The following is a 45,921-nucleotide window of genomic DNA, read 5'->3' as shown; positions in this document are numbered from 1 at the left end:
GGTAATACACCCCGACCACACCAAAACCAGCTCCCACCAGCGCTAATCGCACCGACGCCACAGCTATCTAGGAAACTCCCGCTAGGGCACCGTCGCCGGTGGCATAGGTGTCGTAGGGGGCGATGCTGGGGTGGCCGTTGCCAATGTCGTGGGGAATCGTCTCCGCCAGAACGTATCCCGACGACTGATTCGCCAGTGCGCTCAGAAGTGCCGACATGAGGCTCACTTCCACGCGCTGGCCCACTCCGGACCTGTCGCGTTCGTGGAGCGCAGACAATATGCCGACCGTGGCAAAGAGACCGGCTAGAACATCGACGAGAGCGACGCCGGTCTTGGTCGGGGACTTCTGGTCGGGTCCGGTGATGCTCATCAATCCGCCGAGTGCTTGGACGAGGAGGTCGTAGCCGGCGAGTTCGCGGCCGGCTCCGGGACCGAATGCCGAGATGCTGCAGTACACCAATTCGGGGTTGGCCTGGCGAACGGTGGTGTCGTCCAGTCCGAACCGCGCCATGGTGCCGGGCCGGAAATTCTCCACGAGCACATCTGCGTGCTCGGCGAGGGTCCTGGCGGCCTGCAGATCGTCCGGGTCGTGCAGATCGAGAACGATGCTGCGCTTGTTCCGGTTGACGCCGAGGTGGTAGGTGCTCTCTTCGTCGATGAACGGAGGGCCCCAGGCCCGGGTGTCGTCCCCTTCGGGGCGTTCCACCTTGATGATGTCGGCACCCAGATCGCCCAGCGTCATCGTGCAAAACGGTCCGGCGAGGACTCGCGAGAAGTCCGCTACCAACAGGCGAGAAAGCGGAGGGTTGGTCATGTCGTCTCCTTGGATCGGTGCGCACGGGCTCGCTGTCGGTGGTGACGTCGAGGGTCATCGGCGACCCGATTCGCCGCCTCGCTTGCCGAGCGGGTGTCGGCGGCAGACCGTGGCGCGTTGTCGGAGGCAGCGCCACGCCTCTTGCCTTCGGGCTGACAGACCGAGGTCCGCCGGTCCCGCGGCGGGGCCGCGGTGGGATGTCGAGATGCGTTGGGGTGCCGGGCCGCTGGGCACCCCAACGTGTTGGTTTGCTAGACGGAGGACGTCGCCGTCTGCGTGATCCGGGCAGGTGTTCCTGTCAACCAGATGTCGAGGGCCTGCGGTGCGACTTCGGCGGCGCGGCCTTCCAGCTGTTCGAGGGTCAGGCTGCTGATCGGGTGGGTGATCACGACGGGCTCGAGGTCCGCCATACCACGTGCGTCGCGCTGGAGGCGGGCTTCGTGCTCGAACTCGGTGGTCACGATGACCGCCGTGGGCAGTCCGGCCTGTTCGAGGCGAACGCCGTCGGTGACGCAGGCGGAGCAGCAGGAGCCGCAGTCGCCGATTGCGGTCAGTGCGATGTCGTTTTCCGCGGCAATCCGGTTGATTACTTCAGCACTTGCATCGGAGGAGAAATGCTCCTTGTCGTAATACTCGACGGAGACGAACACCACTCCCCGTTGCTCGAGTGCCCGGACGGTGGCCCGCAGAAGTTTGGCCGCGTTCCACTTGGTGTTGCTCAGCACTGCCAGACGGAGGCCATCTGCGCTGCTGGGCCGGGTTGCCAGGGGAGAGGCCTCCACCTCGACAACGCCTCGGGGGTCGTAAATGCCATCGATCATCGTTCTTACCTCGCTGTGTCGGATCTTGTGTGGGGGGCGGTGGTGGAGCTACAGACGGCAGGAGCCGTCCGAGCATTCGAGGCCGCCGGGGTCGCCTGTAGGCACGGTGCCGTCGTCGATTGCGCGCAGCACCGGGGTGGTCGCGGTGCTCCATCCGGGCAGGAAGGCCGAGAAGCGACCGGCCGCGCCGCCGGCGATGAACAGATGAATGTCGTCGGGTGTGAACACTATCGGCACCTGCCGGCCGGACTGGCGTGGATACCACTTCGGCAGATTGCGGTTGTAGGTGGTTCCGCCGGGCGGAGCGTAGCGGTTGCCGTAGCTGACCTTGTCCCAGTCATTGGTTCCGTTGAGCCAGAGGTACCGGCGGATGTCGTCGCGGGCCCATCCGAAGGATGCGATCGTACGTGCGTGTTCGATACCGAGGACGACGGTGCAGGAGCCGCCGAGCACGGCGTTGTTGTGACCGATCGTGCTCATCGCCGAGGCGATCGAGTCCAAGATGCCCTGCGGGTCGTCGGAGATGTGGTTGGTCACGCTGTGGGGGGCCTCGGCGCCGATGACGAGCACCGTGCTGTCTTCCGGGGCGTAGCCGTGTTCGACGTGGTAGGGGGCCCAGGGGCTGGCTTCTTCGTTTTCGGCGATGCAGAAGGTGTACTTGCCTGGATGGCCGAGGGTGCTCTTGTCGAGTTCACCGGGGATGCCCCCGCCGACGCTGAGCATGATCAGTCGAACGGCTCGGCCGATGGTGGCGTTCGCCCGGTTGCCGGAGCCGAAGAGGTTTCCCCCGGAGTTCATGCCGATCTCGCGGGCGATCGGGCCGTTGACCACGATCAGTGGCGAGACGACGTGGGTGGTGGCCTGGATGCCGTTGAGGTTGAAGCGGGTGTCGGCCAGTGCGAGGACGGCGGCACGTACGACGGGTGCGTACTCCGGCTTGCAGCCGGCCATCACCATATTGACTGCGAGGAGTTCGCGGGTCAGGCTGCCCCATCGCGGTGGGATGCGCGCCTCGAGCGTCTGGGGATCGCCGCCGAGTGCCTCGACTACGGCCGCGACACGCTCCGGGGTGGGCGGAACTACGGGTAGGCCGTCGCTCCATGGCTGGTTGAAGTAATGCTCGACCAGATCGTGGTGGTCGATGCGTGGTTCGACGGCGGTCATTTCGGTTGTCCTCCTTGGTAGATCCGAATTTCCTAGGCCAACCGTAAGTCCGCTACACCATCACAGTCCAAGACATGTTTAGTCACCTATTATATTCTGTGGATATGAATGATCCGGAGATGCGACTGCTCCGCTATTTCGTCACGGTGGCCGAGGAACGTCACTTCGGACGCGCGGCCGAACGGCTGCACATGGCGCAACCGCCACTGAGTCAGCAGATCCGAAAGCTCGAGCACCAGCTCGGGGTCGAGCTCATCGATCGTTCACGGCGGCCGATCGAACTCACCGATGCCGGCCAGGCCCTGTTCGAGGAGGCTCGCCTCTCGCTCGTGCACGGGGAACGGGCATTTGCCGCAGCACGGAGGGCCGCCACCGGGCAACTGGGGCATCTGCACATCGGCGCCCTGCAGGCCGCCGTCGACGGGGTGTTGTCGTACGTCATGCGTGCCCATCGCCGGGAGTATCCCGACGTCAAACTCGAACTCACAGAACTGGGTACAGCCGAGCAGATCGTTCAGCTCACCGAACATCGACTCGACGTCGGATTCCTCCGCGGGCCCGTGGACGAACCGACGCTGACCGTCGAGACACTGATCGAAGACCCGCTCGCGGCGGTGGTGTGCGACGACGACCCTCTCGCCGACCGTGGGAGAATATCCCCCCGGATACTGGCCGATAAGCCCATCATCCTGTGGACGCGAGCGGCGGCGCCGACCACCTTCGCCGATGTGGTCGAACTGTTTCGGCAACACAAGATCCAGCCCCCCGTCGTCGATGAATCTCCGCGCATTCAAACCATTCTGGCGCTCGTTGCCTCCGGCGCAGGGGTGGCTTTGCTGCCCACATCGTTCATCAATCTCAGCCGCCAAGGAGTCCGCTTCGTTCCACTCCACGACCCGCTCCCGTACCGCCCGCTCTCCCTTGCCTGGCGTGCCGGCCAGCAGTCGCCACTCCTCGCAGGCTTCGTCGACGTCGCTCGCCGCACCGGACCGCAATATCTGCTCGATCTGACGATGCGCCACCCGCAGCTGCGAACACAGGCGTGACCGGAGCCCAGATCCGGCAGGGGTCGGCGTGGGGTTTCACGGACGTGGGTGCGCTCGATCCGATGTGCGGCACGGCCCGTGCTCGGGCGCGCCGGCCCCAGTAGAAGGATGCGCCGAAGTGATCGATCTTCGTACACTTGATGCATAGCACACATTGATAGTGGGGCATAGGTTTCCATGGAGTTGCGTGATCTGGAAGCACTTTCCGCTGCCGCGCGGTTCGGGCACTTCGGACAAGCTGCCGAGAACCGATTTCATGTCGCAATCGGCGCTGAGCCGTGCCATCGGACGTCTGGAAGGCGAACTGGGAGTTCCTCTGTTCGATCGAGTCGGGCGAACCGTACGACTGAACCGGTACGGCGAGATCTTCCGGGTGCGGGTAGAGGAAGCTTTCAAAGCGCTCGACACGGGGTGGTCGGAGATCACCGACGCGGTCGATCCGAACCGCGGCATCGTCACAATGGCATTCATACCCACCATCGGACCTACCTTGGTCCCGCGCCTGCTCCGCGAGTTCCGGCACACTCACGCGAATGTGCGGTTCCAACTGTCCCAGGGCGGCGCAGGGTCCGTTGTCGGGATGCTTCTGGACGGCTCGGTGGACCTCTGTCTGACAGCTCCTGACCCGCGCGTGCCCGGTGTGGAATGGGTGCCACTGTGGAAGGAGCCGATGGTTCTGGCTGTTCCCGACGACCATCAACTGGCATCCTCGGACACGGTGAAACTGGCCGACCTCGCTGAGGTGCCAGTTGTTACGTTGAAGCGCGGCTTCGGGATACGTCAGATCACCGATGAGCTCTTCGAGGAAGTCGGCGTCACCCCGACCATCGTGTTCGAAGCCGCCGATGTGCCGACCGTCCGCGGCCTGGTGGCGGCCGGGCTCGGGGTCGCCGTCCTTCCTGCCTCTCCGGACGCGCATCAGGTCGGGTTGCCGGTGGAGGTACCCATCAGCGACGTCGACACCAGTCGCGTCGTCGGGGTCGCTCGAGTCATCAGCCGCTACATGCCAGCTGCTGCGCACGCTTTCCTCGAGCACGTCCGTTCCACCGCAGAGACCCCGCGGAGCTGAAGGCTCCGCGGGGTCGGCGTTCAACAGTCAACCCAGGCCGAGGTGCGGAAGCCACAGCACCACTCCGATAGCGATCAGGATGCAACCGACCACATCGAATACCGACCCGGTACGCAGCATTCGTTTGGTCGGAACGACACCGGATCCGTCGACGATCGCGTTGGGAATCTGGGCGATCGGAACCATGAAACCGAATGATCCGCCGAAGACGCCGGCAACAGCTGGGATAATCGGATTGATGCCGGCCGCCATTGCGATGGGCACCACGACGGGCACCACGATTGCCACCGCCGCGGTATTACTCGTTTTCTCCGACAACAAGATTGCCATCGCGACAGCGAAGAGAGTGATCACGAACAGGCTCGGAAAGCCCAGATTGTGACTGAGGGTCTCGCCGACAAGATCTGCGAGACCGGTCGAAGACAACAGGCCGCCGAGCACGATGCCGGCGCCGACCAGCACAATCACTCCCCAGTCGATCCGCACAGCCTGTTCCCAGGTCAAAACCCTCGCGCCGGTTTTACTCCCGGGCAGAACGAACAGCAGAGCTGCCGCGATCACTGCCACCGCACCGTCATCGACGTGACCGGCAACGAAGGTCGCGTTCGACGAGTCGACGCCGAATGTCAGCGAGACGACGCTCGGAGTCAACCACCGCGCACACACCAGGCAGAAGGCGAACAGCGTGCTGCGCTCCCCGTGGAGAGGCGGCCGAGCTGAGCACGCTCGCGGCGCATGTAGTCGAGATCGGGCAGTGCGCGACATTCCGGGCGGTTCATCGAGATGATGACGACGCACAAGATGACGAACATGATCGCGACGATGGGGGCTGTTGCGGCCGTCTACTGCAAGAAGCCGATGGAGCTGCCCGTGAGCTTCTCGATGTAACCGATGCCGACGAGATTGGCTGGGCTTCCGATGGGCGTCAACAGGCCGCCAACCGCCGACGCGTACGCGATCATCAGCATCAGTGCTGTCGCAAAGCGGGTTTGCCTGGGCTCGGACGAATCAGAATCCCCCGGAGCCATGATCGGGTTGAGCGTACGGATCAGACCCAGCCCGATCGGCAACAGCATCGTCGCCGTTGCCGAGTTCGATACGAATGCCGAGATGACCAAACCGATAAGCCCGAACGCCACGATCACGCGGTACGAGGACTTCGCGACCCCCGGCAGCGTGAGCACACGGAGCGCGAAGCGGGTATCGAGGCCATGCACATTGATGGCCTTCGCGAACAGGAAACCGCCGATCAGCAGAAAGAGGACCGAGGAGGAAAACGAGGAGAAAACGAGATCACTTCCATTCCCGCCATCTGGACTGTCCGCGATGCCTAGCGTTGCAGCGAGTCCGATCGCGAGCAGTGAAGTCACCGCCAGCGGGAGTGCTTCGGCAATCCAAAAAGCGACGGCCAGAATCAAAATGGCCGACAACCGTTGTTGCGGACCACTCAACCCACTGAATCCAGTGGATCCTGGAGCGCTACGCAAAAACCGATCCCGCTGTGGGATGGCAGCATCGGGCGAAACTCGGCGCGTACGACGGCCTGCGTCAGGGGGGCATGCCCGGGCGGTGGGTGGGGTGGTGCGGTGATGGGTCGGTAGCTCCATCGGTGAGCCGTAGACTCATGATCCATTGGTCGCGGGTTCGAGCCCCGCCGCCCCACCGCGTTCATCGCCAACGCCGCCCGAAAGGTTCGCGGATGAACGAGGCCAGGCCGCTGTGCCGGCAGATCGACTGTGCGCGAAACGGCGACGGGTGGTCCTCCGGTCGGGAGGTCGTCCTGCAGGGAGTGCACCGTTTCTGGTGTGGCGACGTCCCCGGATACTCCGGTGTTCTCAGGTGCAGTCGCGGCAGGTCGGCTGTGCGGGGTTGGCGAGGCGGTTGTGGTGGTGGAGGGTTGTGCTGGTGCGGGTGAATTCGTCGGGCTGTTTGGGGGGTGTGGGTGGTGAGGTCTTCGCTGGGTGGGTCGGCGGCGGGGGGTTCGAGGGGTTCGGCGGTGTCGGTGTTGTCGGTGTCCTCGCGGTTGACGGTGGGGGATTGGGTGTTGTTTCCGGTTGGCGGTGAGTTGTTCGGGGGGGTCTGTCGTCGTGTCGGATCGGTGGCCTGGGGGGTCGTCGGGGGTGGGCGGGACCGTATTCCTGTCGGTATCGGATGTGGCGCGAGGCCCCGGCGACCTTCCGTGCCTCGCGCGTGAGCATCGCTTGGGCGTCGGAACGTCCGGGGGGTGCTGACGCGTTGGGCTGGTTGAGGTGGTGGGATGTGAGGGCGGTTGCACTTGTCCGGTCCGGTGCACCGTGTCGGCGGTTATGGCGGTCCCGGGGTTCTGGTGGCGACGACCTCGATTTCCACGAGGGCATCGTGGTGGGGGAGTGCGTGTACGGCGATGCAGGATCGGGCGGGTTTGACGCCGGTGAAGGTTTCGGCGTAGATGGCATTGACGGCGGCGATGTCTTCGATGTCTGTGAGGAAGATCGTCGTTTTGACGACGTGCTCGAGGGAGCTGCCTGCGGCCGTGAGCACTGCGGCCACATTCGCGAGGGCCTGCCGCGTTTGGGCCTGTGGATCGCCCGGTGCGACGAGCTCGCCCGTGTCGGCGGTCAGGGGTAGTTGCCCGCTGCAGAACACCAGGTCGCCGACCTGGATGCCCTGGTTGTAGAGATGCGCCGCGGTTGGTGCGTGGGTGGTGGCGATGGCGGTGGTCATGTGCATCGGTCCTTTACCTCTGGGTGCAGGGGTCGTGTTCGGTGGTTGGCGCGGCGGGGTCTATGTGTTGGTCGCGCAGTGCGCTGGTGATGCCGGAGAGCACCCGGTCGAGCAGGGCCTGCGAGGTGGCGAAGTTGATCCGGATGAATCGGTCACCGGTCTTCCCGAAGGGGACACCGCCGTCGACGAGTACGTGCCCGGCGCGGCGGATGCGGTCGATCGGGTCGTCGACCGGTAGGGCCGAGACGTTGATCCAGCTGAGATATGTGGCCTCGGGCGGGTGGTGCCGGGCAGTGGGCAGCGCCCGGGTCAGGATGTCGTGGACCCGGGCGCGGTTGCGGTCGAGGACGCGGAGGAGGGTGTCCTGCCATGCCTGCCCGTGCTGCCACGCGGCGAGGGAGCCGACGATCCCGAGAACCGACACCGCGCCGTAGAGGTCGGGGGGTTCGTTGTCCCGGACCGTCAGCAGGTCCGTGGGGCCGTAGTGCAGCACCGCGCAGCGCAGACCGGCGAGGTTGAACGCCTTGCCGGCGGAGGTGACGGTCACGGTCCGCGATGCGGCGTCCTCGCTGATCGACGCGAACGGGATGTGCCGGTGCGGTTCGTAGATCAGTTCGGCGTGGATTTCGTCGCTGATCACCAGTAGGTCGTACCGTTCGGCGAGGTCGGCGATGCGTTCGAGTTCGCCGCGGGTGTGTACTCGACCCGTCGGGTTGTGTGGGTTGACGAGGACGAGCACCGTGGGCCGGTGCCGTGCCAGGGTGCTCGCGAACTCGTCGAAGTCGAGCGCCCACCCGTCCTCGGTGTCGACGAAGGGGAATTCGACGGTGCGCCGCCCCATCGTCTCGATCGTCGCCAGGAACGGGGGGTAGTTCGGGGTCTGAATGACCACCGCATCTCCGGGTCGGGTACCGAGACGAAGGATCAGCTGCAGCGCCTGGATCAGATCGGTCTGCTCCCGCACGTGGGCGGGGTCGATCTGCCAGCCGTAGCGGTCGGACATCCGCCGCGCGAACTCGGCACGCAACGGGGTCCCGCCCGACCAGTTCGGGTAGCCGAGGTCGCCGCGGTCGATGACGTCGGTCAGTGCATCGCGTATCTGCGGGGCGACGGGAAAGTCCATGTCGGCGACCCAGGCCGGGAGTGCACCGGCGTCGACGGCGCGCGCCCATTTCACCCCGGTGCGCCGGGACAGGTCGCCGAGGTCGAGGTCGTCGAACCCGGGGAACCGGGGGCGCGGTGTGGTCGGGGTGCTCACAGTGCCGCGTCCGTCGGGACGGTGGACAGGGCGTCGCGGGAAACCTCGACCTGTCCGTGGTGTTGGGCGAGTTCCTCGAGAACGTGGAGGAGGACCCCGATCGGGGTCAGTTGGCGGCTCGGCCCCTCGTAGTCGGCCGGTGGGGTGTTCGTCAGCGGCGCAGCGGGGTCGAAGCCGTCGAGGTCGCTCTGCAGGTTCGCCCGCAGGGCGGTGATCGTGCGGGTGAGGTCGGCGATGGTTCCCCGGGCGGTGAACTCGGCGTCACGGTCGCGGGTGCTCTCGCGGCCGCCGATCAGGTGGCCGATCCAGTAGTCGGCGACCTCGGTGCAGTGGTAGGTGATGGCCCAGGGGGAGTTCGCGCCGTCGAAGGGGGGTGCCTGATTGGCGCGCTCGTCGCCGAGTTCGCCGAGGACGGCGAGCATGCCATCGAGGGCGCGGTCGAGGAAGTGCAAGTATTCGTCGGTGTTCACGGGATTCGCTTTCGTTGTGGTGGGAATGTGGTGAGGGTCAGTGGATCTGTTCGAGGACGGCGTCTTTCGTTTCGGGGAGGCGGGTGAGCACGATCAGCGCGCCGATCGCGAACAGGACCGCGCTGGTGGAGAACACCAGGCCGGTGCCGCCGAAGCCGAGCAGGAAGGGGACCGCGATGGGGCCGAAGACCGAACCCAGCCGGCCCAGGGCGGTGGCGGAACCGACTCCCGCGCCGCGGCTGCGGGTGGGGAACAGTTCGGGGGTGTAGGCGAAGATCGAGGAGAACATGCCGAAGAAGAAGAACTGCAGGAACGATCCGGCGAGGATCAACTCGAAGGTGCCCGAACTCTGGCCGTAGAAGAAGGCGGCGATGCCGGATCCGATGGTGTACCCGGCGAGGCAGTATCGTCGTCCGATCCGCTCGATCAGGTACGCGGCCGAGAGGAATCCGGGGATTCCCCACAGGGCCATGGCGAGGACGAATCCGATGCTCTTGGCGACGTCGAGGCCGTTGTCGGTCAGGAGCTTGCCGATCCAGGTCGTCAGCCCGTAGTAGCCGGTCATCAGGCAAAACCACACCGCCCATACCGTCAGGGTGCGCGCTGTGTGTGCGGGAAGGAACAGTGCGCGGAACCCGCCCCGGTCGGTGGTCTCCCCGTGTGCGCCGGGCACGGGCTCGGGTTCGGGCAACGGCCGGCCGGTCGCCTCGCGCACCGCGCTTTCGATCGAGGCCAGGGTGCGCTCCGCTGCGGCCGCGTGGCCCCGGGAGACCTGCCACCGCGGTGACTCCGGCAGGTTCCGGCGAATGATCAGGGCGATCACGGCCAGGCCGGCCTGCATGAGAAAGAATCCGCGCCAGCCGAACGTGGAGGCGACCAGGAGGTAGGACACGGCGCCGGCGGTGATGAATCCGATCGGCCAGGCCCCCTCGAGCAGGGCGGCGTAGCGCCCGCGCTTCGACGACGGCATGAATTCGGCGAGGATCGCGGCGGCCACCGGGAACTCCGCTCCCATGCCGACGCCGAGCAGGAATCGGAAGGTGAGCAGGGATTCGAAGTTCCAGGACAGGGCGAGTCCGACGCTCGCCAGGCCCCAGGCGACGATGCTGTATTTGAAGACCCGCTGGCGGCCGAATCGGTCGGCGATGGCGCCGGCTCCGACGGCGCCGAAGAACATTCCGGCGAAGCTTGCGCTGCCGAGTACCCCTGTCTGTGCTGCGGTGAGCGAGAAGTGGTGGCTGATCGGTGACAGCAGGAATGTCATGGCGCCCAAATCGATCGAGTCGAAGAACCAGGCGGTGGCAATCACGAGGAAGAGGTTCCGCTGGACACGACACCACGGCAGTCGTTCCATCCGGGCGGCGATCGTGGCGGTGGTCAGTGCAGGCGCGGTGGGGCCTCGGGTCGGCGCGGGGGCGTGCGCATCGTCGTACATGGAATCCGGGCTCCTTTGGTGAGAACGCTGTTGGTGGGAACGCTGTGGGAATGAGTTCCGTCGCCGCCACCGAGACGAACCGGCCACAGTGACGTCACCGCCCTAGGGGGTGACGGGAATCATGGAAGAAGTTTGAACTCGTTCGCGTCACCTGTCAAGATGGTGACGTGAACGAGTTCGTGTATGTGAGTGGACGGCACTGCCTGGACTTCGCCGGCACCATCCTCTGGCGGCGCACCCTGCGCACCGAGCTTCTCGAGACGCCGGCCGACTTGCAACGGTGGGTGACCGGGGCGCACCTGTGCGACGAGATGGCGTCGCCCTCGACCGACGACGTCCACGACGCGCTGCGACTGCGGGAAGCGATCTACGGCGCCGTCGGTGCGGCGCTGACCGGCAGCACCCCTCGCGCGACCGAAGCGGAGGTCGGCCTCCTCAACACCGCCGCCGCGGGACCGCTGCCCACCCTCACCCTCACCCGCGAGGGCCACACGACCTCCACCGGCACACCCGGCAACACGCTGAGCCTCCTCGCCCGGGACGCCATCGAGCTGATCGGCTCCCCGGAAATGGCGAAGGTCAAGGAATGCTCGAACCCCGACTGCACCCGACTGTTCGTCGATCTCTCCCGCGGCTTCTCCCGCCGCTGGTGCGGAATGGCGGAGTGCGGCAACCGGATCAAAGCGGCAGACTACCGCCGTCGCAAGAAACTGCAGAACATCGAGTAGCGCGACAGGCGTCACGACCGACCGCGGTCCCCTCGACCTCCGTATGGTATGGCCAGTACATCCCCAAACAGGTCGGGGCCGCCGGTCTCGGTGACGACGGTGAGCGCTGCAAAGAAACGCGGCATCGTTCGGCGACGACGTATCGCACACTGTCGCGGTCGTTCCCCGTGTGACGATGACCGTCTCCCAGTTCTGGAGCCGACGGTTTGTGCCCGCCTCGTGCGGGGTCTGATCGCCCCTTGCGCTTCCGAATCGCAGGTCAGGGACGGGGTTCGGGACCTGGCGGACGAGATGTTCGGCACGCGCCGGTGCTGGCACAAGCGGATCGTCCGTTCCGGGGGCACCACGCTCGAGCCGTACCGGTCGAATCCGCCGGATCTGACGATCGCTGACGATGACGTCGTCTTCCTCGATTTCGGGCCGATCTTCGAGGGGTGGGAGGCCGGTTTCGGATGCACCTGTGTGCTGGGCGACGATCGCGCTGCGCGACGCTGTGGAGCCGGTGTGGCAGCGCGGTAGCGGTTGTTTCATGCCCACCCGGACATCACGTGCGCAATTGTGTGGTGCTGATGGTCGAACTGGCTGGTGAGGCGGGGGTTCGAGTCCGGTCTCCGATCTCCGATTGCTGGTCATCGGGTCGGGGAGTTCCCGCACGAGAAGATCGCCGGGGACAGTTGTTCTCGTATGGCACCCTGCGTGTGCGGGAGGTGCAGGTGGCGATGTTCGGGCGGGAGTGGGCTGCCGGGGACGGGGCGATCGCCGGGTGCCGGTTCGGGGAGGTGGTGATCCGGTGGTGATTGCCCGCAGCGGCAGCGGTCGGCATCCGTTCCCCTCGCCCGCCGGTTCCTCGTCGTGGATTGAGGGTTCGGTGTTCTCTCTCGGCACAGCCGATCTCGCCGCGCGGAGATGACGGTGCGGCGGCTGCCGGATTCTGGCCACCGGCAGTAGGGCCGGGCGGCGGACTCTGTGCGCCACGGAAGTTCGTTCTGTTAGGTGGTTCGGCCCAGGAAGTTCAACAGCTGGGTCTGGGCGTCGGCGTTGTCTGTGGGCGCCACCTTGGCCCCGAAGGCGTGGGGGAGCCGGATCCGGTCGTCTTCTGCGACGAGAAAGGTTCGGGCCAGCTCGACGGCCTCGGGGTCGAGGTGTTCGTCCTGCCCGGTGGCGCGCGCGAAATCCCAGGTATGAATCAGCGTGTCGGCGCATGCCATCCGCCGGACGAAGTGCTCGAAAGGCAGGTTGCCGAACTCGGCACCCAATACCTGCTGGGCGGTCGCCTCCGTCTTGAGGGCGGTCTGGACCCGGGCCGTCGCCTCCAGCCATGCGGCCACCACGTCCTCCCCGGCGGTCGGCACCCGGTAGTCGTGTCCCCGGAGCCCTGCGCAGGCCCGTCGGTGGTTACCCACCACATGGGCGGCGACGTCCCAGGCGGTCCAGCCCGGGCAGGGGGAGGCCGAGTTCCAGCGGTCCTGCGGGCAGTGAAGGAGTCGATTGGTGAAGTTCTGCGCCACGCGTGCGTACAGGCTGGTGATACTCGATCCCATTCCCACACCGTACGTCACCCGCACCTCACCGGATCTGTGCTGGTAGAGGGCAGTTTTTGCGCACGCAGCGGTCCGCACCGGCCGCAGACTGAGCCTGAGCCGGGCGATCTTCCGCCCCCGACCGGGGGGCTCCGGGGCCGGATGCCGCGCCGTGACGATGTGCCCCGAGACCGTGTCGGCGCTGACGGGGAGCAGGTGCGATGAGGGGGGCTGACCGCGGTGTGTCTCGGTCGGTCCGTCGGCGCGGTGGTTGCCGAGGCAATGCTGCGCGGCCGGGGCATCCCGCCGGACCGGATCATCGGCGCGCGGGCCGTGGGCCGATACGTCGTTGACGGGACTGGTGCTCGAGCGGGGATGTGGAGGTGGCGGCCTAGGGGTGGCCAGGCGGAGCATCATCGGGCTCGGCCGGGACGCCCTGGCTGACGGCGTGCCCGTGGGTGGGGCTGCGTGCTGACCTGCCGAACCGTGGGTCGACATCTGTGGCCCACCCGATCCTCGCGCCGGGGCTGCATGATCTGTGCCGGCACGGACGCGTTGAAGTCGCGCTCAGGGTGGTCGACGGACGAAAAACCGCCGACGCGGACGGTGGTGTGGTCGGTGCCGGTCGATGCCGGCGGATGGGCCCGAGAGAGGGTGCTCGCCGCTTCTTCACGATGGTCGATCCGCCGTGGGGATGATGCGGCGACGTGCGGGGTGACGCCGGCTGATCGAAAGTGAGCACCCGCGGTTCTCGGCCGGTGCGCGACCCGCTGGTGTCGCGAGGGGCAAGTTGTCCCGGTGCCTGGTGCTCATCGCGGTGGTGTGTGGAGTTGTCTCCGCTCGTGTGTACGGTGCTGCAGTCGGTTTCGGGTGCACCGTGTGTGTGCGGTGCGGAGGAGAATGATGCCGGCTGTGGGTGAGCGCATTCCGAATGCGGTGCCGCGGCCACGTCGGTGTTCTCCGGGCTGCTGGGGATGTGGTGGATCGGTGGGATGACGATCTTCTCGACGAGGAGAGGCGCGGGCGGATCCTGGCGGTGACCCGGCGGATGGGGGCGCTGCCGGAGGACATGCCGGCGCTCGGGCAGGCGCACGAGGATGGGCTTCTGTTCTGTTGGAGTGCACCCGAGGGCGGGTGGCATCTGACCGTCCGGGAACGGGGCCGACTGCTGTCGGATCGCCGCACCACCGGTCCGGAGGAGTTCGTGTTCTGGGTGGCGCAGTGGTGTCCGAGCGGATTTCGCTGCGTATGCATCCCCCGGAGCAGCCCGGTGTGCGTTCCGCGTCCTGGGCGCCCGGTATCAACTGTGGGCGGATATCGATGCCGGGTGGGCCGATGCGTGGCTGCACATCACCCGCACAGCATTGTCGGTGGCCGGGTGCCGACCGGACCGTACTGGACATGCTGCTACCCGGTCCGTAGACGGCCGGCAGCACCCGGAGCGGGTAATGACCGGGCGGACGGTGGGTATCCGCGGGACCGAGGTCGTGCTGGCGGTGAGGACGAGCGGCCTCCCGGGTGTGGTCGGAGAATTTCTCGCGCGACGCATTTTCGTGACGGTTCGGTGCGTGCGTCCCCGCGGGTGGTACTTCGAGGACTGTGGATGCGCCGCGGCCACGGTCCCAGCGTTCTGGTCCCGATCCGGATGGTTTGTCGATGTGCCCTAGGAACAGCGTTATTTCTGGTTCTGTTGCCTAGGGCGATGCAGTGGTTGCCGGACCAACATGGGCTCATGACCGCAACCGTCCATCTCGTTGGTGACACAACTGCCCTTGCTGCAGCTCGATCCCAACTCTCCGATGCGTGCCAAGTTCTCGGATTGGGAGGGGGTGTATACGACATGCTCGCGGTTCCGAGGCGGGAGATGACCGTCTCCATTCCGTTGCGGCGCGACGATGGCAGCGTCGAGGTCCTCATGGGACACCGAGTCCAGCACAATCTTTCGCGAGGGCCGGCCAAGGGGGGTCTCCGGTACAGTCCCCATGTCAACCTCGACGAGGTACGGGCGCTGGCGATGTGGATGACGTGGAAGTGCGCTCTCGTCGATGTTCCGTACGGCGGGGCGAAGGGCGGCATTGCATTCGATCCGCACAACTACTCGGAGGCCGAGCTCGAGCGCGTGACCCGGCGCTACACCAGCGAGATCGGAACCTTCATCGGACCTGAACGCGATATCCCCGCACCCGACATCGGCACGGACGAGCAGACGATGGCCTGGATGATGGACACATACTCGGTCGGCCGTGGTCACACCGTGCTCGGCTCGACGACCGGTAAGCCACTACGTCTGGGGGGTTCACTCGGACGCAGCTCGTCCACATCGCGCGGAGTAGTCCACATCGCCCTCGCGGCGCTGCGGCACCGGGGTATCGATCGCGCCACGGCGACGGCTGCGGTCCAGGGCTTCGGCAAGGTCGGTCGAAGTGCCGCCCGCTTCCTCGCCGAAGCAGGGCTGCGGGTCGTCGCGGTGAGCGATCAATTCGGGGCCACTGTCTGCAGGGAAGGACTCGCTCTCGAGCTGCTGGAGAAGCACGTCGACGCAACAGGTTCCGTCGTCGGGTTCGCGGGAGGTGAGGAACTCGACCCGGACGGCCTGGTACTCCTGGATGTCGATCTGCTCGTGCCCGCAGCGATCGAGGGCGTCATCGACCTCGACAACGCTCCTCTGGTGCAAGCCAGCGTCATCGTCGAGGGCGCAAACGGCCCGACCACTCCGGACGCGGACCGGATCCTCGAGGCGCACGGCGTGCTGGTTGTTCCGGACATTCTGGCCAATGCCGGAGGAGTGATCGTGTCCTACTTCGAGTGGGTTCAGGCGAACCAGGCGTACTGGTGGACCGAGAAGGAGGTGCAAGCGCGGCTGGCGGAACGGATGGAGTGCGCCTGGGACTTTGTGCTGCGATACGCCGACGCACATTCGCTGTCGCTGCGAACAGCCGCGACGTGTCTTGCGGTGGCGAGGGTCGCGGAGGCCCACCGCCTTCGGGGGCGCTACCCGTGACCAGGATTGCCGGACTTCAGCTCGTGGCCGGTCGCAACTGAGGAGGTTGCCTCTCCGGTGGAGTCAGTCTCGGGCGTTGCACACTGTTCGATCCCGTTCAACAGGATTTGACGTCGGGTGTAGTGGACTGCCACCGGATATGCGTCTCAGAGGAGCGGAGTCCTCCGCGCGGCGGGCCGCATTTACGCTCGGGATGGCGTCGATGCGGCCATTGGTGCACTGCAATCGGTTTCACCGCGCTGCCGACGGATGCACGCGACCGTGTCGGGGACGCCATCGCCGTCGTGACGACTCAGCGGGGGATCAAGCCCGGCCTGCGTAGGATGGTCGGGCGGGGCGAGCTTCGGGCGGTGAATCATGGGCTGAGAGTGATAGTGTACCCCCATGAATTGCGGGAGATTCGACGGTGAGTGTGTCCCGCTGGCTGTCTCGAGGTGGGTTGTGTTATGACGTTGCTTCGTGGGTCTGTTCCTGATGGGCCAGTTGGGCAACGTGAGCTTGCCAAACTGGATCGAAAGCAGCGAATTGCCGATGCTGCGGCTCGGCTGCTCCTCGAGTTCTCATTCGACGAGATTACGACAAAGGCAGTGGCTGCGGCGGCGAATATTGGCGAGGCCACCCTCTTTCGGTACATCAACAGTAAAGAGGAGTTGCTGACAATTGTCTATGGGGATCAGCTTGACTCGGTGCTTAATCGTATCGAGCAGGATGATGCTGTAGCCGCCGCCCACCGGCATGTCGAGGGGGCTTCCTCGGCGGCGTTCTATGTCTCTCGTGTTTTACACTCTTACCAGGTTCGCTGCGATTTTTACCTGCTGAACCCGGTAAACGCGGCGCTATATTTACGTGAGGGTTTCAATCCCGGTTCCAGTGAGAGCGCTCGCCACCTTGCTCAGGGCGATCGGACTATCCGGTTGACCACGCACATCCTCCGTGAGGGGCAGTCGGATGGGGCGATAATTGAATCGGTGGATCCCGGGATTGTGGCCCAGAACTGTCACGGTACCTACATTCACGAAATTGACCGCACGCCAGTTCGTAATTTTGATCCCGCGTCCATCTGGGAACGGCTGGAGCCGAGGTTGCGCGCCCAGCTTGTGCCACTCGCGATCCGAACGTGACAGTGCGGAGCGTTGAACGGCGATCACCGGTCGCGAGCCCGAACTTGTGGAGTGTGCACCCGCCGGCAGGCCCCTGCGCCTATGGACGCGGGGCCCGCTCCTGGTGAGCTCCGCGCGGGTGTCGGGGTACGCGTTGTGGCCGGCGAGTGTGGGTGCCGCACTAGTGGAGCGCGGTCATCTGCTGGCGGTCGTGCCAGTGCTTGGGCACGAATCTGGTGCTCGCCGCGGTCGACCTACGCCGCAGTGGTGGTGTGATGTGCGTGCTGGGAGTCGGATCATTGACAGAAACAACGGGTTTCAGGATGCACCTGGTTACCCGGTGGGCAGGTCCCGCCAGACGCCTCCCAACGCAGGCCCTGAACGACAAGGCCTGCGTTGCGAGGAGGTGGTGAGCGGGGCGGACGAACCCGAGCGGGATCGCCCACTCTGTAGCAAAACGAGGGAGGATGCCCTGTTCGTGGCTCTCGGGCGTGCCGCTACGGGCTGTCGCTCACCTGCACCGCCGGTGCCGAACGGTGCACAGACCGGCCAAGTAGCTCTGCGCCGTCGCAGACGGACCACGCACCTCAGAACCCGACGCCGGCACCCTCACCAGGGCCCTTCGTTGAGCTCACCAGGGCCCTTCGTTGAGGTCGTGTTCCCGGTGCACGGTGGTCGAGGTGCTCGTGGTCAGTCCGGTCACCAAAGCGACTATCACCTCGTCGCATCCACCACTGCGTCCGAAACCTGATACGAGGCGAGATCGAAGGTTCCGTTCTCGCGACGGAACTGGCTCATGAAGTCCGGCCACAGTGTGGTGAGCCGGCCGCTGCGGGGATGCAGATACCAACTCGCGCAGCCACCGGCCACCCACACCGAGCCCTCGCTGCGGTCATAGATCGACTGGACGTAGGCTTCCTGGGTAGCAGGATCGGGTTCGATGACGAGATCATCACGCAGGATGGCCTCGATCCCGCCTCGGATGTAGTCGATCTGGGTCTCGACCATGTAGATGATCGAGCCTGCTCCCAGGCCGGTGTTGGGGCCCAGCATCACGAACAGGTTGGGGAAACCGCTGACCGTCGCACACGCGAAGGCTTTGCCACCTTCCTGCCATTGCTCCGAGAGGACCTCGGCGTTGCGTCCGCGAATGACCTTCGCGATCGGTAGATCTGCCGCCTCGAAACCAGTGGCGACGACGAGGACATCGAGATCCACGTGCTCGCCGTTGGCCAGCACGACACCCGTGGTGTCGATGCTCGCAATTCCCGCCGTTTCCAGTGTCACGTTCTCCTGAGAGATGGCGGGATAGTAGTCGTTTGAGATCAGGATACGTTTGCAGCCGACCTCGAAGTGGGGGGTGAGTTTCTCGCGGAGGTCAGGATCACAGACTTGAGCGTGCATGTGTCCTAGGGCTGTGTGCCGGATCTGGTCGATGAAGGTCGGAACCCGACGGCGCTGCGGAAGGCGGGACTCGTTCTCCCAGAACAGGTGGTCGCGAAGACGTTGAGCGACTTTCGGGAGTCTGCTGACCATTCCCTTCTCTGCGGCGGAGTACACATGGTCCCGGCGCGGAACAATGTACGGCGCGGAGCGTTGAAAGACGGTCAGGTGGCCGGCCACCTTCTGAATCTCCGGCACGATCTGGATCGCCGAGGCGCCGGTGCCGATAACGCCGATCCGCTTGCCTGTGAGATCGGCATCGTGATTCCACCGAGCGGAGTGGAAGATCTGGCCTGCGAAAACCCCGATGCCGTCAATGTCGGGGTAAGCGGGATCGGACAGATGACCTGCGGCCGAGACGAGAACCGGGGCCGTGAAGATACCGGTGGGTGTCGTCACCGTCCACATCGCGTCGGCGTCGTCCCAGACTGCATCAGTGACCGTCGAGTTGAAGTGAATATGAGGGTAGATACCTTCTTCTCGTGCGGTGTCTTGGAGATATCTCCGGATCTCGGGTTGGGTGGCATACACGCGCGACCAGTGAGCGTTGGGGCGGAACGAGTAGGAGTAGAGGTGCGACTGGATATCGCACGCGGCTCCGGGGTAGGTGTTGTCACGCCAGGTCCCACCGACGTCGCCGGCCCGCTCCAGCATGACGAAGTCGGTTTCTCCCGACCGTCGAAGCTGCACTGCCAGGCCAAGTCCCGAGAATCCTGTGCCGATGATGATGACCTGTGCTCTCTCGATTCCGACGCCGTCGTCGCTGGAGGAGTGTGGTGTGATGGTCATGGGCCGTGCCTTTCTATGCGTGGTCATTCTCGAGTACTCCGCCGGCAGCGACTGCATGCGGCTCGCGCACGAAATCGTCGATCAGTATGAAGACTTCCGACGGGCGTTCGGTCAGTACCCCGTGTCCGGAGTCCACTTCGACCAGCCGTGCGTCAGAAATCGCCCCGAACAGGAGGTAGGAGTGCCGGATCGGTGCTACTTGGTCCTGTGTGCAGCCGATGACGAGTGTGGGAGCGGTGATACTTTCGGCCGCGTCGGAGATGTCGACAGACCGGTTGAACCGCATTTTCGCGGCACGGTCCGGACCACCCGTGAGCACCTTGTGCCGTTCGTTCTCCAGTTCGTGGGGAAGACGAGAGTTGACGAATTGCTGACTGTACTGGGTAAACACGGTGAAGTCGGCGAGCGCCCGATGTCCACTGTCGTGCAAGGCGAACCATACGTCGTTTCGCAGGCGTTGCTGTGTATCGGTTACCAGCCAGCCGGCGATCAAGACGAGGTTGTGCACGGCAGTCGGGTTCTCCGCCGCAGTTTTTGCGGCGATGACAGCGCCAAATGAGTAGCCGACGAGCTCGACCGGCGTCTCGGGTGAGACGGTCCGGATGACGGCGGATACCTGGCTGACGTAATGCGCCGCCATCTCGTCGGGGCCCAGTTCCTCAGTCGGATCGACAAACTCGAAAGCAACTACGCGATGTCGCATGGCAAGCATGGGGAAGAGTGCCCAGAAGTTCCCCTCGGCACTGCCGCCCGTCCCATGGCAGAGCACGACGGTGCGCTCCGACTGGCTGATGTGCTTGTGCCCCGAGTCGTAGAACTTCACTTCCTGATCTCCGACCGTGACACCACCGACTGTGACACCTGGAAAGAACGCCATCGTTTCCTCACTTCCGACCGATTTAGTGAGAGCGTACTCCACTTTTAGTCGGTTCATCAAGAGGTTCAGGTGAAGCTATGGCTTTCACCAGCTTGATTGATCCTCCACCCTGTTGAAGTGGTGTGTCATTTGAGTGAGAGTTGCGGCGGTGGTTATGCGGAGTACGCTCTCGGAGAGCTTGGGGTGGGAAGTGGATCGCGCAGACCTGCGCGCGTGTGGGCGGGAGGCGTAGCATCGCGATGGCTGCTACTCGGGAACTTGCTGAATCTGGCGTGTTAAGCGCAGTGCCACAGCGTATTTGGCGCGTCCTCGTGCGCGAGCGTGCGCCCGATCCCCTGAATCGAGGATTCGGCGCGGGAGACACTATCCGGTAGTGGGCGCCAGATGCGCGACGACAATGGGTGCGGCAGCGACAAGGAGAACGCCCGCGTCCGGGCGCGGTCTTTCAGGATGGCGGTCACGCGGACACGCCGCAGGAACCGAACATCTCTGGGGGGTCGGCGAACGTGCGTGGACTCGCCACGACTCACGGTTGGTTCGGCATTGTCGAACCCCTTGTGCGGTCGGCCGAGATCAGCGGTCACCACGGTAATCGCCACTCCGACCGCAGTGTCCGGACCTCGACCGCTTGGTGGGTGGCTGCAGACACAAATCCTTGGGCGCTACATAATGGTAGCCACAAGCGCAGCGGGATCCCGGCAACGATCAGCTGGCGCGCTCTTTTCTTCGACTCCATGGGGAGCAAACGCCATGACAATCACTGTCCGTCAGCTCGTCGAGCTCGGTCATCTCGGGCTCTCGGTCTGCGCGGGGGAGCGAGGTCTGGGACGGTCGGTGACCTGGGCGCACGTCTCACAGCTCGAACAGCCCGCTCAATGGCTCGAAGGCGGTGAGCTCCTCATCACCACGTCCGGGGTCGGTTGGCCGACGGCACCGGAGAGTCAGCGCGACTACGTCGAGAAGTTGATCGACCGCGGGGCTGCAGGGCTTGCGGTGGGCCGTCGGCAGCTCACCACCCGCGATGCCGCAGACGGTGCAGGTGGCCGCGATGTTCCAGCCGCGATCGACCCTACCGTTCTCGGACTCGCCGACACGGCGGGGTTTCCCCTGCTCGAGATTCCATACGACATCCCATTCAGCGCAATTACGAAGGTGGTCGCGGCGTCCAACGTCGGGGCCTTACGCGACGGACTCGTCGACCACCTCCGCATCCTGGAGACAATGCGCAGCACGACCGAGCGAGGTCTGTCGGTGGACGAGGTCTTCGACCGGCTCGAGAATGCGGCGCGATGCGACTTGTACTTGTGCGACCCCGAAGGAGAACGACTGCTGCCGAGCATTCCTCCGCCACCGGCGAGTCTGCTCGAGCATCTGCCCCTGAAGGTTGGTACCTCGCCGGTTTTCGACGGCGGCTACGCCGTACCAATCGTGCTGGCCGGAGAGGTGACTGGCTATCTGTTGGCGCGGGAGAAACGCCCGGGCTCTGCCCGGCTCGCGAGCGTTCAGCACGCATCGACGATCGTCGCGGTCGAACTGAGCAACGCCTTCCGCGGATGGGAGGTCGAGAGACGCGAGGGTGCGGAGACGCTCTTCATGCTCCTGACCGGCGAGGTGTACGCGGGAGCCCAGGCGCGTCGGCTCACCAAGGGGGGATTCGACATCGATCGCCGGCTTGTGCTGCTGGCCGTCGATCAGGCAGAAAGTCTCGACGCCGCCCTGAACTATCGGCTCCGCAGCCGCGGCATCACGCACCAAATGCTCCGACGTCAACACCTTTTCGTACTGTGCGCGGATGAGGAGGCCACGCTCGAACTCATCGGTTCGGCGCCCGGCGTGCGACATGTAGGTGCAAGTACACCGCTGTCCGTCGACGGCCCGCTGATGGTCGCCGAGCGTCAGGCGCAGTGGGGCCTGGGGCTGGCACGTCGCTGGCGCGAGCGCATCGTTCGCTACTCGGAGCGAGAGCGTCTGTCGGGCTGGCTTCCGCTCGAGGAATCGCAACTGGAACGTATCGTTGCGGAGATCCTGGGCCCGATCATCGAGTACGACCGCGCGCATGACTCTGATCTGATCCTGTCGCTGCGCACACTCCTCGCGCAGGATCGACGTCACGACAGGACTGCGGCGGCACTGCACATCCATACGCACACCCTTGCCTACCGACTCCGCAACATCGAGCGCATCACGAACCGCAAGCTCACCCGAGTCGACGACATCGTCGACTTGTCGCTCGCGTTACGCGCCGAGGACTTGCTCCAAGGTTTCCGGGACGACCATGGTCGCTCGGCCCGGCGCGCTGTCGATCCGTAGACGTATGGCTCCGACGACAGATTTGTCAGGGGTCGTTGGCTCGGCGGCCACTACTCAGGGAGGTTGTCCACTGCCAGCATTGGGCGCATGACAGTGGTGGACGATCATTTGTTAGCACGGAAGGTACTTCCGGGAGGTGCCGGCCGGACCGGCCTGTTCGTCGGCGGGCGTGTCCCACCGGCAGCCGTTCGTGGTGTCGGGTGCCGACTTCTCGACGAGACCGGTCGGTGGATCATCGATGCGCACAACAACTTTACCGTGCTGATCCACGGCCATGGATATGCTCCAGCCGTCAATGCGGTCGTCTCCCTGGCCGAGTCGGGTTCCTTTTGCTTCGGGGTGCCGCACACCACCGAGTACCAGTTGGCCGCGATGATCGCCGATCGAATCGAGAGTGTCGAACAGGTCCGCTTCACCAATTCCGGTACGGAGGCGGTGCAGACCGCAATGCGTCTGGCGCGAGCCAGCACCGGCAGGTCGACGATTGTCGGCGTGGGCGGTGCGTATCACGGTTCGGGGGATGCAGCTTTGGCAATCTCCGGGGGGTACCAGAAGGCCGGAATCCCGGCGGAGGTCAGCGCCTTGAGTCGGCCGGTGCCCTTCAATGATGTCGACGCGCTCGAGGCCGCCGCAGCGGAGGCCGGTGACGACCTGGCCATGATCATTGTCGACTTGATGGCCAACTACACCGGGCTGCGCCAGTTGTCCGACGAGTATCTGCGGGCGGCGCGGCGGTTGTGCGACACCACCGGCGCGATGTTGGCGTTCGACGAGGTCGTCTCGTTACGCCATCATGTCGGTGGTCTGCAGGCGGCGGTGTCGGTGCGGCCCGACCTGACAACCATGGGCAAGATCATCGGAGGCGGTCTGCCAGTCGGTGCAATCGGGGGCAACACTCGGGCGATGGCATTGCTGGACCCGACGCGGCCGGGCGCGATCTATTCGTCCGGGACGTTCACCGGGAACCCGTTAACAATGGCAGCTGGTCTGGCCACCCTCGAAGGGCTGGATTCCGCCGCGATCGAGCGGATCAATTCCCTGGGCGCTCGGCTGCGGGAGTCGTTGGGTGCCCGGTTGCCCGAGGGATGGGGCGTTCGTGGGTATGGTTCACTCGCGCGAGTCCTTCGTGCTGATGATTCCGCGGCGCCAAGTGCGTTCTTTTGGAAGGCGCTCGATCATGGACTGCTGGTGACTCCTGCGGCGCTGGTGGTGATTTCAACCGCAATGGACGACGGTGTGATCGACGAGATCGTCGAGAAGCTGGTCGCGGCAGCTCGGGAGGTCACCGAAACGGAGCAGTCCATCAGCTGAGTTCACATCCAGTGGCAAGGCCCTCGATACCCCCGTCAGAGGTATCGGGGGCCTCGCCGTCTACCCGCATTGGTTTGAGGAGTCGCTGGCAGCGGATCTCCGGGCGGAGCATCGGTCCGGGTGCGCGAGAACATGGCATCTGCTGCAGGGCTGCATCGGCCGCCCGAAGCACGGTTTTACCCTGCATGGCCCACGCCGCGGCAGCTGCACGGGTCGGGCGATGCCGAGCGGGACTGGTGATGCGCGGGATCAGGGCTCAAAGGACAGCTGCACCCCCGTGGTGCACGGTGGCACGTGCCCTATGCAGATGCCGCTGGGCGAGATGACAGCGTCGGGGTGTCGGACGCCGTCATGCCTGACCTGAGCCGTATCACCAAGCCTCACCTGGTTCGCTGGGCTGGAGTCGAGACTGTTCGCGGCACACCAGGCTGTGGGCGGTGACTCCGATCGCGCCTACAGCCTGGTGTGGCGCAGTGCCTCGCGTCAGTCACGACCCGGACAAGATCGCCTTACCGAGATGGCTGCTCGGCGGTACGACGAAGGCGTCCTTCTCGTCGAACGTCAGTTCCACCGTCGACCCAATCGCCGGCACGTTGATCATTCCCGCCGGAAGGGCCACAGTCCAGGTCGCTCCGGCCTCGAGGTCAACGACGAGCTTGCTTGTCGCACCGAGATATACGACGTCGCGGACGTAACCCCGCAGCACGTTGCCGGCATACGAATCCGACTCGCGCACAATCCGGGTCCGTTCCGGTCGAATCACGAGAGTCGCCGCGGACCCGTCCGCCACCTCCGAGCGTCGTCCGCGGAGGGCAAGGGATCCGTAAGACACCGCCGTGGTGGCATCGTCATGCCGGGCTACACCGTCGAGCATGTTCGATTGTCCGAGGAAGCTGGCGACAAACCGTGAGGAGGGACGCTCATAGAGGTCGGTCACGCTTCCCATCTGCTCGATCCGGCCCTCGTTGAACAGGGCGATGCGATCGGACATGACCAAGGCCTCCTCCTGGTCGTGGGTGACACAGACCATGGTGATGCCGAGGTCGCGGTGCAACTCTTTGAAACTGAGTTGCAATGCCTCGCGGAGTTTCTTGTCCAGGGCACCCAGGGGTTCGTCCATGAGAAGCAACCGCGGTTTGAAGACAGTGGCGCGGGCTACGGCTACGCGCTGCTGCTGACCGCCGGACAGCTCACGGGGCAGCCGGTTGGCGTACTTGGTGAGTTGCACTTTCTCCAGCGACTCCGATACCGCCCGGGCGATTTCGCTCTTCGCGACTCTCCGTTGGCGAAGCGGGTACGCAATGTTGTCTGCGACGGACATATGCGGAAACAACGCATAGTGCTGGAAGACCATGCCGATGTTGCGACGGTGGGGTGGAAGTGCGCTGATCTGGGTGCCGTCCATGCGGACCTCACCCTCGGTCAGATCGACGAACCCCGCGATCATGTTCAGGGTTGTCGTCTTGCCGGATCCGCTCGGGCCGAGAAGGGTAAGGAACTCGCCTGGTTTGATGTGTAGATCAAGCGAATCCACAGCCGGCGGTGCGTCGCCGTAGCGCTTCGTGACGCCTATGACATCTACACTCGCGCCTGAAGTTGATGGGTCCATCGGTATTCCTCGTGTTTCTCCGCGACTATTGCAACAAAACTTGGTGGGGGCGTTGGTCGAGCCAGACGCGCGTAGCGCTGAGTCGATTGTGATCTGCGGTGGGTGGACGGAGTGCGTCACCTCTTTCCAACTCGAGTCGACCTGACGGTCTGACCTCAAGACTGGTCTGCCTTCTGTACTACTGCAACAGCCTCGCTCAGTGCCGCGGCCGCGTCATCGATGAGCTCCTCTGTCATGGGAGTGGAGATTGCCGCGACGCCGTGTTTGGCCACAAAGATTCCGCGTTCGTATGCAGCCCACCACAATCGCCGTTGGGATTCCGCGACAGCGGCCGAGTCCGGCAGGCCGAGAGGGTATAGCCGCGACAGAGATCCCTGCCCTCGTGGTTCCCACCCGTAGGTGGCGAATGCGGTGGCGAGTCCGGCGCGGAACCGGTCGCCGAGCCGGGCGAGTCGCGCGATTTCGCTCTCGTCGAGCAGGTCGAGCACCACACTTCCCGCCGCCATGGTGGGCGGGTTCGCCGAGCAGGTGCCACCCCCTTCCAGGCCCGTGGAGCTGAACACGTCGAGTTCCCGCATCCACCGCGCCTTCCCCACGACGGCGCCGGCGGCAAGCCCGCCGCCAATCGTTTTTCCCAGTGCGACCATGTCTGCCGGCACCGAGCGGGCGGTCGTCAGGCCACCGGTGTGCAGGCGGAAACTCACGACCTCATCGACGATGAGTGCTGCACCGAACTCGTATGCGAGGCTCGCCGCAGCGTCGATGAATTCGTCGGAGGGTGGAACCATGCCGACCCGGTTGGGCAGTAGGTCCAGGACAATGGCTGCGATGCGACCGTCGCTCTGACGAACTGTTCGCTGGAGTGCATCGACATCGTCGAAAGGAACGACCAGCGTGTCGGCGAGCGTGGACTTCGGCACCCCTCTCGCCGCGTGCGGTCCACCGGTCGAAAGGACCGTGTCGTTCCATCCGTGGTAGGAGCCGCGGACGACGACGATGGGGTCTCGGCCGGTTGCCGCTCGCGCTACTCGAATCGCGAGCATGGTTGCTTCGGTGCCTGAGTTGACGTAGCGGACTTGGTCCATAGCGGGGAACCGCCGTAGCAGGCGCTCACCGTGTCGAATCTCGTAGCGATGCGACATTCCGAACGAGCAACCGTCGGCAGCGGCATCGGAGATCGCCTGAACGACGTCTGGATGTGCATTTCCCAGAATGTTCGCGGTGAAGTTGTTGTTCATGTCGAGGACGCGACGATCGTCCTCGTCGATAATCCAGCAACCCTCGCCGCGTGCCACCATCGGCGCCCATGGCGCTACCGCCATCATTCCGCGCCCGAAGCCGCCGGGCAGAAGTGGGTGTCCTGTCGGTCCGACGAACTGCTCGGTGAGGGGCACGTGAGTCGCAGGATCAAGACCTTCACTGACTGTCATATTTACTCCAGATCGGATTGCAGAACCGTTACTGCATCGTACGGTGCGTCGAATGTCAATGACAAGGGTGCTCGACGGGTGGGAACCGAATTCCGTATGGCGCGCAATCGAGGGTGCCACGCGGGAGTTTTGGGGTTTGGGCGATGCGTCTCCCATGGAAAATGCAGGTGTGAAGCGCACGATGGCGACTCCGCTCGGGGTCTCGGACGGGGCCCGTGGGTGGCTTGCGGAAAGGGATCGAGCCCCTCGGGTCTTGACGATGTTGGCTGCAGAACCGATACTGCTATTGGGTTGGTGCGCATCCTGCTCGCTTTGTCCACCCGACTCGCGTGTGAGTTTGATCGCCCACGCCAGCTCTTAGATCGAGGAGAAGGCCCCGTGAATGCACGTTGTTTCAACTTGGCGGCGATAGCCGCATTGCTCGCACTGACAAGTTCTGCTTGTGGTTCGTCGTCAACCACAACGAATTCCGACGCGATGACATTCGCTGGATTCGGCGGGGCGCTGCAGGCCAGCCAGACCGAGGCATGGTTTGAACCGTTCGCTGCTGCCAATGGCATCAAGGTCGACCAGACACAAAATTCTGGAGTGGCGCCACTTCAGACGCAGATCCAGAGCCGGAACGTCCAGTGGGACGTCGTCGAGGACGCGGCCTTCCAAGCCAACTCCGGGTGCGGCACCCTCTACGAAGAAATCCCGGACGTCGACCGCAGCCAGATCGATCCGAAGTTCCTCACCAATGATTGCGGCGTACCGATCGTCGAGTTCTCATGGGTGCTCGCGTACAACTCCAAGAAATATCCGACTCCGCCTACATCGGTCGGTGACCTGATCAATACGAAGGACTTCCCGGGCAAACGTGGAATCAGCTCGTCGGCAGTCGACGGTCCCCTCGAAGCGGCCTTGCTCGGCGACGGGGTATCTGCGGACAAGTTGTATCCGCTCGACTACGAGAGAGCGATTTCGACGCTCGACACCGTCAAGAACGATCTCGTTCCGAAAGATTCGTACGCCGAACTCCAGGACGGTCTGGTATCCGGCAACCTGGACATGGCGCTGATCCCGAACGGACGGGCCTTCGATGCCAGCAAGGTCAATCCGGACATCAAAGTCGTCTGGAAGGACGCGATCACCTTCTATGACAACGCTCTGGTCGTGAAGGGTGCGCCGAACGCCGAAGCCGCCAAGTCCTTTCTCGCCTACGTCGCCAAGCCGGAAACCCAGGCGGCGCTCTCGCAATTGCTGCCCTATGGCGTGCTCACCTCCGGTGCGCCGCCCCAGGTGCCCAGCGAGATGGAGCCCTTCTATCCGGACAGCCCGAGCCATGCTTCCGAGCTCGTGTATCAGGACTCGACGTGGTGGTCTGAAAACCAGGATGCCGCTACCGCGGCTTGGACGAACTTCATCTCGGGGTGATCTGACGTGACAATGATCGACGAAACGGGTGTGGAGACCACGTCCAGCCCCACACCTCAACCCCACAGTCGGCGGCGTCTTCGCCGGCGCGGCCGAACATGGCCGCTGTTCATTCCCGCAGCGGTTGTGCTGGTGGTGTTCTTCGTCTACCCCACCGCAACGATGTTGCTGGCCGCGTTCACGGATTTTCGTGCACCGCAGGTGGCCGGCGCGGACAATTTCCTCTGGTTCTTCCAGACGGACGCCAACGTCACGATCCTGATCCGCACTCTGATGACGGCGTTCATCTGCACACTCGTGACAACGCTGCTCGCGTATCCGTACGCCTACACGATGACGCTGGTGTCGGCGACGACGCGCACACTCATGATTGCGGCGGTCCTCATTTCCATGTTCGCAGGCATCCTGCTGCGGAACTTCGCGTGGATCGTGCTGTTGCAGCAGAACGGGTTGGTCAATAGCGCGCTGGCTGCGGTTGGAATCCCTCCGCAAACCTTCCTCGGCACTCCCACGGCGGTGATGATCGGCATGACGCACGTGCTGTTTCCCTATATGGTCCTGCCCCTGTATGCCGTGCTCCGCGGAATCGATCGGCGCCTGATATTGGCAGCGCAAAGCCTGGGGGCGACGCCACTGAGGGCGTTCTACCAGGTGTACGTACCGCTGTCGGTCCCGGGAATCTCCGCTGGTGCAGTACTCGTGTTCGTACTGGGACTCGGCTTCTTCATCACCCCGGCCCTGCTCGGGTCGCCGCAGCAGGCCATGTTGTCCCAGCTCATGGTGTTGCAGTTCGATCGCATGGCCGCATTCGGCCGAGCGGGAGCAATGGCCGTGGTGCTCCTGGTGATCACACTGCTCGTCCTAGCAATCGTCCAAGTGGCAACTCGGCGCAGGAAGGGTCAGGAGCAGTGAACAGAATCCTCTCCGATGGAACCACGGCACGCTCGACGCTCATCCGCACCGTGATCGTAGTCTTCATCGCGCTGTGGCTGGTCGTTCCGCTCGTCGTCGTGGTGGGTTTGAGCTTTACCGGCCAACAATCCTTCGCCTTCCCACCCACATCGTGGTCACTCGACTGGTACGACGCCCTGTCCGACCCCAAGTGGATCACCGCAGCCCGGAACTCGCTCGTGATCGGCACCGCCACCGCCGTCCTTGCTGCCGTCCTCGGAACAGCAGCGTCGTTTGCCTTGGTGCGATCGAACTCTCGAATCATGCGTTCCATGAAACTCCTAGTGCTCGCACCCCAAATCACACCCGTCGTCATCGTCGGCCTCGGCGTTTATCTCGTCTTTCTGAGATGGCAGATGGTGGGCACCTGCCAGGGGTTTGTGCTCGCATACACAGGCCTCACATTGCCGTTCGTCGTGATTCCCGTGACGGCTGCTCTCGAGACGTTCGACCGGAACCTCGAGAAGGCGTCCGCAAGCCTGGGCGCGGGGCCGCTCACCACCTTCTGGCAGGTGACCTTCCCGCTGATTCGGCCGGCGGTCCTCGGCGGCGCGGTGATCGCGTTCTTGTCCTCGCTCGACGAGGTGGTAATCGGGCTGTACCTCTCCACGGCGCAAATGCGCACCCTCCCCGTGGAGATCTACCAAAGCATGACCGACCAGATCGATCCGACGGTCGCAGCAATCGGGGCTGTCGAGATCGCGTTCGTCGTAACCGGAGTCGTCGTAGCGCTCATGGTCCAACGGCGACGTGCACGTCTACTAAAAGTTGAGGTTTGATGTCGAACAATGTTCAAGTCGCAGTTGCCGACGCTCGAGTCGTGGCTGCGGAAATTCTCGAATCGCTCGGAGCCCCGAACGATGTCGCCGAGATCGTCGGGAATCATCTCGTTGAGGCGGATCAGGTCGGACACGCCTCGCACGGCCTCGCCCGCCTACCGTGGTACTCACGTTACGTGCGTGATGGCGTCGTACGCCCCGACTCCGTCCCCAGGCAGATCACCGGCGGCAATAGCTATGACGACGCCATTACGGTCTCCGCGGATTGGGGATTCAGCCACGCGGCCGCCTACCTGGCTACCGATCTTGCCGTCGACCGCGCAAAGCGACACGGAACGTCCGCCGCTGCCGTCATCCGTTGCACCCATGTCGGTCGGCTCGGCGCATACGTCGAACGAGCCGCCGCGTCCGGATGCGTGGCCATCGCCACCGTCGGAGGAATGCGGGGGCCAGGGGTTGCAGTCCCCTTCGGTGGCAGTCGACCGCTACTGGGACCCAGTCCGATCGCCGCAGCCTTCCCGACGACCGGGGATCCCGTCGTCATGGATTTCGCAACCACCGAGGTGCCGCTCGGGAAGGTGATGGTCGCACAAAACGCGGGGAAGAAACTGGCAGTGGAGGGCCTCGTCGAGGCGGACGGCCGACCAACCGACGACCCGCAAGCGCTGACACGGGGAGGTGCGCTACGCACCTTCGGAGCCCACAAGGGATTTGCCCTGGCTACCATGTCCGAGCTGCTCGGAGGAGTTCTGACGGGCGCCGACAACTACCGAGACGACGGACCAGGAGGCCCCAGCTTCCGCGACGCGGGCCTGTTCCTCTTCGTCATCGCCGGAGACGCATTCGCAACCGCAGACCAGGTGCAGGCCCGAGCCTCCCAGTTGCGCGAAGCCATCCACGCCGTTCCTCCCGCCGACGGATTCGACGCGGTTCTCGCCCCGGGCGACCCCGAGTCCCGGAACCGTCGCGACGCCGCAGAACACGTCACACTCCCGACAAGCGTGTGGAACGACATCCAAGCACTTCTATCATCTACCAGCAGCATTGGAGCCCAAAAGTGACCACAGTCGCAACCGGAACGACCATCGAACCGATCACGCGCGCAGAGTATCTCGACCGACAGCATCGACTGCTCGAGGCACTGGACCGCGAAGGCTACGACGGGGCAATCGTGTGGGGGCGAGGCTCCACCAACGTCGACGGTTGCGCCGACTTGCTCTACCTCACCGGTCATCTGAGCGCCGTCAGCCACATCCTGGACAGCGAGATCCACTCCGCGCGGGGCCATGCCGGACTGGTGATCACCAGAGATCGACCGACGGTGCTGGTAACCGACTCCTACGATGCTGACCCCTCGGCAATCCCAGTAGGCCAGGTGCAGCTGTCGATATCCGTCGATCGCGATCTCGGCAAGGCGGCACGCGAGATGGGATTCGCCGGCAAGCGAATCGCACTCATCGGAATGAGCGGCCTGCTCTACACGCACCACCGCGGACTCGAAGAAGGACTCGGATCACCCGAGACCAAGCTCATCCCCGCTGACGAGTTGCTGGTGCGACTTCGACTGGTGAAATCCGAACACGAAATCTCCCTGCTGCGAGAGGCGAGCCGCATCGGGTGCGAGTGGGTGATGCGGACTCTCCAGGCAGCAGTACCCGGCGCAACCGAGGGCGAAGCCGTCGGCGAAGGTCTCAAATATCTTGCAGGAGCTGGCGGCTGGGCATACGATGTGGCCGTCTCCTCGGGCCCGTGCTCGCACCGATACCGTAATCGTCAGGCGTTGCCGACCTGGGACTCACAGCGACGCCTCGAAGTCGGCGACCTCTTTCACGCCGACGTGTGGGGGCCGATCGCGCACGGATACTTCTGCGACCTCACCCGTTCCACAGTGGTCGGCGGTGCGCCCACCTCGTCGCAAGCGCGCCTGCTGAGCGACCCCGTGGACCTGGTGGAACATGTGACGGAAATCGTGGAACCCGGCGTGCAGATGTCAGCCCTGCAAGACCGGGCCTCCGCATGGCTGGCACGCCGCGACGGCGGCGCCGGCTCGAGCTTCGGGGCGATGATCCCATTCATCGGACACAGCCTCGGACTGGAATGCGAAGCACCGTTTCTTACCCGCCTCGAACACACGACGATCGAGCCCGGCATGGTCCTGGCGATCGAGTGCTTCCTTGGCGGCGAGACCGGAGAAGGCGCCGGCTTCGAGCACGTAGTCGCCGTGCGAGAAGGGCACCTCGAAGTTCTGACCCAATCCGCACCCTCGCGTCCGTGGTGAACCTCCCACCATGGAAGTCAATCCACAGTCGAAGGAACGCAAGGTGACGACACATCGAGTACAGGTCAACAGTGATGAAGTACCCTCCCCGCGAGGGCATTTCAGCCATGCTGTCCGCGCCGGAAACACCGTATACGTCTCCGGAATGCTTGCATCACACAGCGACGGAACCGTGCTACACCCGAACGACGTCGCAGGGCAGACGAAGGTGATCTTCACCAGGCTCGGACAGATCCTGACCGCGGCAGGAGGCCACATCTCCGATGTCGTCTCACTCACGACATACGTCACGTCTATTGCCGACCGCGGACCGGTCAACGAGCTTCGCAAGGAAGTCTTCGGTGAGTGTCGCCCAGCGAGCACCCTCGTCGAGGTCAGCGCCCTTGCTGCACCGGGTTCGGTGATTGAGATCGATGCGATCGCTGTCCTGTCAACCTCTTCGCGATAGGTTTTCGGCAACCACTCGGTAATGGGTCAGGCCGGGTTGGCAACGGCGTCAGCCTGAGGGGCTGGATCGGATCGCAGAGATTCGGCCCCTCAGCCTCGTTGCCGTGGCGACGGCACCTGCAGTTCCGAACACTTCCCAGCCCCGGTTAGATCTGTGAAATTCTATGAACTCTCGTGAGTATCGCCGATGGCGACAAAGGCGTCGCACGGCGTGGATCGAAACAAACCGTGAGCGCACACATCCTGACGCCGAGGCCGAGCGTCTTATCGAGTTCGCCAGTATGTGGGCTCCATACGGGGGCGCGACCGAGGAGGAGATCCTGGTGCACTTCGGTATGACGACGTGCAGATTCATCGAGCGATTGTGGCGAGTCATCCCTGAATCGAATTGTGCCACGGGCGAGATACGTAGCTTGGCGAGCGCATACCCATACCACCGGCCAACCGGAGGATCCTCTCCCATCCAGTGAGTCCCTCAGCGGAGCTGTCACGGATGGCCCCTTCCGGCTGACGTTCAGGTACACCGTAGGCAGGAAGAATGTGGAACAACCACAGCAACAATGACATTCTTGACTTTGCACTGCTCTGGGAGCCGCTCGGCGGCCCCGCTCCGGAGAACGTGGAAGCCGCGTTCGCGATCGACATCAGCGAGTACCATCGCCGCCTCCAATCAGCTGCGCGATCTGCGTTGTCCCGACTGCAACAAGGTGCTACGTGTCCCGAGCACATATACGGCCTGTCCGCGATCACGACGGTCGAATCTAGATCCGTCGACAGGGCCCGTTGAGGCTCGCCCTCGGGAGTGGATTTCAGTCTTCCTACGGCGACGACAACGCAGAGCAGTCGGGTAGCCGTTACTCACATCCGCTGGGGTGAGGCACCCGAGGGGAGTCGGGACCTGACCCGCCGGGGTGCAGTTGCTGCTGTGAACTGGGATCCGCAGCTGACACCGGTTGAGGGCGGTAGCCGTCGGGCGCTCGCTGCAAACGGGCGACAAGCCTCCGAGATTTCGCCGGCATAGCGACTGGTGTCGCCTCCCGGCACCGCCTTCTGCTTGGTCTTTCGCGACCTTGTCCTGGTTGCCGCGCGAAACCATCCGTTCGTCCGTGCTACGTCGCCGGCTAGACCCCATCGTCTTGCACGAGAGCCAGATGCTTGACAGACCCCAGCATTTTCGGCGCGCGGGCGGCGAGCGTTTCAAAGTGGAATCCCGATGCTGGTACAGGCACAATTTCGGACGCGCCTTCGGTGAGCCTGTGCCGCTCTCGTTCTGTGGGTTTGCAACTCGCCGGTTCGTGCGGACCCGCTCGTCCCCTCAGAATCAACGTAGACCAAAACTGAAGCGGTAGACTTAAATTGATGCATCCAAACAGGTCCGTTGATCGAGTTCGCGGAACCCGGACGCGCCGCCATCTTTGATCGTGTGACACCCCCCTTACGGACACGGTTGGTCCCTGGCCGTGACGTCACCGCCCGGCCAAGGACGAACCGCTATTGCCCAACTTGTGTGGGTGTGTCGTCCCACGACTGTTGGCGCAGCCCAGGGCATTTTGGGTGCATCGCGGTGGTGGATTCTCTCTTTATCGACCGATGCTCAGCGAGGGTTCCCCGACGACGTCGTTGACCAGCGCGCCGATGCCCTCAATAGTCGTGGTCAGGCGTTGACCCTCTTGCAGGAAGAGCTGCGGCGAGCGGCCGACACCGACACCGTCGGGTGTTCCTGTGGCGATCACATCGCCGGGGCGTAGTGTCATGAAGGTCGACAGGTAGGAAATGACGGTCGGAATGTCGAAGATGAAGTCTCCGATGGTATCGCTTTGAACCTCGGTGCCGTCAACCGTGCAACTGATCTTCAAACCTTGGCATGCGGGAGGCAGCTCATCGGGGGTGACCATCATGGGGCCAACGGGCGTCGACGCTTCGAAGGTCTTTCCCTGCAGCCACTGAGTGGTCCGCTTCTGCCAGTCCCTCATCGAGATGTCGTTCAAGATCGTGTAGCCCGCGACGTAGTCCAGAGCAGTCGACGGGTCGACCCTTCGTGCGACCCGCCCGATCACCACGGCCAGTTCGGCCTCCCAGTCGACCGAGTCCGACTCGGCGGGGAGGGTAATGGGATCGTGCGCGCCAATGAGCGAGTCGGCGTACTTGGCGAATACAGTCGGGTACTCGGGTAGCTCGCGTCCCATCTCCCGGACGTGTCGCGCATAGTTGTGTCCGATGCACATGATCTTTCCGGGCGTGGGGATGACAGGAGCGAGGTCCGCATCCGTGACCGCGACCGTCCCGCCGGTTGGTTCGCCGGAGGCGCCTCGAAGCAACGCCCCCACATCGGGCGCATCGAGGAGTATCCACTGATCGTCGACCAGACGGCCTGCGCGGGTGCCTGCGGCAAGGCGCAGGGTGGCGTACTTCATTGTTCCTCCAGTTTTGACTTCCAATAGTCGGCTAGCGGTATGACTGCAGGCTGTTGTCTGCCTGCCGTATCGATTCGGCTGCACCTGTTGTGTGACCCGGCCCACCAGCGGGCCGGTGTCTAGTTGAGTCAGGAAGGGTGGCAATCAGTCGGTCAGCGGGACCGCCCGTGCCGCGAGAATCTCGGGCCGGTCACCTGTGGGCGTGGCTCGCCGCTCGGGTCACGACCGTCGCCGTGTCCATCCAGGAATCCGGGGGCACCGGTACCCCGAGGGCCGCTTCGATGACTCGTGCAACGTTGAGCGCGACGTCGTCCCGGAATGGCTGAGCCGCAATGTGCACGCCGACGGGGAGACCGTCGGGGCCGGATCCCGCGGGCACACTGACCGCAGGACACCACGGGACCCAGTTGAACATCGACGTCAGGTCCAGTCCATGTTTGCGGCCGTCATCGGTGGCCTTGTGATAACTGGCGTCGTCTCCCTGGACCGCAACGGCGGTGCGGCTCATCGTCGGTGACAGGAGTACATCGGCCGTTTCCCAGAACGTGGCCATTCGCTTCCACTGCAGCGTACGCAGATGCTCATCCTCTTTGAGCTCGACGGCCGAATACTTCTTGGCATTGGTGATGATCGACCACAGTCGAGGGTCCACGTCGTCCTGGACTCGCAGCAGGTCTGCGCCGTAGTGTGCGGCCAGGTGAACATGCCAGTGCCGAACCCATGCGTCGGCCATGCCCCGGTTCCACTGCGGCGCGGAGCGGGTCACGATGGCACCCGCGGCGGCGAGGATCGCGGCGGCGGCTTCCAGCCTCTCCACCACGTACGGCTCGACGTTGAAAAACCCGAGATCGGATGAGACGGCGATTCGCAGGCCCGCCACGGACCCCGGCGGGTCGAACGAGACGTGAGATTTGCCGAGCGTGAGGGGGTCCGATTCATCGGGCCCGAAGGCAACGGTGAGGCCTCGCACCAGGTCCTCGCTGGATCGGGCAAGCAACCCGTGGTGGGCGATGTCGTCCATCAAGGACGGCTGGTCGTCGTTGGGGATTCGACCCGCTGACGGTTTGATCCCGATGAGGCCCGTAAACGAGGCGGGGATCCGAACCGATCCTCCCATGTCTGTTCCCTCGGCAAACGTCACGCAGCCAGTAGCGACGGCGACGGCCGAGCCTCCCGAGGATCCGCCAGGGGTGGTGTCTGGGTTCCACGGGTTGCGGGTGATTCCTGTCAAGGGGCTGTCGCAGAAACTCGAGTAGGCGACCTCCGACAGAGTCGTCTTCCCCACGATGATCGCGCCTGCGGCTCGGAGTCGGTGGACGAGTACCGAATCACGGGTTGCCACCACGTCGGCATATGCACGACTTCCGGACCGCATACCCAGCCCGGCAACGGGTGTGGAGTCCTTGATTGCGATCGGGACACCAGCCAGCGGGCCCAGATTGAGGCCGCGTGCACGCTTCTGGTCGATCGCTGATGCGGCCTCGAGAGCGTAGTCGTCCGCGATCTCTGCGAAGCAGTTCAGACGTTTCTGGACACTTCTGCTGCGAGCGAGGGCTTGCGTCGCGATGGAGACGGCCGTTCGACGGCCTGACTTTACATCGGCAGCCAGCGTCGCTGCGGAATCCCACAATGGCTCACTCATGGGTAACGGTCTCCGTCCAGTGGTGCACCGGGGATGCGTATCGAGTCATGTGCAGAATCGTTTCTCCAAAACCGTCGATAGTCAAGTAGGCTCGGGGCATGACTCGAGCACCTCGACCCAGCATCAAGGACGTTGCTTCCGCCGCCGGCGTGTCGCCGACGACGGTCTCCGATGCGCTCAGCGGAAAGGGGCGGCTGCCGATGGAGACGAGGCTGCGCGTACGGGAGGTGGCTGATCGACTGGGCTACCGCCCCAGTGCTCTGGCGCGGGGACTTCGCAACCAACGAGTGGGGTTCCTGGGATTCGTTCTGGTGCCCGCAGCAGCCGCCAGCGTGTCGACCGTGAACTACTGGATTCAGCTGCAGACGAAGGCGGCTGAGTTTGCATTGGACCGCGGGTACGCGCTGGTAATGCTCCCTCCCGATCCTGAGGGTTTGACTCCGGTGAGCTTCCCCGTCGACGGGGTCATCGTCGTCGATCCGCTACGTGACGACCAGGTGCTTGCCACTCTCCGCAACCAACGGGTTCCGCTGGTGACGGTGGGGCGCGATCTGACGGGCGGTCCGGAACCGTGGATCGATGACGATCAAACCAACGGTGCGCTCAAGCTGCTCCAGGCCGTGGCGCACCCGGGCGATCGTGTCGCTCTCGTCACTCTTCCGACGCAGAAATCGTACCTGCAGGACATCAACTCGGGAGTCAACTCCTGGCGCGGGCACGCTCCCGGGTATCCCATCATTCATACGGTCGAATCGGTCGAGGGTGAGGAGATCGACCCGGTCGTCGCGCGGCTGATGCAGCATGAACCACCGGACCTGATTCTGGGCGCCAACGAGCGAATAACCCTGTCGATCCACCGTGCCTTGAAGTCTGCGGGCTACCGGATCCCAACCGATGTACGCCTCGCAAGCATGGTGGAGTCTCCAGACCTCGAGCGAGTGCAGCCGCCCGTTTCCGCTGCGATTCAGCATCCCGTCACGTCGGCCGAAATGGCAGTCACAACGATCATCGACCTGATCCGGGGCCAAACGCCTCCTCCTTCCACACTGATCCCGATGGACCTCGCAATCCGGGCCTCGGCGCCGGCGGTATCTGAGTGTGCCGATCAAGCGGTTGATGACGGTGTAGCGAGCTGACAGGGTCGGGAGTTGACTCTGAACTGTCGAGGCGAGCACTCACGAGCTTGACGTAGTCATGGGCGACATCACGGTCCGCTGTTCGAAAGCGGTTTGGTGAGCTGTGTCATCGCGGACGGCTGGATTGCCACGAGTGCAATCACTCTGTCGGGATGCCCGTTTCACGGCAGTGACGCCGGAGTGCTGCAAGGCGTGAAGGCGTCATTCGACTGACAAGGAGGACGTTGATCGGGCTCGCCCCATCCTGGAATTTCATCCGCAACGACGGCGGACCGGATCAATGCGTAGCAGAAGTCGACTGCGCCACCTGCAACTTCATCCCTCCGTCAGCGCGTAATCGACCGCTCTCTCGTACCCCATCCGGCGACCGGACTGAACGGTATCTTCAAAAATGTTGTCACCCAATGCAATACGACATTCTGCATAAGCTTGTTCATGATGGGTCGCTAGATGCGGATACAGGAAAGCCGCAGCACCTTTTGATTCCGCAATTTCGGTGGCAGCTCCGAGCAACACGGCTGCCCGTCGATAACGCCCATCCTGCACTTCGGTCCACCCTAACGCCTCGAGAAGCATAGCTGTACCCAATGGGTCGATTCGATGACTTATGCGCAGGCCCTGCCTCAGCAATGTGGTCGCGCGGTGCCGGTCTCCGCGACGCCACAGCGTGATCGATAACGACCAGCAGGCAAATCCTCGATAGGCCTTTTCGCCTGCCGACTCGGTCATCATTAATGCCTGCTCGAAGCACTGGATCGCCCGGTCGAAGTCACCGGCCAGATCGGAGGCCAAACCCAACACCACGTATGCGTCCACCACGAACACGGGTTCACTGCCGGTGGCAGCGAATCCCTCCAGGGATCTGCTCAAGGCGGTGCAGGCGCCATCAGGATCGCCGCTGGCCAGCGCGAGCAGGCCGGTTGCGTGGGTGGCCAGTGCGCGTACCCGTGGATCGTCAAGTGTGTCAGCTGCTTCCCGGGCCTGGGCTGCCCGGATGGACCCGGTTTCCAGATCGCGCTGTATCTGCGCGAAGAGGCTAGCCGAGAACAACGCCTTGACCCGGTCGACCGTGAGATCGCCATCCTCGGCGTCCAGGAGTCGATCGAGCCATCGGCGCCCCTCGCTGAACATCCCTCGCAGGTTCCAGAACGGAAACAGCGCAGCAGCAATCCGGACTCCGACGTCAACATCGTGAGCGACACAATATTCGAGGGCCCCACGAATGTTCGGCAACTCCCTCTCGAGCTGGTCGACGAACTCGAGTTGGCGCGCACTGATCCAGTGAGATTCCGCGTGCAACACCATTCTTTCGCACCAGTCTCGGTGACGACGGCTCAGCGCGTCGGTTTCGCCTGCTTGCTCGGCGCGTGCCCGCCCATAATCCCGTAGCGTCTCGAGCAAACGAAACCGCACCCGAGTGCCGGTATCCTCCCTGATCAAGATCGACTTGTCGATCAATGACGTCAGCAGGTCGAGGATTTCGTCGTCGCCTCGGCCCGCATCGCAGACCGTCTCGGCGGCATCGAGGTCGAAACCGCCGACAAAGGTGGACAGTCGCCACCACGTGCTCTGTTCCTCCGCCGTGCACAGCTCGTAACTCCAGTCGATGGACAGCCGTAGCGTCTGTTGGCGATTCGGGGCGCTTCGGTTGTGCTGGGTAAGAAGGGTGTAACGCGTTGACAGTCGCTCCCGTAGCTGTTCGACGGACATGGCCCGCAGTCGGCCGGCCGCCAGTTCGATCGCGAGCGGCAATCCGTCGAGGCGATCACAAATGTCATGGACAGCGTGTGCATTGGTGCCGGTAACCTCGAAGGTCGGCACCCGCTCCTTCGCCCGCTCGGCAAAAAGTGCGATGGCGTCCGACCGTGGCCGCGTGTCCGGGCCGGGCGCATGATCACGACCGGGCACGGTCAGCGGGGGAACCCGGAACACCGCTTCACCGCCGATGACGAGAGGCTCTCGACTGGTCGCCAGAATGCGCACGTCGGGGCACGACCGCAGCACTGTCTCGGCTAGCTCGGCGACCGCGTCGATGAGATGCTCGCAGTTGTCGATGATCAGCAGGAGATCGCGAGCGTGGAGGAATTCGACCAGAGCGTCGGTGCGCGTACTTGCCGGAGCTTCTCGAATACCCAGCGTCGTAGCTGCCACATCGCTGAGCAGAGATTCGTCGGTGAGTTCCCCCAGTTCCACCAGCCACGCGCCGTGCTGGAAACCGGGTGCCAGCTCCGTAGCCACGCGCAGCGCCAACCGTGTCTTGCCGACACCGCCGATGCCGGTCAACGTCACCAGAGGTGATGCGGACAGCAGGCTCTTGATCTCGCTGAGCTCGGTGTGGCGGCCGACAAAACTGGTGAGCTCGGCCGGGAGATTGCCCTTGCCCACGAGCCCCGTGGAAGGCCCAGTGGACACGGGCGCAGGGGTGGGACCCAAGCCTAGTGGGCGAGAGTTGCCTGGTTCGGTCCGCACGAGAACGTCGTCCAGGGCAAAGCCGTGCCGGTCCTGGACGAGTCTGAGCTGATCACCGAGTTCGGCGGCCGAGCTGTACCGGTCCCCCGGAGCGACCGCCATCGCGCGCTCGATAACCGCGCTGACGTCTTCGGAAATGCCGTGTTCGCCGAGACGCGGCGTCGGGGCGGTCGCAATCCGCAGAAATTGGGCCACGAGCTGTTCACCGCTGTGGCGTTCGAACGCGGCGTGACCGGTCAGAGCGCAAAACAGTGTCGCGCCCATGCTGTAGATGTCCGCAGTCACCGAAGGTGCTGCCCCACCCAGGACTTCAGGTGCGATGAATGCCGGCGACCCGGTCACTGTTCCCGAGGTGGTCTTGAACCCGCCCGCGACATGCGCGATACCGAAATCGGACAATTGCGGCTCGTCGTAGTCGGTGATCAGGATGTTCCCGGGCTTGACGTCGCGGTGCACGATGCCCTGACGGTGCGCAGTCTCGAGCGCGCCGGCCATCTTCACCCCGAGCCGTAATGCCTGGTCCAGGGGGAGGGGACCGTGCTCTCGGATCAGTCGATCGAGAGAGTCCCGAGGGTGATATTGCATCACGATGTAAGGCCGCCCGCTATCGGTGGCGCCGACCTGGAAGATAGTGACGATGTTCGGGTGCCCGGTCAGCCGCCCCATGGCGCGTTGCTCGCGCAGAAACCGGGACCGGTTCTCGCCGTCGGGGTCGGCGTCGAGGACCTTGACCGCGACCACGCGGTCGAGGTCAGGCTGATCGCAGCGGTACACCACCCCGAAACCTCCGCGACCGATCTCGACGGGGTTATTCAATCCCTGAACATCGAAATCCGCTGCTCTCATGCGGCGGACATCGCGCTGAGTTGCCTCAGGATCGTCGGTCATCGTGTGACCTGTCTACTCAAACCGCGACGTCAGGGACGATTTCACGGCCGTCACCTCACCAGTTGCTGTCGACAGTGACCGATGGCATTGTCAAAGTCGATACCCATCATATTGCCAGCCTGGCCTGCTCGGCGTGCTACATGCGGAGGCGGTGCTACGGGGCCTCCCCGGCAGCAGGTCGGGCCTCAAAAACGGTCGGTTTGCGATGGTTCCTCCAGTTCGCCAACCCCGCCTGATCCGAAAAGGAGTGACCTTGCACGTGGTGCCAGCACGCGTGTTCTCCCGGCGTTGCGTAGCTGATCCGGGAAGGTCATGGTGGTGTCTGCGGGTCAGGCGGCCGGGGTGAGGGTGACGGTGTAGCCGAGGGCTTCGAGTTGACGGATGTGATTGCGTTTCTTGGTGTCCGGGTTGATATGGCGGGTGTAGTGGTCCGCGCCGAGGTCGTGGAAGGTGGAGTGGTGGTCGGAGAACAGGTGCCAGACGATGACCAGGATGGAGCGACCGATGGCGACGATGGCCCGTTTCTTACCTCGTCGTCTGGCGATCCGCCGGTACCGGGCGCCGAGGAAGGTGTCGGTGCGGCCGGCCACGACGGCGACCTCACCGAGGGCCCGGGCGAGGTAGCGGTTGCCGTGCCCGGTGGCACCGTTGCCATTGGACTTGCCCGCGGAGGAGCTGATCCCGGGCGAGAATTTCGCCCACGAGCACAGGTCATCGAGCAGAGGCAGGGCGGGCAGTCCTGATATCCCGCCATTGCGGATCGCAAAACACGTTCCCGCACAGTTTGATCGGACTCGTGGCGGGTTTCGTGCTTTCTGGTGCCCGAGCTGAACAGTCTCGCGCGGTCGCCGTGGATCGGAAGTGATTCCCTTGTATGTGGGTGATCGCCGCGGGAGCCTGTGTGGCGGGCGTTCACGTGGGGTCAGTTGATGGTGGTGGTGTCGATGACGAAGCGGTAGCGGACGTCGGAGGCGAGGACCCGTTCGTAGGCTTGGTTGATGCGGTCGGCGGGGATGATTTCGATGTCGGATCCGATGTCGTGGGTGGCGCAGAAGTCGAGCATTTCCTGGGTGAGGGTGATGCCGCCGATCATCGATCCGGCGAAGTTGCGGCGGCCGCCGATCAGGGACATGACGTTCACGCTGAGTGGTTCGGCGGGGGCGCCGACGTTGACGAGGGTGCCGTCGACGGCGAGCAGGCCCAGGTAGGCGTTGAGGTCGATGCCGGCGCTGACGGTGTTGACGATGAGGTCGAACCGGCCGGCGAGTTGCTCGAAGGTGGTGGGGTCGGAGGTGGCGTGGTAGGCGTCGGCGCCGAGGCGCAGGCCGTCCTCCTGCTTCTTCAGGGTTTGGGAGAGCACGGTGACGTCGGCGCCGAGGGCGTGGGCGATTTTGACGGCCATGTGCCCGAGGCCGCCGAGGCCGACGACGGCGACCTTGGTGCCGGGGCCGGCACCCCAGCGCCGCAGCGGGGCGTAGGTGGTGATGCCGGCGCACAGCAGCGGGGCCGCGGCGGCCGGGTCCAAGCCCTGCGGGAGGGACAGGACGTAGTCGGCGTCGACGACGACGTGGGTGGAGTAGCCGCCCTGGGTGGTGGTGCCGTCACGGTCGACGCCGGCGTAGGTGGGGACCATGCCGTTTTCGCAGTACTGCTCGTCGCCGCCTCGGCAGTGGGTGCAGGTGCCGCAGGAGTTGACCAGGCAGCCGACGCCGACGCGGTCCCCAATCTGGTGGCGGGTGACGTCGGCGCCGGTCTCGGTGACGGTGCCGACGATCTCGTGGCCGGGGACGACGGGGAAGGGTTGCGGGCCCCAGTCGCCGTTGACGGTGTGGATGTCGGAGTGGCAGATGCCGGCGTACTGGATTTCGATGAGGACGTCGTGGGGGCCGACGTCGCGGCGTTCGATGGTGGTGGGGGCCAGTGGCTGGCCGGCGGCGGGGGCGGCGTACGCGTTGACGCGCATGGCAGATGTTCCTTACTTTCTGTGGTGGTCACAGTGGTGGTGAGCGGGGCAGGGCTGACTGCCCGGGGTGCAGTGAGTGCGCACCGGGGCGGTGGGTGGGTAGGGGTTAGCGCGGGGTTAGCGCTTCTTGGTGCGGAGTTGGTCGGCCAACGTGCGCGCCTCGGCCGCGAGGAGCTCGGCACGGGGCTCGTCGCCGGCCTCGATCGCGTGCCAGTAGTCGATCTTGAGGTCGACGTAGCGTTGCCGGAGTGCGATGTGCTGGGCCTCGAGCCCGAGTTGCTGCCGGCGCTGAGTGAGCAGTTCGATCTGTGAGGGGGCGGCCGCGGCCCCGTGTTGTCCGTTGGCGACGTACTCCTTCATTTCGCTGACGGACATCCCGGTGGCAGCCAGGCACGCGATCCCCAGCAGTTGGCCCAGGTCGTCCTCGCCGAAGACCCGGTGTTTGCTGCTTTCCCCGCGGCTGATCGGCGGGATCACCCCGACCGATTCGTAGTAGCGCAGGGTGCTGGCCGGGAGTCCGGTCAGGGCGGCCGCGTCCTTGATGGTGTAGTCGCGTGGGCTGGTTCGTGCGCTCACACCATCGACGGTAAGAACTTCAAGTACTTGAAGTCAAAGGTCGGATGAGTCACACCCGTGCTCGCGGTCTCCGGCAGATCGGCGCGCCCCGACAGATAGGTGCTTCTGCTTTCCCACCGTCGCAGCCGCCAATGGGGGTGCCCTCCACAACGGTGATACCATTTTGTATAACTGCAGTTAGATGGTGGTGTGTGATGGCGTTGACGGATGTGGAGCGGGATCTGCGGGCGATCCCGGCGGAGAAGGAGTTGCTGCAGATCAAGTTGCTGCGGGCGGTGGCGCATGCGACGGACAACCGGGTGCCGCAGCGGGTGATCGCGAAGAACCTGGCGGTGACGCAGCCGGAGGTCAGCCGGATCGTGAAGAAGCTGCGGTTGAACCCGGCGGCCCGCGACCGTTCACCGCGGGAGGTGCTGCTCGAGTATGCGGCGAAGCGGATCGATCACGATCAGATGATGGCCGAGTTGGTGGCTTGGGAGTACACCTTCGGGCACGTCGGCGGGGATGATCCGCTCGGGGAGAGCTATGTGCGGGGGACATGGGATCAGATCGAACGCTCCCGCGACCTGTTGGGTGACGACGATTACCGGGTGCTGCGCGCGGCCACCGCGGACCGGCGTGCGCGGGCGAATGCGCGTTGACCCCGCTGCTGTCGCCGCCGACCTCGAGGCGTGGTGCCGGCCCGGTGGGATCCTCGACAAGGACGGCCCCTCCGCCTCGATTCACCTGTTCGACCCGGTTGCTCGTCGTCGAACGCGGGATGCGATCGTCGACGCCTACCTGGCCGAGCAGACCGACGTCGGGATCGGCCGTCAGTTCCTGGCTTTGGCAACCGAGGGACCGCCGGGGGTGGGGAAGTCGTCGAGCATCGACCGCCGGCACCTCGCCGGGCAGGGGTGGCGGGTGCTCGACGCGGACACGATCAAGGACTACCTGCTCCGGGACGCGATCGAGCAGGGCGTCTACACCGACCTGCTGGCCATCGACCTGGCAGACGGGCACCGGCTGAATCGTCCCGAGTTTGATGCACACCTTCTTTCTTGGGAAGGTGATCCTTATGCCGAATGTGTATCCAGCCGAGGTGCGAGAGAAGGCCGTGCGCCTGGTCCTCGAACACCGTGACGAGTACGCCTCGGAGTACGAGGCGATCCGCACGATCGCCGAACGGATGTCACTGAAGACCGAAACGGTGCGGGTGTGGGTCCGCAGGCCGAAGCGGCGGGTGGCGGCATGCCGGCTGCGTCGGCATCCGAGGCCGAGGCCGAACTGCGGGCATTGCGGCGGAAGAACGCCGAGCTCGAAAAGACGATCGAAATATTAAAGGCTGCAACGTCTTTCTTCGCGCGGGAGTGCGACCCGCCACGCAAGTGATCTGCCGGTTCATCGCCGAACACCGCGATACGTTCGGGGTCGTACCGATCTGCCGGGTGCTCACCGAGCACGGATGCACGATCGCCCCGAGGACCTTCTACGCCTGGCGCAGCCGTCCGTTGTCGAAACGGGCGCTCTGGGACGCCACCATCACCGCCGTGCTGGCCTCCTACTACGTCGAGCGTGACGAGCACGGTCGGCGCAAACCGGAGTCGCTGTACGGGTCGCTGAAGATGTGGGCACACCTGCGGCGGGAGGGCATCGAGGTGGCCCGCTGCACGGTGGAACGGCTCATGCGCGTCAACGGGTGGCGCGGTGCCACCCGGGCGAAGAAGGTCCGCACCACCGTGCCGGAGCCGTCGGCGCCTCGGCCACCGGATCTGGTCGACCGGAACTTCCGGGTCGAGCGGCCCGACGCCCTCTACGTCGCGGACTTCACCTGTGTTCGGATGGTGCCCTGCTTCGCGTACACGGCGTTCGTCATCGACGCGTTCGCCGGCACGATCGTCGGCTGGGAGGTGTCGACCTCGAAGGAGACCGCGTTCGTGCAGCGGGCACTGAACCAGGCCTGCATCTTACGATCGATGCAAGGTAACCCGTTGCGCGGGAACACTATTCATCATTCCGATGCAGGCTCGCAAGGCGGATTCAATCGGTCGTCGCAACACCTGGCTGTTGCAGTGAGTGTAGCTG

At 64.4% G+C, this 45,921-nt stretch carries 36 protein-coding genes, 2 pseudogenes and 1 other annotated feature; of the genes and pseudogenes, 18 read left to right on the top strand and 20 right to left on the bottom strand.

Features of this window, described 5'->3' with window-relative positions; translation table 11 throughout:
* Nucleotides 1–91 precede the first annotated feature (91 nt).
* The 3 genes and pseudogenes from P3H15_RS41230 to P3H15_RS41220 form a co-directional block, all read right to left on the bottom strand.
* Nucleotides 92–814 (bottom strand): annotated as a pseudogene (locus P3H15_RS41230) (CaiB/BaiF CoA transferase family protein); the annotation flags it as partial.
* Between the two features lie 251 nt (nucleotides 815–1,065).
* Nucleotides 1,066–1,635 carry a UGSC family (seleno)protein gene (locus tag P3H15_RS41225; protein ID WP_276142559.1) on the bottom strand — a complete coding sequence of 190 codons (570 nt, stop codon included), beginning with the start codon at nucleotides 1,633–1,635 and terminating at the stop codon, nucleotides 1,066–1,068.
* 48 nt (nucleotides 1,636–1,683) lie between these two features.
* Nucleotides 1,684–2,799 carry a hypothetical protein gene (locus tag P3H15_RS41220; protein WP_276142558.1) on the bottom strand — a complete coding sequence of 372 codons (1,116 nt, stop codon included), beginning with the start codon at nucleotides 2,797–2,799 and terminating at the stop codon, nucleotides 1,684–1,686.
* Nucleotides 2,800–2,903: 104 nt separating this feature from the next.
* Between P3H15_RS41220 and P3H15_RS41215 the strand changes: the two genes are divergently transcribed.
* A complete protein-coding gene (locus P3H15_RS41215; RefSeq protein ID WP_276142557.1) occupies nucleotides 2,904–3,845 on the top strand; it encodes a LysR family transcriptional regulator in 942 nt (313 codons plus the stop codon).
* A 187-nt stretch (nucleotides 3,846–4,032) separates the two neighbouring features.
* Nucleotides 4,033–4,914: a LysR family transcriptional regulator gene (locus P3H15_RS41210; protein WP_276142556.1), complete on the top strand. Its 882-nt coding sequence runs from the start codon at nucleotides 4,033–4,035 to the stop codon at nucleotides 4,912–4,914.
* Nucleotides 4,915–4,941: 27 nt separating this feature from the next.
* Here P3H15_RS41210 and P3H15_RS41205 read toward each other — a convergent pair whose 3' ends face one another.
* The 6 genes from P3H15_RS41205 to P3H15_RS41180 form a co-directional block, all read right to left on the bottom strand.
* On the bottom strand, nucleotides 4,942–5,679 hold the full coding sequence (locus tag P3H15_RS41205) for an SLC13 family permease (RefSeq protein ID WP_276142555.1): 738 nt from the start codon (nucleotides 5,677–5,679) through the stop codon (nucleotides 4,942–4,944).
* 77 nt (nucleotides 5,680–5,756) lie between these two features.
* Nucleotides 5,757–6,365: an SLC13 family permease gene (locus tag P3H15_RS41200; protein WP_276142554.1), complete on the bottom strand. Its 609-nt coding sequence runs from the start codon at nucleotides 6,363–6,365 to the stop codon at nucleotides 5,757–5,759.
* A gap of 853 nt (nucleotides 6,366–7,218) precedes the next feature.
* On the bottom strand, nucleotides 7,219–7,617 hold the full coding sequence (locus P3H15_RS41195) for a Rid family detoxifying hydrolase (protein WP_276142553.1): 399 nt from the start codon (nucleotides 7,615–7,617) through the stop codon (nucleotides 7,219–7,221).
* A gap of 13 nt (nucleotides 7,618–7,630) precedes the next feature.
* Nucleotides 7,631–8,875, bottom strand: a complete 1,245-nt coding sequence (locus P3H15_RS41190; protein WP_276142552.1) for a MalY/PatB family protein — start codon at nucleotides 8,873–8,875, stop codon at nucleotides 7,631–7,633.
* Nucleotides 8,872–9,345 carry a DinB family protein gene (locus P3H15_RS41185; RefSeq protein WP_276142551.1) on the bottom strand — a complete coding sequence of 158 codons (474 nt, stop codon included), beginning with the start codon at nucleotides 9,343–9,345 and terminating at the stop codon, nucleotides 8,872–8,874. The genes P3H15_RS41190 and P3H15_RS41185 overlap by 4 nt, the downstream gene beginning before the upstream one ends.
* Nucleotides 9,346–9,382: 37 nt before the next feature.
* On the bottom strand, nucleotides 9,383–10,780 hold the full coding sequence (locus P3H15_RS41180) for an MFS transporter (protein WP_276142550.1): 1,398 nt from the start codon (nucleotides 10,778–10,780) through the stop codon (nucleotides 9,383–9,385).
* A gap of 167 nt (nucleotides 10,781–10,947) precedes the next feature.
* Here P3H15_RS41180 and P3H15_RS41175 point away from each other — a divergent pair, with 167 nt between their 5' ends.
* Nucleotides 10,948–11,508, top strand: a complete 561-nt coding sequence (locus P3H15_RS41175) for an ABATE domain-containing protein (protein WP_276142549.1) — start codon at nucleotides 10,948–10,950, stop codon at nucleotides 11,506–11,508.
* 48 nt (nucleotides 11,509–11,556) lie between these two features.
* Nucleotides 11,557–12,027, top strand: a complete 471-nt coding sequence (locus tag P3H15_RS55590; RefSeq protein ID WP_346348834.1) for a M24 family metallopeptidase — start codon at nucleotides 11,557–11,559, stop codon at nucleotides 12,025–12,027.
* 470 nt (nucleotides 12,028–12,497) lie between these two features.
* Here P3H15_RS55590 and P3H15_RS41165 read toward each other — a convergent pair whose 3' ends face one another.
* Complete coding sequence (locus P3H15_RS41165) at nucleotides 12,498–13,049, bottom strand: TIGR03086 family metal-binding protein (RefSeq protein ID WP_276142547.1); 552 nt, start codon at nucleotides 13,047–13,049, stop codon at nucleotides 12,498–12,500.
* Nucleotides 13,050–14,892: 1,843 nt separating this feature from the next.
* Here P3H15_RS41165 and P3H15_RS41160 point away from each other — a divergent pair.
* Nucleotides 14,893–16,029, top strand: a complete 1,137-nt coding sequence (locus P3H15_RS41160; RefSeq protein WP_276142546.1) for a Glu/Leu/Phe/Val dehydrogenase — start codon at nucleotides 14,893–14,895, stop codon at nucleotides 16,027–16,029.
* 446 nt (nucleotides 16,030–16,475) lie between these two features.
* Nucleotides 16,476–17,150 carry a TetR/AcrR family transcriptional regulator gene (locus P3H15_RS41155; protein WP_276142545.1) on the top strand — a complete coding sequence of 225 codons (675 nt, stop codon included), beginning with the start codon at nucleotides 16,476–16,478 and terminating at the stop codon, nucleotides 17,148–17,150.
* Between the two features lie 693 nt (nucleotides 17,151–17,843).
* Here the strand turns inward: P3H15_RS41155 and P3H15_RS41150 are convergent.
* Together P3H15_RS41150 and P3H15_RS41145 are read right to left on the bottom strand one after the other, a co-directional pair.
* A complete protein-coding gene (locus tag P3H15_RS41150; protein ID WP_276142544.1) occupies nucleotides 17,844–19,361 on the bottom strand; it encodes an NAD(P)/FAD-dependent oxidoreductase in 1,518 nt (505 codons plus the stop codon).
* A 13-nt stretch (nucleotides 19,362–19,374) separates the two neighbouring features.
* Entirely contained in the window at nucleotides 19,375–20,238 is an 864-nt protein-coding gene (locus P3H15_RS41145) for an alpha/beta fold hydrolase (RefSeq protein WP_276142543.1), read from the bottom strand.
* 750 nt (nucleotides 20,239–20,988) lie between these two features.
* Between P3H15_RS41145 and P3H15_RS41140 the strand changes: the two genes are divergently transcribed.
* Together P3H15_RS41140 and P3H15_RS41135 are read left to right on the top strand one after the other, a co-directional pair.
* The gene (locus P3H15_RS41140; RefSeq protein WP_276142542.1) at nucleotides 20,989–22,548 is read left to right on the top strand and encodes a PucR family transcriptional regulator; all 1,560 of its coding nucleotides are present in this window, start codon (nucleotides 20,989–20,991) and stop codon (nucleotides 22,546–22,548) included.
* Nucleotides 22,549–22,635: 87 nt separating this feature from the next.
* Nucleotides 22,636–23,859, top strand: coding sequence for an aminotransferase class III-fold pyridoxal phosphate-dependent enzyme (locus P3H15_RS41135; protein ID WP_276142541.1), 1,224 nt, complete (start codon nucleotides 22,636–22,638; stop codon nucleotides 23,857–23,859).
* Between the two features lie 487 nt (nucleotides 23,860–24,346).
* Here the strand turns inward: P3H15_RS41135 and P3H15_RS41130 are convergent, their stop codons facing one another.
* Both P3H15_RS41130 and P3H15_RS41125 read right to left on the bottom strand, forming a co-directional pair.
* Nucleotides 24,347–25,468, bottom strand: coding sequence for an ABC transporter ATP-binding protein (locus P3H15_RS41130; RefSeq protein ID WP_276142540.1), 1,122 nt, complete (start codon nucleotides 25,466–25,468; stop codon nucleotides 24,347–24,349).
* Between the two features lie 155 nt (nucleotides 25,469–25,623).
* Complete coding sequence (locus P3H15_RS41125; RefSeq protein ID WP_276142539.1) at nucleotides 25,624–26,898, bottom strand: aspartate aminotransferase family protein; 1,275 nt, start codon at nucleotides 26,896–26,898, stop codon at nucleotides 25,624–25,626.
* Between the two features lie 378 nt (nucleotides 26,899–27,276).
* Here P3H15_RS41125 and P3H15_RS41120 point away from each other — a divergent pair, with 378 nt between their 5' ends.
* From P3H15_RS41120 to P3H15_RS41095, 6 genes are read left to right on the top strand one after another with little or no spacing between them, the layout of a single operon-like run.
* On the top strand, nucleotides 27,277–28,314 hold the full coding sequence (locus P3H15_RS41120) for an extracellular solute-binding protein (RefSeq protein WP_276142538.1): 1,038 nt from the start codon (nucleotides 27,277–27,279) through the stop codon (nucleotides 28,312–28,314).
* Between the two features lie 12 nt (nucleotides 28,315–28,326).
* The gene (locus P3H15_RS41115) at nucleotides 28,327–29,226 is read left to right on the top strand and encodes an ABC transporter permease (RefSeq protein WP_346348835.1); all 900 of its coding nucleotides are present in this window, start codon (nucleotides 28,327–28,329) and stop codon (nucleotides 29,224–29,226) included.
* Nucleotides 29,223–30,044, top strand: a complete 822-nt coding sequence (locus tag P3H15_RS41110; protein ID WP_276142536.1) for an ABC transporter permease — start codon at nucleotides 29,223–29,225, stop codon at nucleotides 30,042–30,044. Before P3H15_RS41115 ends, P3H15_RS41110 begins: the two co-directional genes overlap by 4 nt.
* Entirely contained in the window at nucleotides 30,044–31,105 is a 1,062-nt protein-coding gene (locus P3H15_RS41105; RefSeq protein WP_276142535.1) for an Ldh family oxidoreductase, read from the top strand. The genes P3H15_RS41110 and P3H15_RS41105 overlap by 1 nt, the downstream gene beginning before the upstream one ends.
* Nucleotides 31,102–32,322, top strand: a complete 1,221-nt coding sequence (locus P3H15_RS41100) for a Xaa-Pro peptidase family protein (protein WP_276142534.1) — start codon at nucleotides 31,102–31,104, stop codon at nucleotides 32,320–32,322. Before P3H15_RS41105 ends, P3H15_RS41100 begins: the two co-directional genes overlap by 4 nt.
* 10 nt (nucleotides 32,323–32,332) lie before the next feature.
* Nucleotides 32,333–32,770: a RidA family protein gene (locus P3H15_RS41095; protein WP_276142533.1), complete on the top strand. Its 438-nt coding sequence runs from the start codon at nucleotides 32,333–32,335 to the stop codon at nucleotides 32,768–32,770.
* Between the two features lie 1,579 nt (nucleotides 32,771–34,349).
* Here the strand turns inward: P3H15_RS41095 and P3H15_RS41090 are convergent.
* The gene (locus P3H15_RS41090) at nucleotides 34,350–35,183 is read right to left on the bottom strand and encodes a fumarylacetoacetate hydrolase family protein (protein ID WP_276142532.1); all 834 of its coding nucleotides are present in this window, start codon (nucleotides 35,181–35,183) and stop codon (nucleotides 34,350–34,352) included.
* 190 nt (nucleotides 35,184–35,373) lie between these two features.
* Nucleotides 35,374–36,825, bottom strand: coding sequence for an amidase (locus P3H15_RS41085; protein WP_276142531.1), 1,452 nt, complete (start codon nucleotides 36,823–36,825; stop codon nucleotides 35,374–35,376).
* A gap of 98 nt (nucleotides 36,826–36,923) precedes the next feature.
* Here P3H15_RS41085 and P3H15_RS41080 point away from each other — a divergent pair, with 98 nt between their 5' ends.
* Nucleotides 36,924–37,961 carry a LacI family DNA-binding transcriptional regulator gene (locus tag P3H15_RS41080; RefSeq protein ID WP_276142530.1) on the top strand — a complete coding sequence of 346 codons (1,038 nt, stop codon included), beginning with the start codon at nucleotides 36,924–36,926 and terminating at the stop codon, nucleotides 37,959–37,961.
* Nucleotides 37,962–38,276: 315 nt separating this feature from the next.
* Here the strand turns inward: P3H15_RS41080 and P3H15_RS41075 are convergent, their stop codons facing one another.
* From P3H15_RS41075 to P3H15_RS41060, 4 genes are all read right to left on the bottom strand, one after another.
* The gene (locus P3H15_RS41075) at nucleotides 38,277–41,318 is read right to left on the bottom strand and encodes a protein kinase (protein ID WP_276142529.1); all 3,042 of its coding nucleotides are present in this window, start codon (nucleotides 41,316–41,318) and stop codon (nucleotides 38,277–38,279) included.
* Nucleotides 41,319–41,647: 329 nt separating this feature from the next.
* Nucleotides 41,648–41,908: a hypothetical protein gene (locus P3H15_RS41070; RefSeq protein ID WP_276142528.1), complete on the bottom strand. Its 261-nt coding sequence runs from the start codon at nucleotides 41,906–41,908 to the stop codon at nucleotides 41,648–41,650.
* A 332-nt stretch (nucleotides 41,909–42,240) separates the two neighbouring features.
* Nucleotides 42,241–43,281: an NAD(P)-dependent alcohol dehydrogenase gene (locus P3H15_RS41065; protein WP_276142527.1), complete on the bottom strand. Its 1,041-nt coding sequence runs from the start codon at nucleotides 43,279–43,281 to the stop codon at nucleotides 42,241–42,243.
* A gap of 117 nt (nucleotides 43,282–43,398) precedes the next feature.
* Nucleotides 43,399–43,857: a MerR family transcriptional regulator gene (locus P3H15_RS41060; RefSeq protein ID WP_276142526.1), complete on the bottom strand. Its 459-nt coding sequence runs from the start codon at nucleotides 43,855–43,857 to the stop codon at nucleotides 43,399–43,401.
* A 194-nt stretch (nucleotides 43,858–44,051) separates the two neighbouring features.
* On the opposite strand from P3H15_RS41060, the gene P3H15_RS41055 reads away from it, so the two are divergent.
* The 3 genes and pseudogenes from P3H15_RS41055 to P3H15_RS41045 form a co-directional block, all read left to right on the top strand.
* Nucleotides 44,052–44,498, top strand: a complete 447-nt coding sequence (locus tag P3H15_RS41055; RefSeq protein WP_276142525.1) for a hypothetical protein — start codon at nucleotides 44,052–44,054, stop codon at nucleotides 44,496–44,498.
* Nucleotides 44,488–44,979, top strand: coding sequence for a hypothetical protein (locus P3H15_RS41050; RefSeq protein ID WP_276142524.1), 492 nt, complete (start codon nucleotides 44,488–44,490; stop codon nucleotides 44,977–44,979). Before P3H15_RS41055 ends, P3H15_RS41050 begins: the two co-directional genes overlap by 11 nt.
* A pseudogene (locus tag P3H15_RS41045) lies at nucleotides 44,915–45,921 on the top strand (IS3 family transposase); the annotation flags it as partial. The gene P3H15_RS41050 and the pseudogene P3H15_RS41045, both read left to right, overlap by 65 nt.
* Nucleotides 45,186–45,317: a sequence feature (AL1L pseudoknot), on the top strand. Its footprint overlaps the pseudogene before it by 132 nt.

The sequence above is a fragment of the Rhodococcus sp. T2V genome, assembly GCF_029269925.1.
In the GTDB taxonomy this organism is placed as follows: Bacteria; Actinomycetota; Actinomycetes; order Mycobacteriales; family Mycobacteriaceae; genus Rhodococcus_F; species Rhodococcus_F koreensis.
The sequence above is the reverse complement of the archived record's forward strand: the minus strand, read 5'-3'. Positions and strand labels throughout refer to the sequence as shown.

Coding starts and splice junctions, on each gene's coding strand:
- P3H15_RS41225 (WP_276142559.1), bottom strand. CDS start 1,635: ATGATCGATGGCATTTACGACCCCCGAGGCGTTGTCGAGGTGGAGGCC.
- P3H15_RS41220 (WP_276142558.1), bottom strand. CDS start 2,799: ATGACCGCCGTCGAACCACGCATCGACCACCACGATCTGGTCGAGCAT.
- P3H15_RS41215 (WP_276142557.1), top strand. CDS start 2,904: ATGAATGATCCGGAGATGCGACTGCTCCGCTATTTCGTCACGGTGGCC.
- P3H15_RS41205 (WP_276142555.1), bottom strand. CDS start 5,679: ATGTCGCGCACTGCCCGATCTCGACTACATGCGCCGCGAGCGTGCTCA.
- P3H15_RS41195 (WP_276142553.1), bottom strand. CDS start 7,617: ATGACCACCGCCATCGCCACCACCCACGCACCAACCGCGGCGCATCTC.
- P3H15_RS41180 (WP_276142550.1), bottom strand. CDS start 10,780: ATGTACGACGATGCGCACGCCCCCGCGCCGACCCGAGGCCCCACCGCG.
- P3H15_RS55590 (WP_346348834.1), top strand. CDS start 11,557: ATGGCCAGTACATCCCCAAACAGGTCGGGGCCGCCGGTCTCGGTGACG.
- P3H15_RS41165 (WP_276142547.1), bottom strand. CDS start 13,049: ATGGGATCGAGTATCACCAGCCTGTACGCACGCGTGGCGCAGAACTTC.
- P3H15_RS41160 (WP_276142546.1), top strand. CDS start 14,893: ATGACCGTCTCCATTCCGTTGCGGCGCGACGATGGCAGCGTCGAGGTC.
- P3H15_RS41155 (WP_276142545.1), top strand. CDS start 16,476: ATGACGTTGCTTCGTGGGTCTGTTCCTGATGGGCCAGTTGGGCAACGT.
- P3H15_RS41150 (WP_276142544.1), bottom strand. CDS start 19,361: ATGACCATCACACCACACTCCTCCAGCGACGACGGCGTCGGAATCGAG.
- P3H15_RS41145 (WP_276142543.1), bottom strand. CDS start 20,238: ATGGCGTTCTTTCCAGGTGTCACAGTCGGTGGTGTCACGGTCGGAGAT.
- P3H15_RS41140 (WP_276142542.1), top strand. CDS start 20,989: ATGACAATCACTGTCCGTCAGCTCGTCGAGCTCGGTCATCTCGGGCTC.
- P3H15_RS41135 (WP_276142541.1), top strand. CDS start 22,636: ATGACAGTGGTGGACGATCATTTGTTAGCACGGAAGGTACTTCCGGGA.
- P3H15_RS41130 (WP_276142540.1), bottom strand. CDS start 25,468: ATGGACCCATCAACTTCAGGCGCGAGTGTAGATGTCATAGGCGTCACG.
- P3H15_RS41125 (WP_276142539.1), bottom strand. CDS start 26,898: ATGACAGTCAGTGAAGGTCTTGATCCTGCGACTCACGTGCCCCTCACC.
- P3H15_RS41115 (WP_346348835.1), top strand. CDS start 28,327: ATGATCGACGAAACGGGTGTGGAGACCACGTCCAGCCCCACACCTCAA.
- P3H15_RS41105 (WP_276142535.1), top strand. CDS start 30,044: ATGTCGAACAATGTTCAAGTCGCAGTTGCCGACGCTCGAGTCGTGGCT.
- P3H15_RS41095 (WP_276142533.1), top strand. CDS start 32,333: ATGGAAGTCAATCCACAGTCGAAGGAACGCAAGGTGACGACACATCGA.
- P3H15_RS41090 (WP_276142532.1), bottom strand. CDS start 35,183: ATGAAGTACGCCACCCTGCGCCTTGCCGCAGGCACCCGCGCAGGCCGT.
- P3H15_RS41085 (WP_276142531.1), bottom strand. CDS start 36,825: ATGAGTGAGCCATTGTGGGATTCCGCAGCGACGCTGGCTGCCGATGTA.
- P3H15_RS41080 (WP_276142530.1), top strand. CDS start 36,924: ATGACTCGAGCACCTCGACCCAGCATCAAGGACGTTGCTTCCGCCGCC.
- P3H15_RS41075 (WP_276142529.1), bottom strand. CDS start 41,318: ATGACCGACGATCCTGAGGCAACTCAGCGCGATGTCCGCCGCATGAGA.
- P3H15_RS41065 (WP_276142527.1), bottom strand. CDS start 43,281: ATGCGCGTCAACGCGTACGCCGCCCCCGCCGCCGGCCAGCCACTGGCC.
- P3H15_RS41055 (WP_276142525.1), top strand. CDS start 44,052: ATGGCGTTGACGGATGTGGAGCGGGATCTGCGGGCGATCCCGGCGGAG.
- P3H15_RS41050 (WP_276142524.1), top strand. CDS start 44,488: ATGCGCGTTGACCCCGCTGCTGTCGCCGCCGACCTCGAGGCGTGGTGC.